This is a genomic window from Microbispora amethystogenes (genome assembly GCF_016863015.1).
Lineage (GTDB): Bacteria > Actinomycetota > Actinomycetes > Streptosporangiales > Streptosporangiaceae > Microbispora > Microbispora amethystogenes.
The window spans coordinates 1-57,671 of sequence record NZ_BOOB01000055.1 but is presented as its reverse complement, the minus strand read 5'-3'; the positions used below and the strand labels follow the sequence as shown (position 1 = coordinate 57,671).

Genomic DNA, 57,671 nt, shown 5'->3' with positions numbered 1-57,671 from the left:
CTCATGACCGACGAGGAACTCGGCGCGCTGGTCGTCCAGGTGGCTCTGATGAACGCCTTCAACCGGTTCGGCGTCCCGCTGCGGATGCCGGCGCGGCCCCGTGATTAGTACTGCCGCCGCGCTCGCCGGCGACAGCGGCCTGTGAGCGCCTCCTGTCAGCTTCGATGACGCGGCCGCCGCCACTTCGATATCCGTCCGGCTGGCAACGCCCAGGTTGAGGGCAGGGCGCACTGTCATCTTCGCCGCGTCCAGACGGGCCGACGCGGCCCGGGAGGGGTGACGGCAATCAGCAAACAGCGCAAACTAGCACTATGGGGAATAAAGCGGGCATTGTTCCAGCGCATCACGAACTGGTCGTCGACGCGTTGCTCGCCTGCGCCGTGCTGGCGTTCACCATCCCGACGTCGATGGTCGGCTACAGCTTCGCCGTGTGGGGCAGGGCGCCGTTCTGGATCGAGGTCCTGGTGGGGGCGGTGACGGCGGCGACGATGTTCACGCGGCGCCGCACGCCGTGGCCCGCCGTCGCCGCCTCCGCCGTCTGCGCCTGCGTCACCGGGCAGACCGTGCCGATGGTCCTCGCCGTCTTCTCGATGACGGCCGAGCACCGCCCGCGCCGATGGCAGTACGTCGCCCTGGCCCTCGTGGTGGTCTACGGCGCAGTCGACTACGAGAACCCCCACACCGACCGTTCCGTCTACCTCAACATCGTGCGCGCGCTGACCCTCATCTACCTGCCCGCCCTGGTCGGCACCTGGGTGCACGCCTACCGGCGGCTGATCCGGGACCTGCGGCACGGCGTGCGCGAGCGCGAGGAGATCGCCGCGGCCGAGGAGCGCCGGAAGATCGCCAGGGAGATGCACGACACCGTCACCCACGCGGTCACCGCGATGGTGCTCAACGCCGGGATGGCGCGCGACGCCACCGAGCCCGGAGAGGTGCGCGAGCTGACGGCCGTCATCGAGGACAAGGGGGTGCAGGCGCTCAGCGAGCTGCGCGAGCTGCTCACCGTGCTCCGCCACGAGGAGGGGGACCTCGCCGGGGGCGTCGACGCCATCGCGCGGCTGGTCGGCGAGGCGAAGGCGACCGGTCTCCACGTCGACCTCCGCCTCGACGTCCCCCCGGAAGGCCTGCCCCGGCAGGTCTCGCACGCGTGTTACCGCTTGGTGCAGGAGGGGCTCAGCAACATTCGCAAGCACGCTCCCGGCGCCCGCGTGCTGGTGACCTGCGAGACCGTCGGCGACCAGGTCGCCGTCTCCGTGACCGACACCCCTGACGAGGCGCGGCATGGACGAGCCGCCGGCCGGACCGACGTCCGCGCCGCACCCTCCCTCGGCGGCGGGTACGGGCTGGCCGGCATCCGGGAGCGCGTGCACCTCGCCCACGGCCGGTTCTCCGCCGGGCCGACCCCCGAAGGCGGCTTCACGATCGCCGCGCGGCTCCCCCTCAAGTGAGGCGACGGTCGGCGAGATCCGGGCGGGCCGCCGTTTTCGCACGTCCGGCGGGGGTACGCATTCCTTGCCGGCCCATCGCCGGCGCGCGGGCCGAAAGAGCCCGCCTGGCGTGCGGCGTATGGAGGCGGCGCACCGCCCGCACGCCGTCCGGCGCAACGATCGCTTTCGAGGCAGCCATGAAAGCCGTGGTCTACGAAGGTCCCCGCAAGGTCGGTGTCGTCACCGTGCCGGACGCCCGGCTGGAGCGGCACACCGACGTGCTCGTCCGCGTGACCGCGGCCAACATCTGCGGCTCCGACCTGCACATGTACGAGGGCCGCACCGACTTCGAGCCGGGCCGGATCCTCGGTCACGAGAACCTCGGCGAGGTGGTCGAGGTCGGCGCGGCCGTCGACCGCGTCAAGGTCGGCGACATGGTCTGCATGCCGTTCAACGTCTCGTGCGGCTTCTGCGCCAACTGCGAGAACGGCCTGACGGCCTTCTGCCTGACCACCAACCCCGAGCCGGGCCGGGCCGGCGCCGCGTACGGCTACGCCGGCATGGGCCCCTACCAGGGCGGCCAGGCCGAGCTGCTGCGCGTGCCGTACGGCGACTTCAACTGCCTCGTGCTGCCCGAGGACGCGCGGGAGCGGCAGAACGACTACGTCATGCTCGCCGACGTGTGGCCCACCGGCTGGCACGCGACCGAGCTCGCCAGAGTGCAGCCGGGCGACACCGTCGTGATCTACGGCGCGGGGCCGGTCGGCCTGATGGCCGCCTACTCCGCCCTCCTCAGGAACGCGAGCGGCGTGATGGTGATCGACCACCATCCGGACCGGCTGGCCAAGGCCGAGGAGATCGGCGCGATCGCGATCGACGACTCCGTGTCGTCCCCGGTGGAGCAGGTCCTGGAGCTCACCGAGGGATTGGGCGCCGACCGGGGCTGCGAGTGCGTGGGCTTCCAGGCCCACGACCCGGAGGGCTCCGAGCATCCCAGCATGACCCTGAACAACCTGGTCAAGTCGGTGAAGTTCACCGGCTGCATCGCCGTCGTGGGCCTGTTCGTCCCGAGCGATCCCATCGGCGGCGACGCCCTCTACCGGCGGGGAGCGGTGGCGATCGACTACGGCACCTTCTGGTCGAAGGGGCAGACGATGAGCACCGGCCAGTGCAACGTCAAGAACTACAACCGGCAGTTGTGCGCCCTCATCCACGAGGTCGGCGCCCGGCCGTCCTGGATCGTCTCGCACGACCTGGACCTCGACGACGCGCCCGAGGCGTACGCGCGCTTCGACGCGCGGGACCGGGGCTGGACCAAGGTCGTCCTGCACCCCGGCAAGCCCGGCTGACGCCTGTCCGTGCTCGCGGACCGGCGTTCGCGGGTCAGTGCGAGTCGCGGGGCACCGGGTGGCCGCTGGAGCCGGTGAGGAAGCCGAGGTCGGCCCCGGTGTTCGCCTGGCCGACCGTCTCGACGTACAGCCGCTCCCAGCCGCGGCTCGGGGCGGCGAAGGCCTTGGTCATGGCCGGGGACGGCTCGCGGGCGGCCCACTCCTCCGCCGGGACCTCGACGTCGAGCCTGCGGGCGTCGACGTCGAGGACGATCATGTCGCCGTCGCGGACGAGCCCGAGCGGGCCGCCCGCGGCCGCCTCGGGCGCGACGTGCAGCACGACCGTGCCGTAGGCGGTGCCGCTCATCCGCCCGTCGCAGACGCGGACCATGTCGCGTACGCCCTGGGCGAGCAGTTTGGCGGGCAGCGGCATGTTGGCGACCTCCGGCATGCCGGGGTAGCCCCGGGGGCCGCACCCGCGCAGGACGAGCACCGAGTCGGGCGTGACATCCAGATCGGGATCGTCGATCCGCGCGTGGAAGTCCTCCACGGAGTCGAACACCACGGCCGGCCCGCGATGCCGCAACAGGTGCGGCGAGGCCGCGGCCGGCTTGATCACCGCGCCGCCGGGGGCGAGGTCGCCGTACAGCACGGCGATCCCGGCGCTCTCCAGCAGGGGCGCCTCGCGGGGGCGGATGACCTCGGGGTCGTGGATGCGCGCGGCGCCGAGCCAGTCGACCAGCGGCCGGCCGGTGACGGTGATCGCCTCCGGGTCGAGCAGGTCGCGGACCTCGCGCAGGACGGCGTGCAGGCCCCCGGCGCGGTGCAGGTCGTCCATGAGGAACCGCCCGGCGGGCAGCAGGTCCACCAGCAGCGGCACCCCCGACCCCGTACGGTCGAAGTCGTCCTGGGTGAGCTCCACCCCGAGACGCCCGGCGATCGCGAGCAGGTGGACGACGGCGTTGGTGGACCCGCCGAGCGCGGCGAGCGCGACGACGGCGTTGAGGAAGGACCCGCGCGTCATCACCGCGCTGGGGCGGCGGTCCTCGGCGACCATCTCGACAGCGAGCGAGCCGCTGGCGTGGGCGGCCTCCAGCAGCCGGCTGTCGGCGGCCGGCGTGCCGGCGACGCCGGGCAGGGTCATGCCGAGCACCTCGGCGAGCAGCCCCATCGTGGAGGCCGTGCCCATCGTGTTGCAGTGGCCCCTGCTGCGGATCATCGACGACTCCGAGCGCATGAACTCGGCCTCGGTCAGGGTCCCCGCCCGGACCTCCTCGCTGAGCTTCCACACGTCCGTGCCGCAGCCGAGCGGGACGCCGCGGAAGTGACCGGTGAGCATCGGCCCGCCCGGCACGACGATCGCGGGCAGGTCCACCGACGCCGCGGCCATCAGCAGCGCGGGGATCGTCTTGTCGCACCCGCCGAGCAGCACGACCCCGTCGACCGGGTTGGCCCGCAGCAGCTCCTCCGCGGCCATCGCGGCCATGTTGCGCCACAGCATGGCCGTGGGGCGCACCTGCGTCTCCCCCAGCGACACCACCGGCAGGTTCAGCGGGACGCCGCCCGCCTCCCACACGCCGCGCTTGACGTGCTCGGCGACCTCGTCGAGGTGCGAGTTGCAGGGGGTGAGGTCGGACGCGGTGTTGGCGATCGCGATGTGCGGCCGCCCGTCGAAGGCGTGGGCCGGCAGCCCTCGCCGCATCCACGCGCGGTGGATGTAGGAGTTGCGGCCGGCTCCGCCGTACCACTCGGCGCTTCGCGTCCCCATGCGGCACCCAGGTTTCTCGGGAGGTCACGGACAGATGTCAGAGACAGGGGTCAGAGACTCTGCGAGGCTAACCCACGCCTCACTTGTCCCGAAAGATGGGGGTGATTCACTTCTCTCCCAGTCACAGTGCGACCTAATATCCGAAATATGACCATGCGGTGCACCGCGACCCAGGCCGGCCGGGACGTGTACGCCCTCGGCGAGGGTCCCGTGTGGGATCCCGCCCGGGAGCGCCTGCTGTGGGTGGACATCGGCGCGGGCGCCGTACACGAGGGGCGGCTCGACCCGGCGACCGGCATGATCGAGGCCGCCACGCTGCACACCTTCGAGGGCACCGTGGGCGCGGTCGCCGTCTCCGCCGAGGGCGACCTCCTCGTCGCCGAACAGGCGGTCCTCACCAGGGTCGGCGCCGCCGGAGACCGCACCGAACTCGCCCGGGTGCTGCCCCCGGGCGTACGGAGCAGGCTCAACGACGGCGCCGTCGACCCGGCCGGGCGCTTCCTGGTCGGCAGCATGGCCCTCGACGACCGGAAGGGCCGGGAGGTGCTGGCCCGGCTCGACGGCACGGCCCTGGTCCACCTCGACGAGGACCTGACCCTCTCGAACGGCCTCGCCTGGAGTCCCTCCGGCGACCGCCTCTACAGCGTCGACAGCGCGTCCCGGGTGGTGTGGGCGCGCGACTACGATCCGGCCACCGGCCGGACCGGGCCTCGGCGGGAGCTTTTCACCCTGGACGACGGGCCGCCCGGCACGCTGCCCGACGGGATGTGCGCCGACGCCGAGGGCAACCTGTGGATCGCCGTCTTCGGCGGCGGGCGGGTCGAGTGCCGCGACCCGGCGGGCCGCCTGCTCGCCGTGGTCGAGGTCGGCGCCCCGAAGCCCACCTGCCCGGCCTTCGCGGGGCCGGATCTCGATCTCCTGGTGATCACTACGGCCACCGAGAACATGTCTCCCCAGGAACTGGCCGAGCACCCCGGCTCGGGACACCTGTTCACCGCCAGGGTCGGTGTACGCGGCGTTCCGGCACCCTACTGGGCGCCGCCGATCACCCCTTCCGTATCGTGAGGCTCCGCCCGTGAACAGACCGTGAGCGGGCGCCGGTCACCGATCACGCGGCGCGGAGAACCACCGGCCCGGAGAGCCGCAGCACAGAGAACCACGGGCCCAGAGAATCACCAGCACAGAGATCCACCAGCACAGGGAACCACCAGCACGGAGAACCACTTGCACCACTCCGCCACCGGCGCCGCCGCACCCGTCGCCCCGCCCATCGCCCCGCCCGTCGTCCCGCACAGTCGCGCCGTCCGGCCGCACCGGTAAGGGGGCGGGGGCGTCATGCGGGCACTGGTCATCACGGGACCCGGCGCGGCCGAGGTCCTCGACGTCGAACCGCCGGTCGCCGCGCCCGGTCAGGTGGTCGTCGACGTCGAGCGGGCCGGCGTCTGCGGCACCGACCTGGAACTGTTCAGCGGCGCGATGAGCTATCTGCACTCCGGCCAGGCCTGGTATCCGCTGCGCCCGGGGCACGAGTGGTGCGGGGTCGTCACGGCGCTCGGGGACGGGGTCGACCCCGGCTGGCTCGGCCGCCGCGTCACCGGCGACACGATGCTCGGCTGCGGTCACTGCCGCTTCTGCCGCACAGGTGTGAGCCACGTCTGTCCCGACCGGGCCGAGATCGGGATCCGCATGGGCTTCCCCGGGGCGCTGGCCGAACGGCTCGCCGTACCGGCCTCGGCCCTGCACGCGCTGCCGGAGACGATCGACGCGACGCTCGGCGCGCTCGTCGAGCCCGGCGCCAACTCCCTGCGCGCCGTACGGGCGGCCGCCGCCGGGCCCGGCGACCGGCTGCTGGTGCTGGGCACCGGCACGATCGGGCTGCTCGTCGCGCTGCTCGCGCGGGCGCGGGGGTCCGAGGTGCACCTGCTGGGCCGCGACGAGCCCGCGCTGCGGCTCCCCCGCGACCTCGGCTTCGCGAACGTGTGGACCCGCCCGTCACTCCCGTCGCACCCGTGGGACGCCGTGGTCGACGCGTCCAACGCGGCGGATCTCCCGGCGCTCGCGCTCGACCTGGTCAGGCCCGCGGGCCGGGTAGTGTATATCGGAATCGCGGCCTCCCCCAGCCGCGCCGACACCCGCGACCTCGTGTTCAAGGACGTCACCGCCGTCGGCGTGCTCAGCGGCTCGGGCGGGCTGGCCGGAACGATCGAGGCGTACGCGGACGGATCGGTCGACGCCCATCCACTCGTGGCGGCCACCGTCGGGCTCGGCGACGCCGCCGAGGTGCTGGCGGGACGACGCCCGGCGAGCGCCGGGCCGGGCCCGAAGATCCACATCGATCCGCGGCGATAGCGGAGGCGCTCGCCCACCGACTCCGCTCCGCAGCGAGCACGATTCCCGCCCCGCCCGAAGGCGGGGGTGTCCACGGAGGATTCCGATGAGCCCTAGCGACGCCGGAGCGCGCCGGCTGACGCCGCCGGACCCCGCCGCCCTCGCGGCGGTGGAGGCCGCCGTCCCGGGGATCACCCGTGCGCGGGCGAGCGACCGGCTCGGCATGGCGCACGACGCCTCGCACTACCTGCTGACCCCGCAGGCGGTGCTGGTGCCCGAGAACGCCGATCAGGTCGCCGCGCTGCTGCGGACCGGGCTGCCGCTGACCTTCCGGTCCGGCGGCACCAGCCTGAGCGGGCAGGGCGTGAGCGAGCACCTGCTCGTCGACACCCGCAGGCACTTCCGGGACATCGAGGTGCTGGACGACGGCGCCCGCGTGCGGGTGCAGCCCGGCGCCGTGCTGCGGCAGGTCAACGCCAGGCTCGCGGCGTACGGCCGAAGGCTCGGGCCCGACCCGGCCAGCGAGGCGGCGTGCACGATCGGCGGGGTCGTCGCCAACAACTCCAGCGGGATGACCTGCGGCACCCACGCCAACACCTATCGGACGCTGGAGTCGATGGTCCTCGTGCTGGCGAGCGGCACCGTCCTCGACACCGGCGCGCCCGACGCCGACGCGCGGCTGCGCGCCCTGGAGCCCGCCCTCTCCGAGGGCCTGGAACGGCTGCGCGACCGCGTGCGCGGCAACCCCGAGTCGGTGCGGCGGCTCACGGCGCAGTTCGCGCTCAAGAACACCATGGGCTACGGCCTCAACAGCTTCCTCGACCACGACTCCCCCGCCCAGATCCTCGCCCGCCTCGTCGTGGGCAGCGAGGGCACGCTCGCGTTCGTCGCCCGGGCCGTCCTGCGTACGGTGCCGGCGCACCGGCTCGCCGCGACCGGCCTGGTCGTCTTCCCGACGCTGCGGGCGGCGATGGCGGCGGTGCCGGAGATCGTCGCGGCGGGTCCCGCCGCCGTCGAGCTGCTCGACGCCGAGTCGCTGCGGGTCGCGCGGACCGATCCGGGCGCCGACGGCGTCCTGCGCGCGCTGGAGGTGCGCGACCACGCGGCACTGCTGGTCGAGTGGCAGGAGTCCGCACCCGAGGTGCTCGCCGGCCGCGAGCGGGAGGCGGCGGAGGTCTTCGCCCGCCTGGACCTCGCCGCACCCGCCCGGCTCAGCGGGGACGCCGCCGGACGGGCGGCCCTGTGGCGCATCCGCAAGGGCCTCTACGCCGCGGTCGCCGGGGCCCGGCCCAGCGGCACGACGGCCCTGCTGGAGGACGTGGCCGTCCCGGTGCCCGTCCTCGCCGACCTCTGCGACGACCTCGCCGGGCTGTTCGCGCGGCACCGGTACGAGCGCAGCGTGATCTTCGGCCACGCCAAGGACGGCAACCTGCACTTCATGCTCAACGAGCGCTTCGGCGCCGACCCGGAGCGGTACGCCGAGTTCACCGAGGAGATGGTCGGCGCCGTGCTCGACCGCGGCGGCACGCTCAAGGCGGAGCACGGCACCGGCCGGGTCATGGCCCCCTTCGTCCGCCGCCAGTACGGCGATGAACTGTACGAGGTCATGCGGGAGGTCAAGCGGCTCTGCGATCCCGGCGGCACGCTCAACCCGGGCGTCGTGCTCACCGACGACCCGCGCGCGCACCTGCGCGACCTCAAGCCCGTCGTCGCCGTCGAGCCCGAGGTGGACCGCTGCGTGGAGTGCGGCTACTGCGAGCCGGTGTGCCCGAGCCGCGACCTCACCACGACCCCGCGCCAGCGGATCGTGCTGCGCCGCGAGATCGCCGCGGCCCGGGCGGCGGGCGACGAGGCGCTCGCGCTGCGACTGGAGCGGGAGTACGACTACGACGCCGTCGACACCTGCGCCGTGGACGGCATGTGCGCCACCGCCTGCCCCGTACTGATCAACACGGGTGACCTCACCAAGCGGCTGCGGGCCGAGCGCCACGGACGCGCGGCGCGGGCGGGCTGGACGTCCGCCGCCCGGCGCTGGGGAGCGGTGACCCGGGCCATGGACCTCGCCATGGACGCCGCCGCGGCGGCCCCGGCCGGGCTCGCCGAGCGGGCGAGCCGGGCGGCCCGCGCCGCCGGCGATCCCGACACGATCCCCCAGTGGACCCGCGACCTGCCGCGCGGCGGCGTCCCCCGGCGGGCCGCGCCTGCGGGGTGGGCCGACGCGGTGTTTGTGCCGTCGTGCCTGAACACGATGTTCGCTCCCGCCGACGGCGGCCCGGGAGTAATGGCGGCGGTGTCACGGCTCGCCGCCCGGGCCGGTCTGCGGCTGCGCGTGCCGGAGGGCGTCCAGAGCCTGTGCTGCGGCACGCCATGGTCGTCCAAGGGGTTCACGGAGGGCTACGAGGTGATGCGCGAGCGGGTGCGGAATGCCCTGCTGACCGCCACCGAGGGCGGCCGTCTCCCGGTGATCAGCGACGCCGCCTCCTGCACCGAGGGGTTCGAACGCCTGCTCGCCGCGGCGGGTGACGGGCATGCCGTGACCGGAGGCGACGGGCGGGCCGTCCTGAAGGACGGAGACAAGGCCGCGGGCGCCGGCGTGCAGGATGGAGTGCGGGGCAGCGAGCGGGCCGCCGCGGCGGCTCCCGTCGTCCGGGTGGTCGACGCCGTGACCTTCGTGGCCGAGCACGTCCTTCCCCGGCTGCCGGAGCCACAGGAGGGCCGGAAGCGGGCGTCGCTGGCCCTGCACCCGACCTGTTCCTCCACCCGCCTCGGCCTGGACGCCGCCGTCGCGAAGATCGCCGCGGCCGTCGCGGACGAGGTCGTCGTGCCCGAGGGATGGCAGTGCTGCGCCTTCGCCGGCGACCGCGGCCTGCTGCACCCGGAACTGACCGCCTCCGCCACCCGCGCCGAGGCTCGCTCGGTGGCCGAGGGCGGTTTCGACGCGCACGCGTCGGTCAACCGCACCTGCGAGATCGGCCTCTCCCGCGCCACCGGGAAGACCTATCACCACCTGCTCGAACTGCTCGACGAGGTCACCCGCTGACCCTCGCGAGCCCCGGATGGCCGGTGTCGCTCGACCACCGAACGGCCCGGCGCACCCGGCGGCTCTGGCAGAGCCCTGGGGCCTGAGGGTTCGCGGAGCCTTGGAATCTGGCGAGGCTGGGGCCTGTCAGGTGCGGGGCCCGGGGCCTGTCGGGGTCTGGCGGGGGCCTCAGTTCTCGGCGTCGCCGGGCCGCCGCCGGTCGAGCAGCCCAGACAATCGCTTCGGCGCGATCATCCGATAGCTGTCCTCGACGAGTTCGGCGATCTCCGCCCAGTCCTGCGCGGCGTCGAGGCGCGCGCCCACCCAGCCCTTCGGGCCGACGTACGGAGGGACGAAGAAGCGCTCCGGGTCAGAGGCCACGAGGGCCTGCTGCACCCCCGGGCCCGCCTTGAACGTGAGGGACCGCCCGTCCTCGCTGGTCATGGCGAAGAGCTTGTCGCCGATCCGGAACGACGGCGCGGTGTGGCCGCCGAACGGCTTCTCCACCGCCTCCGGCAGGGACAGGCAGATCTCCCGGACCCGCGCCACCGCGTTCTCGTCACCCACCGCGCCCGTCCCTCTCTCCTGCTCCTCGCCGGGCCGCCCCGGCAGGCGCCCGTACCGCCCCAGTATGGCCGCCCCAGTATGGCCGTGCCGGCCGTCACGCGCGTGCCGCGGTTCGGCGTACTGTCCGGTGGACGGACCACGCCCTGACCCGAGGACTCCGCATGCCGAAGCTCAACCGCCCCCCGCTGCCGGTCGTCGTCGAGCACGACAGCCCCATGCCGATGCGGGACGGCACCGTCCTGCGCGGCTCCGTCCACCGCCCGGCGGACGGCGGTCCGTTCCCGGCGCTGCTCGTGCGCACGCCGTACGGCGAGGACTCGTTCCGTACGGAGCCGGTGCTGCCGGCCCTGCGGGCCGGGTTCGCGGTCGTGCTGCAGCACTGCCGGGGGCGCGGCACCAGCGACGGCGAGTTCCGGCCGTGGCTGGACGAGGGCGCCGACGGCCACGACACGATCGCCTGGATCACCTCACAGCCCTGGTCGAACGGCGAGGTCGTGATGAGCGGCATGTCCTATCTCGCCGGGTGCGCGTTGCAGGCGGCGGCCACCCGTCCGCCCGGGCTGAAGGCGGTGGTCGCGGCGATGACGCCGCACGACTTCCACGACGGCCTGAAGTATCACGGCGGGGCCTTCGCGCTGGGGCCGGCCCTGAACTGGGGGGCGTTCCAGGCGATGCTCGGCCTGCTGCACGCGGCGGAGGCCGGAGAGGACGTCGGCGCGGACCTCGCCGAGGTGCTGCGGGTCCTGGCCGACCAGGAGACCGCCGTACACGCCCTGCCCGTCGGCGACGTCCCGGGCATTCCGTGGTGGCGCGACTGGACCTCGCACGTGACGCGCGACGCGTACTGGGAAGGCCCGGCCGAGACGCTGCGGCACGACCGTATCGAGGTGCCGGTGATGCACGTCGCGGGCTGGTTCGACCTGTTCCTCGCGGGGACGCTGGAGAACCACCGCCGCCTGGGCGGTCCGCTGGTCATCGGGCCGTGGTCCCATCTCGCGCCGGGCGCCACCGGCACCGGGCGGCTGTTCTTCGGCGCGGCCGCGTCGGCGCAGGCGATCGGCCTGGAGGAACGGCAGATGGCCTTCCTCGCGGGCAAGGACGACGGCCCCGCGGTGCGGATCTTCGTGATGGGCGACGACGTCTGGCGGGACGAGGAGGCCTGGCCGCTGGAGCGCGCCGTCGACACCCCCTACTACCTGCACGCGGACGGCCTGCTCTCCCCCGAGCCGCCCTCGGCGGCGGAGCCGGCCGTCTTCGTTTTCGACCCGCGCGACCCCGTCCCGACCGTCGGCGGCCCGACCCTGCTGGCCGATCCCACCAACGTCGGCCCCCAGGACCAGCGGGACGTGGAACGGCGGCCGGACGTGCTCTGCTGCTCGACGGAGGTGCTCGCCTCCGACGTCGAGGTGACCGGCCCGGTGTCAGTGACCCTGCACGCGGAGACCTCGGCCGCCTCCACCGACTGGACGGCCAAGCTCGTCGACGTCCACCCGGACGGCCGGGCGATGAGCGTGATCGACGGCATCGTCCGCGTTCTCGCGCGGTCCGGGACGTTCGTCATCGATCTGGTCGCCACCAGCCAGGTCTTCAAGGCGGGCCACCGCATCAGGGTGGAGATTTCCAGCTCCAACTTCCCCCGCTTCGACCGCAACCCCGGCACCGGCCGCCCCGGCAGCGGCGAGGCGGACCTGGTCGTCCAGCACCAGAAGGTCCACCCCGACTCGTACGTCACCCTCCCGATCGTCCCCCGCTGAGCGGCTCTGCGGGCCGGCCCTCTTCGAGGTGCGACGCCGCACACGAACGCCGAATCACCATCGCTGCCAGATAGGCGATTCGGCCTTCGGTGGACGGTCTGGGTCAGAGGTCGTTGTTCAGGAGTGCGTCGGCGGACTGGACTGTGGCGGCGGCGCGGATCCACGCGTCCAGCCGGTCGAGGTCGCGACACTTCCTGATCTTGTCGTTGAGCTCGTCGGGCACCTCGATGCCGCGGGCGGCCAGCACGGTCAGGATCGCGTCGGTCTTGCCCTCGGCGATGCCTTTGGCCTGGCCCTCGGCCAAGCCCTTTGCGATGTTCTCGCGGGCCCAGTCGCTGAGGTATTCGTAGCTCTCTGTCTTCATGTGCCTCTCCAAGTGATCCCAGATCTCTCGGGGGAGCGCCGCACGCACCATGTCAGCGTACATACCCCCCTGGTCACGGTCGAGATTGTGCAGCGCGGCGAACAGCGCGTTGAGGATATCGGGGCCCTGCGGTGTGGTGGCGTGGTGAATCACCGACAGCATCGCCAGCTCGATGTCGTCGGCCGCCTGGCCGGGGTCGGTGATGACGGGGACTTCGTCGGGTCCCGCGACCAGCGGCGTCAGCACCAGCCCGGGGTGGCCGAGGTCGATCGGCCGGGAGCACCACCGGGCGACGGCCGCCTCCGGGCAGATCACCAGGAGCATGACCGGGCATTCCAGGCGGGTGCGCAGGCTGACGAGGTACATCGGCCAGGACCAGAGCTTGCCGGGGTCGCGGCCTCGCTGCACCTCCACGATCACGGCGACGACCGGCTCGGGGTCGGCACCCGGACGCTTGCGCCGGAACACGATGACGGAGTCGGCCTGACGAGAGGCGGGCGTGACCTCGGTGAGGTCGGCCGACTCCACCGCCGCGTAGTCGAACTCCGGGAGCTGTACGTCAAGGGATCGGGCCAGAAGTCCGGCGGCCAGATCGGGCCGTTCCTGGAACAGCCGTATCACCGCTTCGTGTTCAATCGTAAGCATGGAGTGACAATAGGAGCGTGCCGAAGGCGGACATTGATCATTATTACTGATAGTTATCAAACAGTTACCATAGATGAATGCCGACCGCGCGGTCGCCTATCGGAGGTAGGCCGGGGGGACGTGGTCGACAAGCCAGACGCCGTTGGCGCTCAGCCGGAACTGATGCCCGGCCGCGTGCATCGCCGCCGCGTCCACGACGAGGACGACCGGCCTGCCCCTGCGCGCGCCGACGCGGGTGGCGGTCTCCCGGTCCGGCGACAGGTGGACGTGGTGACGATCCATCGGGCGCAGGCCCTCCTCGCGGATCGCCTCCACGTTCCGGGCGACCGTGCCGTGATAGAGGATCGAGGGCGGCTCGGCCACCGGGAGGTCGAGGTCGACGGCCACCGAGTGGCCCTGACTGGCGCGGATGCGCTCGCCGTCGATCACGTACCGCCGCTTGTCGTTGTCGGCGACCACCTGCTCCAGTTCGGCACGCGAGATCGGGAACCCGTGCGCGGCCGCCGCCGTCAGCAGCGTGTCGACGGCGACCCAGCCGTGCGCGTCCAGTTCGATGCCGATGCGCTCGGGTTCGTGGCGCAGATGCTTGGCCAGGTACTTCGAGACCCGCACCAGCCTGCGTTCGTCCATCAGCGTCTCCCGGTGTTCTCGATGAGCCCGCCGAACGCCGCGGGGACCGGCCGGACGGTCCGGTGAGGAGGGCTCGGAGGCTGGATGTGCCAGCAGGCCCTTAGGGGCCCACCTGGAATCGAACCAGGAGGAGAAGGAAGCCCCCGAATGGCCTCACCGGGCCGGAGCGCGAGGAAAGCGGGAGGACTAGACAGGCGCCCTTGCGGGCAAACCGGTTCCCAAAGAGGTAGAAGGAAGCCCTCCCATGGCCTCGCGATCTTCACGATATCAGGCGGGGATCAGTTCGTGCAGGGTCGCGGGCGTGTGGACGCGCGCCCCCTCCGGCAGGTCGGCGGGTGCATCGAGCCCGATGTACGTGACGTGCCCGCCCTCGGACGGCTTGGCCCGTAGCAAGCCGACCAGATAGCCGACCCGCAGGTAGTCCCGCTCCACGATCGAGCGTACGAGTCGCGACGTGGTGACCCGGTTGCCCTCCACCTGGTTGAACGCCGGATGGCCGGACAGGTGGAGATGCAGCCACTTCACCCGCCAGGCGCCGTCGTCCCCGCGCAGGAACACCAGTGGGAGCGCGACGCGGCCGGACCCGCGCAGGTCGGACTTCATCCGTACGGTGCGCGGCTCGAACGGCCTGCCCTCCTGCGCGGCGTCCCTGGTCATGAAGCCGAAGAACGCCTCGGCGGCCTCGTCGAACCGCTCCCCCGCGTAGATGTGAACCTGGGGGATGACGATCGGCTGGGTCGCGTGCGGAAGTCGTATGTCGATGAACTCCGACGCGCCCTCGGGGGCCTCGGTGAGGTCGCCCGAGTAGGTCGCGAAGTCGTTGCCGTAGGACGTCCACGAGATGTGCGTCGGGTTGTCATAGGTGGCGTCGAGCATGAGCGCGGACAGGTCGTAGTCGGTGCTCCGCCCCGCCTGGCGCCAGTACACGAAGAAGCGGAGCAGCTCACCGTCCACGAACGACAGCGAGCCGCGGGGCAGCACCCCGAGCCCGGGCGCGGCGCTCTTGCCCGACAGGGGCAGCGCCACGTCGAGCACGGCGGGATCGACGATCAGTTCGCCCGGGTCGGGGAGACGGCGAGTGATTTCCTCGTCGAGCAGAGCCAGGGTCCGGTGAAGCGCGTCCTCGTCGAGCGGTGAGCGGGTGTCGGCGGCCGCCCACGCTCTGCCGTGCCGGTTGGTGAAGATCCGGTCCACGGGGGCGAGCCGGTTCTGCAGGTGCTCGCGCAGGGAGAGCAGCACGCGGCCGGAGGCGTGCGCGGCGGCCCGCTCCGCCGCCTCCAGCACGGCCGGGCCGCCACCCGTACGCAGCAGGTGGTCGAGGCGGCGCAGCAACGCGCCCGGCGTGTGCTCCAGCAGGGCGACGGCGTCGCCGGTGCGGCCCTCGGCCAGCGCGGCCTCGACCCGGCCGCCGAAGCTCGCCGCCTTGCGCGCACCCCTGGCCACCTCGAAGACCTGGGCCGCGCTGGAGAACTGCGGGTACTCGTGGGGGTGCAGCCGCTCGCCGAGCCGCTTCCACTGCTCCCGGTGGCGGAGCACGTCGCCGTGCTTGGCGGCCGGGACGGCATCGAGGGCGGCCAGCAGGATCCGGCGTTCGGCGCGGCGGAAGGAGCGCAGGCGGGCAGGGGTGGACAGGGTGACGTCGCCGCCGGAGCAGAGCGCGGCCACCCTGAGCACGTCCGTCACGGTGTCGACGAGCAGCGGCTGCCCGGCGGCCAGCCGCACCTCGTTGAGGACGGCCCGGTTCTCGCGTACGGGTACGCGCTCGGGCCGGTCGCCGGCGCAGAAGGCGGCGAGCGCGCGCAGAGCCGTGAGGTCCTCGGCGGCGAGCGGGACCTCGGAGCCGGCGAGCGAGAAGTAAAGCTTACGCGCTTCGTCCCGGAGGCTCCCGCCCAGCTCCAGCACGGTCACCCGGTCCTTGGCCAGGGGGATCAGCTCGTCGTGCGCGGCCAGCAGGTCGGCGTAGGTGTGCTGGTAGCGGCCGTACCGCGGCAGATCGAGCAGGTTGAGGGTGCCCGGCTGGAGCCGGGCGGCGGCGACCGGGTCGAGCATGGCCTCGCGCAGCAGCCCCGCCCAGAAGTCCAGCGTGTCCGGGACGTTCCTCGGGAAGTCGACGAAGTAGGCGTTGTGCTCGACGTGGTCACCGACGAGACGGCGGACGGCGGCCAGGACCCGCAGCCCGAGGTCGATCACCTGTTCCCCGGGCAGCCGGGCCAGGCGGTCGAGCAGCGCCGCCGAGCACGTGAAACCGACGCTGAGCAGTGCCGCGTCGAGCTGCCGGGCGGCCACCTCACCCCAACCGGGCGTGCCGTCCCCCTCCACGTCGACGGGAACACGCAGGCGCCGGGTAATGACGAGATCTTCCACGCAGGCACGATATATGGCCACTACAGGCATATCGCCACTCGAATTCCACCTTGCGTCGACGGTGCCGGCCGTTTTCCGTCCGCCGGCGAGGAGGTCCGGCGCCCCCGCGAGACGGCCTGACGCGCGTCGATTCGATACGGTGCCGAGCGTGACCGCGTACCTGTTGATTCTCGGGGAGCGGGAGGCCGTCGCGTGGGTGCTGCGTGAGTCGCGGATGGCCTTCCCGCCGACCAGGCGCAGTGAGGTGAACCGCCTCACCGCAGGAGACGACCTCTTCGTCCTGACCACCCGTGGCTGCTGGCACAACCCGGCCCGCGACCGGACGAGGATCATCGACACGGCCAGGGTCACCTCCGAGGTGACCGCTTATGAGGAGCCGGTCACGATCGCGGGCCGGGAGTTCACCCGGGGGTGCGGGATCGCCCTCCGGTCGCTCGCGCCGTACCTCACGGGCGTGGAACTGGCGCCCCTCGTCCCGCGGCTGGAGGCCTTCCCCGACGCCAGGTCCTGGTCCATCCGCCTCCGCAGGCCCCTGCTTGAGCTCGGCGCGCCGGACGCCGCGCTGCTCGCACACGCGCTCGACGGCGTCACCCGCGAACCCGCCTCGGTCATCCCCGATTACCTCTCCTTGATCCGGCCCGTACGCCAGGCGCCCGTCCTCGACTGAGAGCACGCCCGCGCGCCCTGGCAGGATTGATCACGTACGTGCACAATGACCTTCGTGAAGGCGTACGTCGGGGTGACCGACGCGGGCTGGTACCGCTTCCTGGCCGGACGTCCGGACCTTGGTGAGGTCAACTTCTGGCGGCCTTCCGGCGGCCGGGAGTTCCGGGCGATCGACCATGGCGAACCGTTCTTCTTCAAGACCCATCACCCGCACAACCGTGTGGTCGGCGGCGGCTTCTTCAGCGGTTTCGCTCCTCTGCGCGTCTCAGAGGCATGGGAGTTCTTCGGCGAGGGCAACGGCGCGCCGAGCCTGACGGAACTACGCCGGCAGGTGGGCGGCTACCGCAGCCGGGGGATGGCACCCGGCGAGGACCCGGTCATCGGCTGCGTCATCATCCGCGACGTCTTCTTCTATCCCGATGAGCGTGTCGCAGGCCCGCCGCCGGACTTCGCATCCAACATCGTGCAGGGCAAGAGCTACGACCTCGCCACCCATCCGGCCGCCGGCTATTTCCACGACCTGCTGCACCGCGCCGGTATCCGCGGAGACGCGGACCTGTCCGAGCCGTGGCACCGTGACGGGCCCGTATTCGGCGACCCGCGGCTCGCTCCGCGCAGGCTCGGCCAGCGGGCGTTCCAAGCGGTGGTCCTGCACGCGTACGAACGACGCTGCGCGATCACCGGCGACCGGATCAGGCCGGTCCTGCAGGCGGCGCACATCCGTCCCGTCACCGTCGGCGGCGAGCATCGGCTGGACAACGGGCTCCTGCTCCGGTCGGACGTCCACACGTTGTTCGACCGCGGCTATCTGGCGGTCGATCCCAGGCACAGACTGCTGGTCAGCCCTCGGCTGCGCGAGGAGTTCGGCAACGGCGAGGAGTTCTACCGCCGGGCCGGACTGGAGATCAACGTCCCGGACCGGCCGCGGGACCGGCCGGATCGGGAGGCTTTGGAATGGCATCTCGACGAGGTCTTCCTCGGAGCATGAGGCACCTGCCGCCTGCCGCCGGGTCAGCGTGGCGTCCAGGTCGGCGCGGGCGCCGGGCGGAAGAGGAAAAGCTGGTCGTGCCGTCCCGTGCAGGCCTTCTGGGCGATCTCCGCCCCCGCCCGCATGTCGGGCTCGCCGTACAGCGCGCCGACGCACAGGCCGCTGTGCACGGGGTGGACGACGAATCCCGATCCGGCGGGCTTCAGCAGGAACTGCTGATGCGGCGCTCCCGTGCACTCCGCGGGCGCGATCAGCGCGCCGGGGGTCTTCAGCGCCTCGTCCACGGTCAGGCATCCGACGCCCTCCACGGGATGATGCCACTCGATCTGCCGTGCGCCGTCACCGACCGCATGCAGGTAGGTGTCCGGAACAAGGCCCGCGCAGGGACGCTGCACGGCCAGTGGGCGATCCGTCTTTCCGCTGCGCTCGCGTCCCTCCCCGATGCACAGGCCGCCCTCCGCGACGTGCGCGGGAACCATGTGATACCACCCGTCGGACGGCACGCGGTCGTTGAGGGAGGTCGCGGCGGCGCGGAACGGTGAGGGCCCCGGGGTCCCGCCACCGGGCTGGGGGCCGTAGAGCGACGGCAGGACCGAGACCACCGCGAAGAGCACCAGGAGGACGCCCGCTCCCACTCCCACCAGGGCCGGCCACTGCGGCCCTCGTCGCGCCGCGCGCAGGGGTGGGCTGTCCGGAGCGCTTTGGTCCGGTGCGCTTCGGGCCAGAGCGTCGCGGTCCGGTGTGTCTTGGTCCGGGCCGTCGCGGTCTGGCGCCTCCCGGTCCCCGGGTCCGGCCCGAGCGCGGGATTCCGGCCGTGCCGGGCCCTCTGGCGGACGAACCCGGTCGGCGGGGTCGCCGGGCGCGACGGACGGGAGCGGCGGCATCTCGGCGGCCAGGCGCTTCCTCGCCGCCACCCATCGAACCGACTCCGCCTCGCCGAGCCCGCACGCCCGTACGAACGCGGCCACGAACTCCTCTCGCGGGAGGGTCGCCCGCCCCAGGGCGCCGGCGATGGTGCTGGCGGGCAGCGCGTCGCCGTTCGCCTTCGCGGCGGCCGTGAGCTGCCGGAAGGTCCGGCCGGACCACTGGCGCAGACTGCCCAGGGCGGCGACGAACTCGGCGGTCGTGGTGAGCCCGTCGGGCTGCGGCGGCGCGTCGAACGGACCTGCCACGACGATTCCCCCAAGCCCCGGTCCAGCGTCGATCCGGGCGAAACACTAACAAAAATCAGTGGTTCGAGACGGCCTGTCGAGTCAACGGCCTCCGTGCGGCGAGCCCGCTCACGAGCGTCCGGAAGGGATCTTCGGATGGACGTCCAGCACGGCCCGGTCGGCGGCGGCCCGGCCGGAGATCCAGCCCTCGCGGTTGCTGACCGAGCCCGTCCTGACCATGCTGAGCCCGGGGAACATCTTCTCCATCGCCGCGTCGACCTCCTCATCCCTGGCCGCCAGCACCGGCAGCAGATCTCTGCCGGTCTCGGCCGTCGCCTGCCGGACCGCCTCCCCCGCCGCCTCGCGCAGCCGCTCCCCGATCCGGTAGGCGTAGGCGGCGAGGAACGACTGCCGGAACGACCGCGTGCGGGACCGGCCGGCGCCGTCCCGGCGTGCGCCGGCCTGCCGCATCGCGGAGGTGGCCTGCACCAGCAGGGAGGTGAACAGCACCTCCACCGCCGTCAGTTCGGCCGGGAACCCCAGCACGGTGGCGAACCCGAGGTGGCGGCTCCAGATCGACCGGCAGTGGTTGGCCGAGGCGATGACGTCCAGCAGCACCGCCTTGGGCCCCTCGTAGGGCGCGTCGATCCCCAGGCGCCGCCCCTGCGGTTCGTCGCCGGTACGGTTCGCCTCCCCGGCGGCCAGCAGCGCGGCGTCGATGCTGTAGCGGGCCATCAGCGACTGGGCGGCGGCGGTGAACGTCTCGGCCTCGGCCTCGAACTCCGTCGACTCGGCCTTGGCCAGCAGCGCCCGCACCCGCGTCAGCATCCGCTCGTCCACCCGCCCGGCCGCCCGGGCCGTACGGCGGGCCGAACCGGGCGGCGGGCACAGCCGTTCCAGCGGCTGCAGCCTCACGAGCAGGATGATCACTTCCAGCGCCCGGGCGACCATCGCGGCCCGGTCGCCGTCCTCGCGCAGGTACTCCTCGTCTCTCCCCCACCAGACGGTGGCGTCCAGGGCGGTCAGCTGGTCCTGCCAGCGCTCGTCCACGGTCGCCGGGGCGTAGGCCCGCATCTCGGCCGCGACGGCGTCGGTGACCAGGCACACGTGCCGCGCCCCGAACCGCCGCCCCACGAGCCGGACCACGTCGGCCGGCATCCACCCGTTCCGCCAGGCCCGTGCCAGGTGATCGCCGAGCATGCCCAGCAACGCGCGGTCGACGACGGGCCGCAGGCCGGGGTCGCCGGTCAGCGTCTCCACGAGTCGCGGAAACTGCGGCGCGTCCGCGTGCAGTCGCGCGTCCACCGCGGCCGACAGCAGCTCGGCCACCATCTCCTCCGGCGGCGGCTCCGCCCGCCCCCTTGGGAAGGCCCGCGCCCCGCCGGGCGGCCCCTGCCACCGGCTCCCGCGCTCGTTCTCCCCGGCCCCGCGCCGCTCCCGGTCCGCCCTGCCCATGTGTCCTCCTGCCTCGGCCTTCCCCCCGCCGGGGGCTCACGGAGTTCACGATTCTGACAGCCACCCGGCCGCTCCGAAGACGTTGTCCACAGGCGGGCCGCCGGTGGATCGCGCGGGCCGGCCAGGCCGCGCCTCCCGGCCGTCACCCAGCGGGCGAGCAGCGGCTAGCCCCACGTTTGTGGGGTTTCTCACCCCCTTCTCACCTGCGCATACTCGATTCACACCGCATTCCCCCGTCAGACAGAGAGGTGAAGGCATGGCCTTCGATCCGAGGGAAGCTCTGCGTGAAGCGGGCGTCCTCAACAGCCCCCTGGCAGCCGAAGTCGAGGCGGCGTTCGCCACCTTGACCAGGGAGGAAGTCGACCTGCTCATCTCGCTCAAGGACAAGCTCCCCAACTCGCTGCCCGGTGTGCTGGCGCACGCCGGCGCGGGTGGCGAGTGGTCCCGCCCCGAGGTGGAGGCCCACACCGTGCCGGTCGAGGCCAAGTGCCTGTGCGGAGCCTGGTCGGGCTCCGGATCCGGCGCGGCGGAGTAGTCCGGGCAGTTCGCGGGTGCGGCTCCGGCCGCGCGTCGCCCACAGACGTCTGGGGCCGCACCTGCGGCTGGGAGCGTAAGGGGAATGATGTCTGGGAAGCTCGCCCGGAACCGCTCGTTGATCGAAGTGCCGGCTGACCTGACCTACTTCGTGCACGACGATGAGTATCTGGTCGTCAACCCGCAGGTGGGTGGCCGGTGTGTCCTCGACGCGCGCGAGTTCGCCGTCCTGGAGGCCCTGGCCCGTCCCGGGGCGGGCGGGGAGCAGGCCCGCCTCGACGAGACGGCGACCGGCGAGTCCGACGAGACCGATCGGACGCTCGCCAAGCTCATCCTGAACTACATCGTCTACTACAACGGGAACCGCCCGGCGCTCTCCTTCAAGGAGCCGTCGCTCCGCCAGGTGTATTACGCGATCACCGACGGCTGCAACCTGCGCTGCCCGTACTGCTACGCCTCCTCGGAGAAGTGCCTCCCCGGTGAGCTCACCACCGCCGAGTCGCTCGACCTGGTCTCCCAGGTCGCCGCGTTCGGCGCGAGTACCATGATCTTCACCGGCGGCGAGCCGATGCTCCGCAAGGACCTGTTCCAGATCGTGGAACACGCCAACGAGAGCGGGCTGACGTCGAACATCATCACCAACGCCACGATGATCAGAAAGCCGGCGCAGGCCAAACGGTTCGCCGAGCTGTTCGGCATGGTCACGGTGAGCGTCGACGGCGGCACGGCCGAGACCCACGACCGCACCCGCGGCGCCGGCTCCTTCGCCCGGACCTACCGCGCCCTCCAGCTGCTCAACGAGGCCGGCGTGGTGCCCCGGATCAACCACATCGTCACCTCGGACAACGTCGACGAGCTGGAGGACTTCGCGAAGTTCGCCGACGGGATCGAGGTCCACAGCATCCGGTTGATGTACCACAACGACCTGGGCCGGGGCGAGAGCGACGAGTACGACTTCGGCTGGGACGACCACATGCGGATCCAGCGGCTCACCTGGACGTCTCCGGCCGCCGGCAAGCTGCTGCCGGACGGCCCGCGGCCGGTCACGCCGTGCTCGGTGAAGGCCAACTGCGGGATGGGCGGCAACGAGATCTACATCAACTCGCTGGGTGATGTGTACCCGTGCAAGCTGGTCACCGGGCGGGCGCACCACGCGGGCAACGTACGGCTGCAGTCGCTGGCGGAGATCTTCGGCGGGCCGCTCCTGCGCGGGATGCGCACCAGCACCGTGCTCGGCGGCGACTATCACGCCGACTGCGCCAAGTGCTACATCAAGGCGTCCTGCGGCGGCGGGTGCCGGGCCTCGCACATGTCCGAGTCCAAGGACCTGCGGCGCAACAGCCGCCACCAGTGCCGGATCCTGCGGCACGGCGTCGCCACGCAGCTGTGGCTCGAAGCCGGTGTCGACCGGTCGGAGCTCGCCACCAAGGACCGCGAGATGACGACGCCCCGCCTGGTCGTCAACGGCGACGTCCACCCCGTCTTCGACGACTGGAAGACCTATGTCCGCCCCTCGCCCTCCATCAAGGTCGGCGAGTTGCTTCCCATCACGCCGGTATAGAGGAGGTCAGTGTGTCGCTCCGGATCAGCGAAGCCGTGATCTGGCAGGAGACCGGGGAGGGCGTCTCGCTCTACCACACCGAGACGGGCGACTTCCACAGCCTGAACGACACGGGCTCGAGGATATGGAAGCTCGTGGCGAGCGACGGCGAACGTGAGCCGGTCATGTTCAAGCTGTCCCGCGAGTTCGCCGGCAGCAACTCCGCGATGAGCAAACAGATCGTGGCGGACGTACGCGACTTCATCGGCACGATGATCGAGCAGGGCCTGATCGAGGAGGTCCCGTCCGAGAAGGCCGAGAAGGCCCTCACGTGACCGCTCCGGACGCGACCGCTCCGAACGCGACCGCTCCGGACGCGACCGGCCCGAACGCGATCGCCCCGCTTGCGGCCGGCCCGAACGCGACCGTACGGGAGCCGGCCGGAGGAGCGCGCGTCCGAACCGGCGTCGTCGTGCCGCGTCCGCCGGCCTTCCGCCGATGAGCAGGGCGGTCGTCCTCGGTGGGGGCTTCGCGGGGGTGCTCGCCGCCGCCGTGCTCGCGCGCCACGCGGACGAGGTCGTGGTGGTGGAGGGCGATCACTACCCGTCCGGCCCCCGCCCGCGCCGGGGACTGCCCCAGGCGCACCACAGCCATGTGCTCGTGGCCGGCGGCGCGAGGGCGCTGGAGGCGCTGCTGCCCGGCACGGTCGGCGCCCTCCTCACCCAGGGCGCGCATCTGCGCGGCCTCCCCGGCGACGCCCTGATCCTCACCGCGGACGGCTGGTTCCGCCGGATGCGCACCGACGCCCACCTGATCTCCTGCACCCGCGGGCTGCTGGACGAGGTGGTGCGGCGCCGGGCACTCGGCGGCGGCACCGTCACGGTGTGGGAGGACACGCGGGCGCTCGGTCTCCTCGGGGACGCGGCCCGGGTCGGCGGGGTGTCGGTCAGCAGGCGGGGCGCCCCTCCCGAGGCCGTACGCGCGGACCTCGTCGTCGACGCCACGGGACGCAGATCGGCGTCACCGCGGTGGCTCGCCGAGATCGGCGCCGCGGACGTCGAGGAGTCGGCGGTCGCCACCGGCCTCGCCTACGCCACACGGCTCTACGAGGCGCCCGCCGACCTCGCCGAGGCGATCCCGGCGATCATGCTGCATCCCGGGCCCGACCCGGGACGGCCGGCCCGGGGAGCGACGTTGTTCCCCGTCGAGGACGGCCGGTGGGTGGTCACGCTGACCGGCACCCGGGGCGGTGAGCCGCCGACCGACGAGCAGGGCTTCGCAGCCTTCGCCCGCGCGCTGCGCGACCCCCTCGTGGCCGACCTCATGGCGGAGGCCACTCCCCTCGGCCTCATCCGGCCGTACCGGGACACCGTCAACCGGAGGCGGTTCTTCGAGCGCGCGCGGCTGCCCGCCGGCTTCGCCGTGATCGGCGACGCGGCCGTCGCGGTCAATCCGATCCATTCGCACGGCATGTCGGTCGCCGCGCGCTGCGCGCTCCGGCTCGACGAGGAGCTGACCCGGCACGGCGGGATCGGACCGGCGCTGTTCCCCGGGCTGCAGTCGGCGCTCGCGGCGGAGGCCGAGCAGTCCTGGCGCATGGCGGTCGAGGCGGACGGCGAACGGGCCGGCGCGGGCACAGGAGAGCGGGCTGAAGGTACCGGCGCCGGCGCAGATGCCAGGGCAGGCACCGTTGACACAGCCGTCGGCAGAGCCGGTGCAGGTGCCGCTGACAGGGCCGGTGCGAGTGCCGTTCACAGGGCCGGTGCAGGTGCCGTGGAAAGGGCTGACGCGGGGGCCGGACGCGACGGTGCGCCGCGACGCGAGCCGAACGCCTTCGAACGCGAGATCCGCACCCGCCTCGCGCAGGCGAAGCTGAGCAACCCGCGGATCGCCGCCGGGCTCTTCGCCGCCCAGACGTTGCTCTCCGACGACACCGCGACGGACAGGTCGGAGATCGCGCGGGTGCTGACCGGGCGGCCGGAGCCCCTCCTTACCAGTGAGGAGGCCATCGGGCAGTATCCCGGCCTGGCCGCGTGGCTGCGCTCGCGCCTCGCCACCGCCACCGCCACCGCCACCGCCACCGCCACCCGCTGAAAGCTCCGCCACCCGTCGGAAGCCCCGCCCCCGAACCCGCGCCGCCTCCAAACTCCGCGCCGCCCTTCGGAGTCACCCGGCCTCCGGAGACCGTCGAGCCCTGCCGGGGGTCACCGTGGCCCGCAGGGCCGCCGTGACGCGTCGCCGTGTCGCCGTGGCGTGTCGCGTTCCCGAGACCGCCTTGAGCGCTAACGGCGTCGGGATCCCCGGATGAACTGGTCGACGGCGGTCTCCACGATGCCGTCGAGCAGTTCCGGCGCCACCAGGCCGCCGTTGACCAGCGTGGCGATGCCCTGCAACGTCGCGAACAGCACGATCCCCGCGCGCTGCGGGTCGCCGGGCTCCAGCACGCCCTGTGCCTGCCCCTGCTCGATCAGGCCGTGCATCAGCCCGAACGGCTCGGCGGCGGCCGCGACGAGCCGGTCGGCGCCCTCGCGGTGCTTGCGGGTGAACATCAGCTCCAGCAGCGCGCTGTCCTCGGTCGCGAACCGCAGGTAGGCCACCGCCGTGGCGTGCAGGCGCGGCCCGAACTCCTCCCCCGCCTCGGCGAGCGCGGCGCGCAGCTCCTGGTCGAGCCGGGCGAACCCGGACTCGGCGAGCGCGTCCAGCAGCGCCTGACGGTCCGGAAAGTGCCGGCGGGGCGCGGCGTGGCTGACGCCCGCCTCACGGGCCAGATCACGCAGCGAGAGCCGCTCCGCTCCATCCCGGCGCAGGCTGCGCTCGGCGGCGGCGAGCAGCGTCGCGCGAAGGTTTCCATGGTGGTACGCGGGCACGGACGTCATCGTAGCTTGAGATGTTGTCGTTGACATCTTTGTTGCCACTGCCTACTTTGTTTTCCATGACAACATTCACCGCCGAGCGGATCCCCGCCATGACCGGTCGCACTGTCGTGGTCACCGGCGCGAACAGCGGCATCGGCAGGGCCGCCGCCCAGGCGCTCGCCGCCAGGGGCGCCCGCGTCGTGCTCGCCGTCCGCGACCCCGCCAAGGGCCACGCCGCCGCCGGGACCATGACCGGCGACGTCGCCGTACGGCGGCTCGACCTCGCCGACCTCGCCTCGGTCCGCGCGTTCGCCGACGGCTTCACCGAGCCGATCGACGTGCTGATCAACAACGCGGGCCTGATGATCCCGCCGCTCGGGCGCACCGCCGACGGTTTCGAGCTGCAGTTCGGCACCAACCACCTCGGGCACTTCGCGCTCACGAACCTGCTGCTGCCGCGCGTCCGGGGGCGGGTGGTCACCGTCTCCTCCGGCGCGCACCGGGCGGGCCGGATCGACTTCGACGACCTCAACTGGGAGCGCAGGCCCTACCGGGCGCTCCCCGCGTACGCGCAGTCGAAACTGGCGAACCTGCTGTTCACCGCGGAGCTGCACCGCCGCCTCACCGAGGCCGGATCGCCGGTGCTCGCGACTGCCGCGCACCCCGGCCTGGCGGCCACGAACCTCCTCGGGCACCTCGACGACGGGCGGTCCCCGCTGCGGCGGCTCCGTACGGCCGTCATCAACGGCCTGGCACAGAGCGTTGAGGACGGAGCGTTGCCCACGCTCTACGCGGCGGTGGCGGACGTTCCGGGCGGCGGCTACGCCGGACCGGGCGGCCTGCTGGGGCGCGGCGCGCCGAAGCTCGTCGGCCGGTCGAGGGCCGCCCGGGACGGCGCGCTCGCCCGCCGCCTGTGGACGGTCTCCGAGGAGCTGACCGGCGTCACGTTCCCGCTGCCCGCGACCGGGCCGGCAGCGCGGCCCTGAACCCGGAGGCTCGGCCTAGCTCGACCAGAAAATCGACCGGGGAGCTCAGGCGGGCCGCGCGACGAGGATCCGGATCTCCGAGCCGCCGAGCGGCGGCGTCACCTCGGTCAGGTCGAACCCGGCCGCGGCGAGCAGGTCCCCGAACTCGGCCCTGCCACGTTCCCTGCCGCCGGTGTAGACGAGCATCGCGATGTCGCTCATGACGGCCCCGGCCGCCTCCGGCGTGCCGAGGGCGGACGGCATCACCGGCTCAAGCACGAGCAGGCGCCCGTCCGCCGCGATCGACCGGCGGCAGCTCCGCAGCAGGGTGACGCAGCGCCGGTCGTCCCAGTCGTGCAGCACGCCCTTGACCAGCATGACGTCACCCCCGGGCACGGCCTCGAAGAAGTCGCCGGTCTCGATGACGCACCGGTCCGACAGGCCCGCCCGCCGGAACTCCACGTCGGCGCCCGCGACCCCCTCGGCGGTGTCGAACAGGATTCCCTTGACGCCCGGGGTGGCCGCGAGCACCGCCGCCAGCAGCGTGCCGTTGCCGCCGCCGACGTCGACCACGGTCTGCGCGCCGGTGAAGTCGTACGCCTTGGGGAGCGCGGGCGCGATCCGTTCGGTGCCCTCCCGCATCGCCCTGTTGAACACCGCCGACAGGTCCGGGTGGCGGGCGAGGTGGTCGAACAGCGGCTCGCCGTGCGCGTGGTCCCACGCCGTCTCACCGGTCCGCACGCTGTGGGTCAGCGCGCCCCACGCCTGCCATGTCGCCGGGTCGCCGAGCAGCAGCAGGCTGGAGCGCATCGACCACGGGTGGTCGGCGCGGAGCGGCCGTCCCTGCGGCGTGAGGGTGAAGCATCCCGGCTCCCCCTCTTCCGCCACGCCCAGCACCACCAGCGCGCGGAGCAGCCGGTGCAGCGCGCCGGGGTCCGACCCGGTGCGCTCCGCGAGCCGCGCGACCGGTACGGCCTCCTCCGCGAGCAGGTCCGGCACGCCGAGCCGAACGGCCGCATAGAGAATCTGGGAGGTGGCGTAGCCGAAGGCCATCCGGGACAGGTTCGCCTGCCCCGCGAGGCCTCGCGGTCGGTCACTCATGGGCCGGCTCCTTCCGAAGGCTCTGACAGACAAGGGACAGGCGTCACGCGACGCCCGCCTCCAGGCGCAGCCGCAGTGGCAGGCGGCGTACGCCGTGCAGGAACAGGTCGGGCGTCCACTCCAGGCCGGCGGGGTCGACCGCGAGGGCGATGTCGGGGAATCGGCGCACCAGCGCCCCGATGGCGGCCACGGCCTGCAGGCGCGCCAGCGCCGCGCCGAGGCAGAAGTGCGCGCCGTGGCCGAAGCCCAGATGCCGGTTGGGGCTGCGGGCGATGTCGAAGACATCCGGCCGGGGGAACACCGCCGGGTCGCGGTTGGCCGCCAGCAGCACCGGCACGACCACGTCCCCGCGGGGGATGACGGTCCCGCCGATCTCCACGTCGGCGAGGACGTACAGCGGGCGGGAGTGCCCGACCGGGCCGTTGAACCGCAGCGCCTCCTCGACCATGGAGCCGATCAGCTCCGGGCGCGCCCGCAGCCGGTCCAGCTGGCGGGGGTGCCGCAGCAGCTCCAGCACGCCGTTCCCGATCAGGTTGACGGTCGTCTCGTCCCCGGCGAGCAGCAGCTGGAACACGCTGGAGACCAGCTCCGCGCGGCTGATCCCGCCCGTCCGCTCGGCCTCGGCGAGCCGGCTCAGCAGGTCGTCCCCCGGGTGCGCCCGCCGCTCGTCGATCCTCTCGTTGGCGTACGCGGCGAACTCCAGGCCGGCCCGGCGGATCCGGCCCGCGTCCCCGCTGCCCACGATCTCGTCGCTCCACCCGCGCAGCCGGGCGCGGTCCTCGGGGGGCAGGCCGAGCAGGTCGGCGACGACCAGGACCGGCAGCGGCAGCGCGAGCTCCCGGATCAGGTCGGCCTCGCCGCCCGCCGCCATGCCGTCCAGGAGCTCGCCCGCGACCCGGTGGACGCGCCGCTCCAGCGCGGCCACCGTACGGGCGCCGAAGGCCGGTGCCATCAGCCTGCGGATGCGGGTGTGGTCGGGCGGATCGAGGTGGAAGACGTTGCGCCGCAGCATGGCCAGCGGGTCGCGCATCTCGGCCCTGCGGTGCGGCGCGGCGAGCTCGGGCGGCAGCCGGTCGAGCTGACGGCCGACGTCCGGGTCGAGCAGCGCGCGCTGCACGTCGGCGTACCGGGTCAGGTACCACAGCACCCGGCCGCTCCCGGGGTTCACGTACCGGTAGACCGGCGCCTGCTCGCGCATCCGGTGGAACAGCGGATGGGGGTCCGGCCGGTGCCGCGCCGCCGCCGGATCGAACGGCTGCGCGGCCGGGCCGGACGGCTGCCCGGGTTCGGTCACGGTCACGACCCTCTCCTCACGCGGACTCACCGGCGTTCCGGGACACGGGCTGCCCCCGGCCCCCGCACCGGCGTCAGCGGTTTCCGGAGGCACGCGCGTTCTGGACGTCGAGGGCGAAGAACCGTCTGACGGCGTGTCCCAGCTCCTGCGGGCCGGTGAAGCCGCGCCGGGCCATCTCCACCTCGGCCGACGTCCCCTTCCCGTGCCAGTGGCGCAGGAAGAGCTTCGCGCAGATCTCCGGCGGCGGGACGGCGAGCCGGCCACGGGTCCGCTCCGCCACCTCGTCGGCGCGGGCGACGATCTCCGACCACTCCTGCCAGTGGCCCGACCGCCGGACCCGTTCCAGCACGACCGGCCGCCAGTCCTCCGACTGCCAGACCGGCCAGACCCGCACCATGACCAGCCGCAGCTGTTCTCCGACGGGGAGGGCGGCGCGCTCGGTCTCGGTGAGCCACGGCGCGAGCACGGGCGGCAGGGGCTCGGCCTCGGCGACCCCGAGCCGGGCGCGCACGTACGCCTCCAGGTCGAGGCCCCGGCCGGCGGCGAAGCCGGTCAGCAGGCCCGTCAGCGTCTCCTCGTGCAGGCGGGGATAGTCGTCGCCGAACAGCCGCCCCGCGGTCACGACGTCGAGGTCGGTCATCCACCGGCCCGGCGCGTACTCGCGCCTCGACCGCCACTTCAGCGCCTCGTAGTGGGTGATCCCGGTCAGCGCCGTGTCGGCCGCCCAGTCCTCGGCTTCCCCATCGGGTCTCTCGCCAGGCCCTCCGGCGCGGCGCTCGTCGGCCGCCCGCAGCGCGGCCAGCGCGTCCAGCCGTTTGACGTCCCACTCCCCCGTGCCGATCAGCTGCCGCAGCGTCTCCAGGCAGGCGCGGTCGTCGCCGTCCACCGCCGCGCCGAGTTCCTGCCAGGTGCGGTGCGCGAACGGCATCGCCTTGGCCGCGCGGACGATGCGCTCCCCGGCCTCCGCCGGGATCCGGCCCGTCCTCGCCCCCTCCCGGCAGCCGTACCGGAGGTTGACCAGCGCGACCGTCCCGGCCGGGTAGCCGAGGTCGGCGGGGCCGTGCAGCACCGCGACCTCGTCGTCGCCGTCGACCTCGCCCGTCGTGTACATGTCGAACACGGTCCCGGCGCCGGTCATGCCGTACGGGCTCAGCTCGGCCGCGCGCAGGGCGCCCATGCTGGCCGCGCCGACGACGTTCACGCCCTCGGCGATCAGCCAGAGGATCTCCTTGTGGCCCACCGCCAGCTTCTCGCGGTAGTAGCCGTCGATGATGACGGCGGTGTCGTCCGGGCTCCAGGTCTCGCTGAGCAGGTCGCCCCGGGCGACGGGCGGCCGCACCCGCGCGTGCGGCACGACGCCGCGGACCTCGTCGGGGGAGATCGTCGGACCCGCGTAGACGACCACGTTCGGCGAGCTCATCGACGACCCCCGCTCATCGGAACACCCTCGCTCATCAGAAGACCTCCGGGCACACGCGGCTCCCCGGCGCCAGCACCCTGACGACCGGCACGCCGAGGTCCTCCCGCGTCAGGTCGACGACGAGAGGCGCGTGGGAGAAGGCGACCGTGGCGCGCTTCACCACGTCGTCCAGGTCGTCGACCAGGCTCTCGTGCGCGTGCAGCGGCGTGATCGGCGCGCCGGGCTCCTGCGGCGGCTCCGGTCGTCGCGGCGCGCCCTGGCCGTCGTGGACGTTCGCGTGCAGGTCGTCGCGCGATCCCGCGATGTAGCCCAGCCTCGCCTGCGCGGCCTCGGTGACGGCGCGGCTGAGCGCGATCTCCGAGCTGAGGTGGCAGCCGAAGCCGAGGAACGGCGGCGGATAGTCGTCGCAGGTGATCCGGGCGAGGAAGCACGGCAGCCCGGTCGGCGAGGCCAGCGACCTGACCTCCATGCGGACGCGGGCCCGTTCCATCGTCACGCACAGGTCGTCGACGACCGGCGAGCCGAGCGAGCGCGGGTCGACCCGGGTTCCCGGGTCGCCGCCGGTCATGAAGGCGGTGACGGCGTCCCGCTCGATCACCTCGTACAACGCGTGCAGCACGCCCTCCGTCAGCGTGTTCCCGCTGGCCAGGCCGTTGGTCGAGGAGAAGAACACCGGCGGGTGCCAGCCGGTCCTGCGGACGAGGGTGAACTGCGCCAGTTCCATGGGGACGAGCGTCGGCGAGCCGTCCGCGAGCGATCTGGCGGCCACCCAGTCCACCGGCAGGCCGTCGTGCAGCAGGCTCGGCGCGCAGCGCGGAAGGGCGCCCACGTCGTAGCCCAGTTCCCCGGCCAGCTCACGGGCGGACGCGGTCGTGACCGGCCGCATGGGCTGCTCGGCGTGCCAGAGCTCGACGGACTCCATCATCGCGGACAGCTTCGCCAGGTCCGCCGTGACGCCCTTGCCCTGGGAGACGGCGAGGGTCCGCGCAGCAGGCCTGATCGCCTGGTACGTCGGGATGCCGAGGGTGTCGAGCCGGGTGATGTCCGCGACCCGGGTGACCCCGGCCCGGCGCGCGGCGCGGCCGGCCATCCCCAGGGTGGCGGCGGGGTCCCGGGCCCGGTCCGTCCCCGGCAGCCGGACCTTCGTCTCGTCGGAGAGGGAGAGGAGCCAAGAGTGGGAGGAGGTTTCTGTCCGCATCGTCCCCTTGCCCGGGTCGAGGTGAGGCGCCCTGTCAGGCCGGCCGTGTCAGGTGTCGGGTCGTCAGATGTTGCGTGCGCGGTTGATCAGGGCGCGGCCGCCCACGGTGTAGCCGACGACCGCCATGACCGCCAGCACGAGCAGGTCCACCCAGGCCTCGCCGACCCCGAAGACCGCGGCGTCCCGCATGCCGTTGATCGCGTACGTCAGCGGGTTGACCACGGAGATCCACTGCAGCACCGTCGGCATGCTCTCGGTGGTGTACATCGACGGGGCGCTGAAGACGAGGACGGGCATCGACACGTTCGACAGCACCATGAAGGCCTGGTAGTCCGTGATCGTGATCGCCGCCGCCAGGTAGAGCCCGTTGAGCGCCAGGGCCGACAGCGCGAGCGCCGACAGCAGCCCCACCCAGTTCTCCGGGCCGAACGGCAGGTCGAAGATGAGCGCCGCCACGCCGAGGCCCAGCAGGGTCTGTCCCAGCACCAGCGAGACGCCGGCGATCATCTTGCCGAGCAGGAAGCGCGACCTGCGCATGGGGTACGACCACAGCTGGGTCGCCACCCCGCTCATCTCCTCCTGGAACACGGCCATGGCGGACGTCGCCGCCGCGCTCACGACCGACATCGCGAGCGTCATGGGGAGCAGGAAGACCGCGAACCCGACGCTGACGCCCTTGTAGTCGACGACCCTGACGAGGTTGCTCAGCGAGGTGTTCACCAGCAGGAGGTAGACCAGCATCGGCGTCAGGCCGAGGATCAGGTAGACCCGGTTGCGGGCGAGCAGCGCGTACTCCCGGTAGAGCACCGCGAGCAGGTCCGTCGCCCTCTCCGTGGGGGCGGGGGGCGCGGCGTGGAAGTGCAGCCCGGCGGCCATCGTCAGCCCTCGTTCCCGGTCATCCGGAGGAAGACCTCCTCAAGCGAGTCCACGGCGGTCGACACCCCGGTGATCGCGACGGCGTGGTCCTGGCAGTAGCGGGACAGCTCCGGCAGCAGGTCGCGTGCCTTCGCGTCGTCGATGCGCACCTCGTTGTCCTCGGCCTTGGCCCTGAGCCCGGCCGACTCCGCCCAGGCGGCCACCAGGCCGCCCGACGCCGGGTCCTCGACGGTTACCAGCAGATGGGTGCTGCCGAACTCCTCCACGAGTTCGCGCGGCTTGGCGAAGCGCACCACCCGCCCGCGGTCGACGACCAGCACGCGCTGGCTATTGCGCTCCAGCTCGTCGATGTGGTGGCTGGTCCACAGCACCGTCACGCCGTGCTCCTCGCGCAGCCACGTCACGAACCGCTCGACCTGGCGCCGCCCCGCGACGTCCAGGCCCGCGGAGGGCTCGTCGAGGATGAGCAGCCGCGGGATGGTGAGCAGCGCCCGCACCAGTTGGAGCCGCTGCCGCTGACCACCCGACATCTGGAACACCAGGCGCTGCATCGAGCCGGTGACGCCGAGGAAGTCCGCCACCTCGAACGCCCACGGCCGTACGTCGCGCCACCGCAGCCCGCGGAACCGGGCGGCGATCCGCAGGTTGTCCAGCGCCGGCAGCATCATGTCGAACGGACCGCTCTGGTGCATCGCGCCGATGCCGCTCTTGGCGAGGACGGGCTGACGCACCGGATCGGCGTCGAAGACCCGGATCTCACCGGAGGTTGGAGTGGTGACGCCGCAGATCATCTTGATCAGGGTGGTCTTGCCGGCGCCGTTGGGGCCCAGGAGCCCGATGGTCTCCCCCTGGGCGATCTCGAAGGAGACGTCGTCCACGGCCGGTCTCTCGCTGCCCCGATATTGTTTGGTCAGCCCCACGGCCGTCACGACGTCTCTCAACACAGCCTGCCCTTCACTTCGCCCTCCCGCTGCCCAGCGATGTGAGTCGCCCTCCGATCGTCCCCCGGCCTGCTCGGAACGCGTCGCTGGTCGAGTATGAGCCGGGGACGAGCAGGTGACACAACCCCACAAACGTGGGCTACCGGCGTCGCCCGGAGGGCCATAACCACGGCCATGGCCCGGCCATACCGATCGTTAAGCGCGCCTTTCTAGGGTCGCCGCAGAGGGGGGCCTCACCAGGTCACACAATCGAGCGATCCGAACCGGGACTGCACATGGACCTTGTTTCCGACGGCCTGATCAATGATCGCGACCGATGGCTGATCGTCATGCTGGCCAGGGGCTACACGACGACGAAGATCGCCCACGAGATGCACCTCAGCCGGTACACCGTGGCGGAGCGGATCAGCAAGCTGCTCCTCCAGTTCGCCTGCAGCAACCGCAGCCAGCTCGTGGCCTACTTCTACGCGCACCGGCTCCTGCACGTCGGCATCTGGCCGCCCAGCGTCTCCGACGTCCTCGGGTAAGCCGGCCCTGTAGTTTCACGCGGGATCCACGCGGGGTCCACGCGCGGGCGGGAGCGGGCGGCCCGGCGTGGTCCCGGCCGCCTCTGAAACTTTCGCCCCGCGCGGCGGGCCGTGCCAGCTCACCGCCCGTTTCCACTGCCCCGGCGGCCTTCCGCCTTGTCTCCCGCCCGGGCCTTTGGCCAGCGTGAGGCCCTGGCCGCGACGGCGACTCCCGGTAATCCCCCGCCGTCAGGCCGCCAGGATCCCAGGGATTCGGAAGGAAACCCGTGCTCAGAAAAACGCTTCCCGCCACCCTCACGGTGGCGATGGCCCTGGCCGCCGGCGCGGCCGGGGCGGCTCCCGCCGCCCTCGCCGCCGCGACCGGCCCGGCGGTCACCGTGGACGTGACCGCCGGACGGCACGCCATCAGCCCGTACGTCTACGGCATGAACTTCGCCGACGAGACGCTGGCCAAGGAACTGCGCCTGCCCGTACGGCGCTGGGGCGGCAACGCGACCACGCGCTACAACTACCTGTACGACACCAGCAACCGGGCCTCCGACTGGTTCTTCGAGAACATCGCGGAGGACAACACCAACCCGTCCGCGCTCCCCGACGGCTCCAGCGTCGACACGTTCGTGGAGCAGGACCGGCGCACCGGCACCGACACGATCCTCACCATGCCGCTCATCGGCTGGGTGCCGAAGGGCCGCGACGCCTCCTGCGGCTTCTCCGTCGCCAAGTACGGCCCGCAGCAGCAGACCGACCAGTGGCGGCCCGACTGCGGCAACGGCGTGAAGCCGGACGGCACGAAGATCACCGGCAACGACCCCCACGACACGAGCGTGGAGGCCGGGGCGTCGTACGTGAAGGACTGGATCGCCCACCTCACCGGCAAGTACGGCACGGCGGCGAGCGGCGGGGTGAAGTTCTACAACCTCGACAACGAGCCCGACATCTGGCACGGCACGCACCGCGACGTCCACCCCGAGGGCGCGAGCTCGGTCGAGCTGCGTGACAAGGGGTACCTCATCGGCGCCGCGATCAAGGCCGCCGACCCCGGTGCCAAGACGCTCGGGCCGGTCGGCTGGGGCTGGTCCTCGTGGGACTACTCGGGCCTCGACCAGGAGATCTGCGGCCGGACCAACTGCTGGTCGAACCCGCCCGACAAGGCGGCCCGCGACGGCCTGCCCTTCACGACCTGGTATCTGCGGCAGATGAAGAAGTACGAGGACACGAACCACCTGCGCGTCCTCGACTACTTCGACGAGCACTTCTATCCCCAGGCCTCGGGTGTCGCGTTCGGGAGCGGCGGCGACCCTGCGACCGACGCGCTGCGGCTGCGCTCCACCCGGGCCCTGTGGGACCCGTCGTACACCGACGAGAGCTGGATCAACACCCAGGTCCGCCTGATCCCCCGGATGAAGGAGCTGGTCGCCGCGGAGTATCCGGGCACCAAGACCGCGATCACCGAGTACAACTGGGGCGCCCTCGACCACATCAACGGCGCGCTGGCGCAGGCCGACGTGCTCGGCATCTTCGGCCGCGAGGGCGTCGACCTGGCCAGCCTGTGGGGCCCGCCGACCGCCTCCCAGCCCGGCGCGTACGCCTTCCGGATGTACCTCAACTACGACGGCAAGGGCGGCCGCTTCGGCGAGACCGCCGTCAGCTCCGTCAGCGCCGACCAGGGCAAGCTCGCGGTGTACGCCGCCGAGCGCGCCTCCGACAAGGCCCTCACCCTCGTCGTGGTCAACAAGACCGGCGACGCCCTGACCAGCGACATCGCGCTCAAGGGCCGCACCGGCGCCGCGACCGCGCAGGTCTACCGGTACGGCGCGGCCGACACCTCGGCCATCAGGAGGGACGCCGACGTCCAGGTGGGCGCGAGCGGCTTCACCGGCACGTTCCCGGCGAACTCGATCAGCACGATCGTCGTCCCGGCGGGGACCGTGACGTCCCCCAGCCCGTCGCCGAGCGTCTCTCCGTCGCCCAGCGCGTCGCCCTCGCCGAGCGTCTCCCCGTCGCCCAGCGTGTCGCCCTCGCGCAGCCCCAGCCCCTCCCCCAGCCCCTCCCCCAGCGCCTCCCCGACGCGGTCGCCGTCGCCGTCGCCCAGCGGGACTCCGACGCCGCCCGGCTCCTGCTCGGTGACGTACACCATCACGAACCAGTGGCCCGGCGGGTTCCAGGCCGATGTCCGGATCGTCAACCGCGGCGCCTCCGCCGTGAAGGGCTGGCAGCTCGGCTGGACGTTCGGCAACGGGCAGACCGTCAACCAGCTGTGGGACGGCTCGTACACCCAGAGCGGCTCGAAGGTGACGGTGACCAACGCGAGCTACAACGCCTCGATCGCGGCGGGCGGTGGCAGCGTGAGCTTCGGCTTCATCGGCGGCTGGAACGGCTCCAACATCGCACCCAAGCAGTTCACCCTGAACGGCGCCTCCTGCGGCGCCTGACGTGAGACGCGGAGGGCGGCGCGGTCCCGCACCGCCCTCCCTCCGGCCCGTCCGGCCCGATTCCGTCCCGGGATACTCCGTCCGGGCGAGCTCGCCACGCGGCGTGAGCAGCCGTGGCAAGATCGCCACTATGGACGATGAGATCGGCTTCCTGGAGGGTCCGTTCGACAGCGACGAGGCCGCCGACGGGGTGGCGGTGATCGAGGAGAGCGACGACGTCGCGGCCGCGATGACCGGCCTGCTCGGCGAGTTCCTGCGGTTCGAGGAAGAGGATCTCGCCGACGCCGTCGACGCCGCCCTGGCGGTCGCCTGCCTGGTCGCCGCCCGGATGTCGGGGATCGCCCCCGACGAGCGGGCCCACCACTGGCTGGACCGCAACCCCTTCGATGTCACCGAGGACCTGCGCCGTCTGGCCGCCGCCGCCTTCGCCATCGCGACCCGCCCGGACGGGCCACTCGCTCACATGCACCCGGACTGGCAGGGCTACCTGGACCACGTCGAGCCGTACCGGAAGGCGCTGGCCGGGGAACCGCAGGAGATGCCCGCCCCGCCGGTTCCGGACCTCTCCAAGGGCTGGTTGTGGGCCACCTGGAGTCATCGGACCGGGAGTCTTCCGGCCCGCTCGCCGTACGCCGTGGCGGCCGGTCGGCTCGTCTCCGCGCTCAACGAGACGCCGGTCTGGACCGAGTGGTGGCGTCCGTCCGGCCTGCAGGAGTTGCTCGTCTTCGGCACGCTCGCGACGGGCCCGTACGCGGCACAGGTCTCCCGAGGCCGCCTCACCGCGGAGGCGTGGATCGACTTCGGGCACCCGCACCTGCTCCCCGACGAGGACGTCGAGCGGGAGGTCGCCGCCGATCTGCACCGTGCCCTGTCGGCCGCGGGCCGCTACCTCGGCCTCGCCTCCCTCCCGCCACTGCCCGCCTGACCTGGCCCCTTCCTTCCCGGCATGGGACGGTGGCGCGGAGGGACACGGCCCGGCGGTCAGCGGTAGGCGTAGCAGTAGTTCGACTTGCCCTTGAACCGGTGGAAGGCCTTCGGGTCGTGGAAGCGCCATCGGCAGCCCGCGTCGCGCTGGCTCTGGGAGAGGTACATGGTGTCGCCCTTCCGCTTGACGCAGTACGCACCGGGCGTGGGCGACTCCCGGTACTCGACCCACTCCCAGCCGAGGCTCACGCAGTACTCGGTGAAGTGTCCGCCGCCCAGCTCCACGAGCCGCAGGGCCGGCGCGGGCGACGGCTTCGGCGACCTCGATGCCGGAGGATCCGCGGGGACCGGTGTGGCCGTCTTCGAGCGGCGGACGGTCGGCCGTGCGGTGATCGTCCTTGTCGGGCCCGGCCGGGTGACGACCGGCCCGGCCGTGGGCCGGCTCACCCGCGGCCGGGGTGAAGAGGCCGGTGAGGAGGCGGGCGAGGCGGACCGCGAGGCGGTGGTGCGCGACGGAGCCCCGGACGGAGACGCGCCTCCGCCGGTCCCGGCTGAGGCGGCGGCCGGGGCCGTGCCGGCCGCCGCCGCCCGCTCCGTCAGGGAGGGCCCGCTTCCCGCGGACGGCCGGCGCAGCGACGGCAGCAGCGCGACGGCGGCGACCAGCGCGGCCACCACGACCACGGCGGCGACGGCGGTCCCCACGACGCGCCCGCGCCGACTGCGGCCCGCCGCCACGACCGGCCCGGACGCTGAGGGCACGGGGGGCAGAGTAGCCGGAGTGGGCGCGGCCGGGGTGGGCACGGACGGGGTGGGCGCGGCCGGGGTGGGCACGGACGGGGCGTCGTGGCGGGGGCGCACGAGGCGGTCGAGGATCTCCCGTGCGGCCGGGCGCCGGTCGGGGTTCTTGGCGAGACAGGCCGTGAGCAGGTCGCGCAGCGGCGCCTCGACGCCGTCCAGGTCGGGTTCCTGGTTGAGGATCCGGTTGATGATGGCGGGGATCGCGTCGGCGCCGAACGGCGCGCGGCCGGTGGCGGCGAACACCATGGTGGACGCCCAGGCGAACACGTCCAGGGCGAAACCGAGCTCGCCCGCCGTGAACTGCTCGGGCGCCATGTAGGCGGGAGTGCCGACGACTTGGCTGGTCACGGTACTCGTGCCGACGAGAGCGCGGGCGATCCCGAAGTCGATGACCCGCGGCCCGTCCGGTCCGATCAGCACGTTGTGCGGCTTGAAGTCCCGATGGACCACCCCGGCGTCGTGCAGGGCGACCAGCGCCGTGGCCGTGGCGATGGCGAGCCGTTCGAGCGCGCCGCCCGACATCGGCCCGTGCGCGGCCACCACCTGGCTCAGCGCGTGCCCCTGGACGTACTCGCTCACGATGTAGGGCCGGCCGCCGTCCACGCCGGACTCCAGCACCTGGGCCGTGCAGAACCGGGCGACCCTGCGGGCGAGCTCCGTCTCGCGTACGAAGGCGTCGTGGGCCGCGGCGTCTCCCCCGAGTCGCGCGTGGAAGAGCTTGACCGCGACCAGGCCGCCGGACTCGCCCTCGCCGAGGTAGACGACGCCCTGCCCTCCCTCGCCGATCCTGCCGGTGATGCGGTAGGAGCCCAGGCGACCGGGGTCGCCGGGCTCCAGCGGCTGCGGCATGACTCTCCGGTGGGTCGGGGGCACGTACGGCGCTCCCATTATCCCGCCGAAGATCGGCGGCAGGGCCGGGTTCGCCGGACCGATGCCCTGAGGGCCGCCGAAGGCGTGCGCCGGGCACCCCCGCGAGCGGCGGGGATGCCCGGCGTGCTCCTCCTGGTCAGGAGAGCGTCATCGGATTTCGCCGGTCAGGACGCGCCGCAGGTCAGGCTGGGCGTCTCGGCGCTGCCGCTGCCGGTGAAACCGAAAGTGGTGGTGCCGCCCGCGGCGACCGTGCCGTTGTAGGACTCGTTGCGGACGGTGACGGCCGAGCCGGAGCCGGACCGGACGCCGTTCCACAGCTGGGTGATGGACGCGGAGCCGGACCAGTTCCAGCTCACCGTCCAGCCCCTGATCGCCGAGCCGCCGGCGCTCACCGTGACCTCCGACTGGAATCCGCCGGGCCAGGAGTTCACCGTCCGCATCGTCGCGCTGCATCCGCCCGGCTCCACCGTGGGCGACTCCGACGGGCTGGGCGAGGGGCTGTCGGAGGGAGTCGGGCTGGGGCTGTCCGACGGGGTCGCGCTCGGGCTGTCGGACGGCGTCGCGCTGGGGCTCACCGGCGGCGTGGGGCTGGGCGAGGTGCTGGGGACGGCGGCGTTGAGGGCGTCGAGGACCGAGGTGTAGGCGGCCTTCTTGTTGCCGTTGCCGTCGAACAGCAGCGGGGTGTCACCCGACCGCCACGAGTCGCTGTCACGCACGCCCCACACGGTGATGCCGTTGCACCGCGGCACCGCGAGGCAGTCGTTGACCACGTTGGCGTAGGTCTGCGCTGATGCGCCCTGGATGTCCAGCTCGGTGATCTGCACGTCCACCCCGAGCGCGGCGAAGCTGGACAGCGTGGTGCGGTAGTTGCTGTTGTACGGGCTGCCGCTGTTGAAGTGCGACTGGAAGCCGACGCAGTCGATCGGCACGCCGCGCTGCTTGAAGTCCTTGACCATGTTGTAGACGCCCTGCGTCTTGGCCCAGGTCCAGTTGTCGGTGTTGTAGTCGTTGTAGCAGAGCTTGGCGTCGGGGTCGGCGGCCCGCGCGGTGCGGAAGGCCACCTCGATCCAGTCGTTGCCGGTGCGCTGGAGGTTGGAGTCGCGCCGGCCGCCGTTGCTGTCGTCGAACGCCTCGTTGACGACGTCCCAGGCGTAGATCTTGCCCTTGTAGTGGGACATGACGCCGTTGATGTGGTCGATCATCGCCTGGCGCAGGCTGCTGCCCGACAGCGACTGCATCCAGCCCGGCTGCTGCTGGTGCCAGGCCAGCGTGTGGCCACGAACCCGCTTGCCGTTCTGCACGGCCCAGTTGTAGATCCGGTCGGCGTTGGTGAAGGTGAACTGACCGCGGTTGGGCTCGGTCGCGTCGATCTTCATCTCGTTCTCGGCCGTCACCATGTTGAACTCACGGTTCGCGATGGTCGTGTACTGCGAGTCGCCGAGCTTGCTCGCGCTGATCGCGGTGCCGAAGTAGCGGCCGCTGCGGGCCGCCGCCGCGCCCAGTGTCGAGGCGGGCGGACCGGCCGACGGACTGACCGACGGGCTGGGCGAAGGGCTGTTCGGCGGCGTGGGCGACGGGGAGGGTGACGGCGAGCTGGGCGTCGTGCTGTTGAGGCCGAGGAAGTTGATGGCGTAGGCGATCTGGCCGTTGAGGGGCAGCGAGTGGCCCTGGCCGGAGACGCTGACGCCCTCGACGGGCGGCTGGGTGCCGTTACCGCCGTACCGGGTGCGGGTCCAGCCCGACGACGGGGTGTCGGTGGCGGCCGGCGTCTGGCTCACGCCGTTGAGGTTGGTCCACTGCTTGATCTCTTCCCCGAAGTTGTTGTAGTGCAGCGTGCTGTCGGTGGTGCCGTGCCACAGCTGCATGCGGGGGTAGGAGCCGGTGTATCCGGAGTACATCGAGCGGGCCAGGTCTCCCCACTGCTGGGCGGTCTTGCTGACCTGCCCGTTGGCGCACTGACTGTTCCAGGTGGAGCCGTCGGTCGTCGCGAAGCAGCCCGCAGGGACGCCCATGAACGCCGAGCCCGCCTTGAACACGTCCGGATACTCGGCGGCGAGCACGTTCGTCATCATCGCGCCGGAGGAGACGCCGCTGACGTAGATCCGGCCGGGGTCCACGTTGTAGCGCGACCTGGCGTAGTCGACCATCGACATGATGCCCACGGGGTCGCTGCCGCCGCCCCGCCTGAGCGCCTGGGGCGAGTACACGTCGAAGCACTGCCCGCTGCGGGTGGCCTCGGGGAACACGATGATGTATCCGTACTGGTCGGCCGCGGTGACGTAGTCCCGGAAATACCCGCTGTACAGCGCGGACGCGGTTCCCGTGCAGTAGTGGACGGCGACCAGCAGCGCCGGCCGGGAGGCCACCCGGTCCGGCACATAGATGTACATGTTGAGGTTGCTCGGGTTGTTCCCGAAGCTCGTCACCCGGGTCAGCGAGGCCGCGGCGGCCGGCTGGGCGACCAGTAACGCGGCCAGCGCGACCACGGGCATCAGCATGGCCGCCAGCACGGCCACGATGCGTCGTCTCACGTGAGAGTTCCTTCCTCCGGTCGCACCGGCCCGGTGTCGCGCCGGCGACACCCGGGATCGGGCTCCCCGCACTGCTCCGAGATCGCGGGACATCGGGCCACGCCTCCACCGGATCCTGCGCCATTTAATGTTTCAGAAGACTGCCTAAAACTTTCCGACGTCACAACCGACGGCTGGTTCATGTGGAAGCCAACCGAAAGAGCCAAAGCTCACGAGACGACCATGCCTTCCAGGAGGATGCGGATCTCGGAAACTTTCAGGCAAGCGTCGAAAGATTCCGAGCGCGTTCGGCTTTTCGACACCACCTGCGGGAGGAGCGCCCGGACCAGGTTGTTGACCACGCTGTCGCGGGCCCGTGACAATGTGTGCGTCCCGGGCCCGCTGGGTGCTGGCACGCCGACAGGGCCGGGACGGTGTTCGGCCATGACGCGATCGGCGCCGCGTCCTTGGGAAAGGGACCACGCGCGTGCGGCTGCCCCGGCGCACCCTGCCCGCCTCATCGAGGGCCGCGAGGAGAAGGCGGGCACTCGCGGGAGCCCTGCTCGCCGTCGCGGCCGTCGCGTGCGGTGGGAGCGCGCCCCCGTCGCGCGGGAGCGCGTCTCCGGCGACCGCCGCCGGGGCGGTGTCGTGCGCCGTGCCCGACACCCGGCCCACGGTCAGGTTCCTGGACGCCGACACCGGCGTGGCGAACCGGGCCGCCGGGGGTGGCTGCACCGTCAACGACCTCGTCGACGACGAGCGCGCGTGGCCGGACCACGGCGCGTTCACCGCGCATGTGGACGAGGTCGCCCGGCGGCTCAGCCGCTCGGGGGTGATCAGCGAACCGGAGCGCGCGGCGCTCACACGCACCGCGGACCGGTCCGGCATCGGGCGGCCGGACGGACCCAAACCGTACCGGTGGATCTTCGACGGCACGCGGGCGTCGTTCGGCGACTGGGGTTACGTCGGCGACCGGGGCTTCGCGCTGCGCGACGACGGGACCGTGGTGACCCTGGCCACGCCCGCGGGCGGCGGGCTCGGCCTGCTCTGGTACCGGCCGGAGCGGTTCGGCGACTTCTCGCTGCGCCTCCGGTTCCGGGACGAGCGGGCCGGGGGCGCCGACGCGCGGTCGAACGGCGGTGTGTTCGTACGGTTCCCCGGGGTGGACCCCGCCGCCCACCCGGAGTGCGGCACCGGCGACCCCGCCTGGGTCGCGGTCAACTGCGGCCACGAGATCCAGATCAACGACACCCCCGAGGGCGGCGCCGGCGACCCCAGCAAGACCGGGTCCGTCTACGGGTTCGCCGACCTCGGCCTCGCCCGGGCCCGGCCGACCGCCAAGGGTGTCTGGAACGACCTGGAGATCCGCGTGGTCCGGCAGCACTACACGGTGATCCGCGACGGCGAGGTCGTCAACGAGTTCGACAACGTCCCCGGCCTCCCGTTCCCCGGGCGCCCGGCGGACCCCGGGACGAGCGGCCGCCAGTTCGCGCGGGGCCACATCGGGCTGCAGAACCACGACGGCGGGTCGGTCATCGCGTTCCGCGACATCCGCGTACGCGACCTGGGCCGGTAGGCGGAGCAGGGCGGCGGGCCAGGGTCAGCTCTTCGGCTTCGCGCAGGTGTATCCGGACGGGCGGTCCGGCTCCAGGGTCACCTGCCGCAGCACGGTCGAGTCGATGGAGATCCGGAAGGTCTCCTGGCTTGCGCAGTCGTACAACGCGTAGGCGCCCTCGCGCTCGCCGAGCAGCAGCAGTTCCGCGCCGCCGCGCAGCGCCTTGCCGCTGTCGCGGTCGGTGAGGACCACCCACTGGTCCTGGAAGCCGGCCATGGCGAGGAGCACGCTGGCGGGACGTCCCTTCTCCGCCACTTCGTGTGCGTCGCCCTCCATCCGGCCCATGAGCGCGAAGCCCAGCCCGATGCCGGTGAAGGCGGCGACCACGATCTTCATGCCCGCCCGGCCCGCCGGGCGCGGCCTGAGCAACCGGAACGGCACGAGGAAGGCCAGCACGCCGATGACCACCGCCGTGATCACGACGGCCACGAGGGACGCGCCGTCGCCGAGGCCCAGGTAACCGAGGAAACCCCAGTAACTCGCCCCGCACCACAGCGCCCCCGCGCTCGCGGCGGCCCAGGGGCGCTCCCGTACGGCCCGGGCCAGGCGGAGGAGGCTGCCGCGGGTCGCCTTGTCGAGCAGCCAGAGGACCGCCACGGCGATGCCGGCGAGCAGCGCGCCCACGATGATCAGCAGGACCAGCGTTCCCACCAGGCGGCCGAACATGGTCGCCTGGTCGATGCCCGCCTGCTCCGGGTTGATGTTGAAGACGCCGTACACCTGCTGGATGCCGAGGTACAGCAGCGCGTAAAGGGCGATGGCGACGGGAACCACGACGGAGCCGCTGCGCTCCAGGAGGTCGACGACGCCGGCCTTCTCCTCCGGCTGGGGGATGGTCATATCTGTTTCGTTCCGCTAGTGATCGTTGTGCCGGAACATGATGACAGCCAGGAAGAACGATCAGTGCACGGGGCCGCCCCGGGAGATGACGCCCGTCAGGCCAGGAGGGCGCGCCAGCGGTCGGCCGACTCCATCATGTCCAGGCTGACCCGCTCCAGGAACGCCCCTCCCCTGGCCAGCCGCTGTCCCACGGGACCGTCGAGCCCGACCGTCTCCGCCGCCGCCATCGAGACCCGGGCCGCCTCCAGCGTCTGCCGCGTGCTGGTCACGATCGAGTGGTACCACGCCTCGTTGTCGACCACGTAGACGTCGCGACGCCGCCGCGGATCGCGCTCACGCCGGACGAACCCGTGCTGGACCAGGTAGTTCACGGACATGGAGACGGAGGCCGGGCTGACCTTCAGCCTGCGGGTCAGCTCGGCCGCGGTGCGCCTGCCGTCCTCGGACAGCAGCAGGTCGAGGTGCACGCGCGCGATCATCCTCGGGAGGCCCGTCCTGACCGCCATCTCGATGATCTCCTCTTCCATCGAACCAGGCGGCGGCCCGGCCACGGCAGAGGGAGCCGGCGCGTCACGCCGTGCCCGCCGGACCGTCGCCTGGTGCGCCTGCTGGGGCCGGTAGCCGCCGGGTCCGCCGTTGCGCCCGATCTCCCGGCTGATCGTCGAGGTCGGCCGGCCGAGCCGCCGGGCGATCTCGGCGTAGGAGAGCCCGTCGGCGAGCCCGGTCGCGATGCGCTGGCGGTCCTGCTGGGTCAGTCGTCCTCCTGGCATGCCGCCAGTATTGCCTTCGCCTTCATTCATTGCAACGCCTCATTGCGTTCGCGGTCAGCGCCATTGCATCAAATTAGGGCTATTCAGCTGGGCAAATACACTTTCGCCCATTGACGTTTTGCATGAACGCAACGTAGCTTTCGACATACACCGAAACACGTACTATCGCGAAATGAGGAACGGCGATGGGTGACTCCCTCCACACCGTCACGACGCTGCCGACGGCCCGTCGGTCCGGCTGCCCCTTCGACCCGCCCGAGGAGCTGATCCAGGCCCGCGAGCACGGCCCGATCAGCCGGTTCCCCTTCCCCGACGGGCACCAGGGCTGGCTGGTCACCGGATACGACCTGGTCCGATCGGTCCTGGCCGACTCGCGGTTCAGCTCGCGCAGGGAGCTCATGCGCCACCACCCGCTGGTCGACTACGGGGACGTCGAGGTGCCGCCGGCGCCGCCCGGCGAGTTCCTCCTCATGGACGATCCGCGGCACGGCCGCTACCGCAAGCCGCTGGTGGGCAAGTTCACCGTACGGCGGATGCGGCAGCTCACCGAGCGCGTCGAGCGGATCACCGCCGACCACCTGGACGCCATGGAGAAGGCCGGGCCGCCGGCCGACCTGGTGACCGCGTTCGCCAGGCCCATCCCCTCCGTCGTCATCTGTGAACTGCTGGGGGTGCCGTACGAGGACCGGGGCTCCTTCCAGGAGCACATCGACAAGTTCCTCGGCGGAGAGGCCGGCGACGAGGAAGTGCTGACGGCCTACACCGCGACCCAGGGGTATCTCGCGGAACTGGTGACGGCCAAGCGCGCGAACCCCACCGACGACGTGCTCAGCGACCTCACCGACAGCGACCTGACCGACGAGGAGCTGCGGGGGATGGCCCTGATCCTGCTGGCGGCGGGATTCGACACCACCGCGAACATGCTGGCGCTGGGCACCTTCGCACTGCTGAGCCACCCGGCGCAGCTGGCCGCGTGGCGGGCCGATCCCGCGCTCACCGACCGGGCCGTGGAGGAGCTGCTGCGGTATCTCACCGTCGCCAAGACGTTCATGCGCACGGCGCTGGAGGATGTGGAGCTGGGCGGCCAGACCGTCGAGGCCGGTACGACCGTCATCCTGTCGTACCACACCGCCAACCGCGACCCCGAGCGCTTCGCCGACCCCCACGTGCTCGACCTCGGCCGGGAGAACGGAGGGCACCTGGCCTTCGGCCACGGCATCCACCAGTGCCTGGGGCAGCAGCTCGCCCGCGTCGAGATGCGGGTCGCGCTGCCCGCGCTGATCGATCGATTCCCCACGCTGCGCCTCGCCGTACCGGCCGGGGAGGTCGGCCTGCGCCCCGAGACCGCCGACATCTTCGGGGCCAAGAACCTGCCCGTCACCTGGGACGCGTGATCCGGGCGAGTCCTTCGCCGCCGCGCCGTCCGCCGCTCAGCCGGAATATTCCGTCACACCCTACTGATTGACTGGGGTGAACCCTTCGCACCGGAGGAGCGCCAGGTGAGCAGCATCATCCTTCCCGAGGACCCGTTCCACCGCAGGCTGCATCACGTGGCGCCGGCCGGTCTCACGACCGAGACCGCACAGACGGGCGGCATGACCCGGCGCGCCGCCGTCAGCGGCGCCACCGTCGGTTCGAGCCGCCTGTGGATGGGCCAGACGCACGTAGCCCCGGGAACCGTCTCGGCGAACCACCACCACGGCGACTCCGAGACCGCCATCTACGTGGTCAGCGGCACCCCGTCGTTCGTGTTCCTCGACGTCGACGCCGAGGAGCCGCGGGAGGTGCGGATCGACACGAAGCCGGGAGACTACATCTTCGTGCCTCCGTTCGTGCCCCACCGGGAGGAGAACCCGGACCCCGGCCTGGAGGCCGTCGTCGTCATCGCCCGGAGCACCCAGGAGGCCATCGTGGTCAACCTGCCCGAGCTGAAATGGACCGGCCCGGTCCGGACGACGGCCTGACCGGCGCCGCCGGCGCACCGCAGGCCGCGTCAGGTCGCTCCGCTCGCCGCTCCGAAGACCTCCGGGGCGGCGGCGAGCGCGCGAGCGACTTCGATCACGGTCTCACGGCGCCGGGCGAGGGCGGCCTGGTCGGTCTCCTCGTCCAGGACGAGGCGGCACATCCGGGGCACCGCGAAGTTCCACGCGATCAGCCCCATGAGGGTGAACAGCAGGTCCTGGGCGGCGCGGACCCGCGCACGCTCGGGAAGGTGGGGGGCGACGCCCTCGCCCGTGAGATGGCGCACCTTCTCTCGGAAGCCGTCACGGCGTTCCCGCTCGCTCTCGGCGGGTCCGTCGCACATCTCCAGCGCCTCCCAGAGCAGCAGCCTGATCAGCTCCGGGTGCTCGCGGTACCAGTCGAAGATCTGCCCCACCGACTCGGCCACCGCGTCGGGATCTATGGAGACGGAGACGCGGACCTCCTCCAGCTTCGCCCGCAGGACGGCCGCGAACAGCTTCTCCTTGCCGCCGTAGTACAGGTAGATGGCCTGCTTGTTGGCCTTGGCGGCCGTCGCGATCCGGTCGACCCTGGCCCCCGCCAGACCGTGCTCGGCGAACTCGGCGGCGGCGGCGTCGAAGATCCGTCGTCTGGTGTGCTCCGCGTCGTAGGCCATGGACGGATTAAACCATCCGGTTGACTCCTCTCCCCACAGACGGCAGGATCGAGCCCGGAAGTAAAACAACCAGATGGTTTATTTCATCGGAGGCTCCCCGTGACCACCGCGACTCCCATCCCCGTTCGCCCGCCGTTGCCGAGCGCCCTTTCCGGCAAGACCGCCGTCCTCATCGGCGGCAGCTCGGGCATCGGACTGGCGGCGGGCGTCCTGCTGCGTTCGGTCGGCGCCCGCGTCGTGCTGGTCGGCCGCGACCCCGACCGGCTGAAGGCCGCCGTCGCCCGGGTGCGGAGCGCGGGCCCGGCCGAGGATCCCGGCGACGCCGTACTGGCCGTCGCGGGCGACGCGGGAGACGAGCGGACCCTCGCCGAGGCCTTCGACAGGGCGGGCCACGCCGACCACGCGCTCGTCACCGCGGGTGGTCTCAGCGGCGCCGGCCCCCTGACCGGCCTGTCGGCCGACGACATCCGTACGACCCTCGGCGCCCGCCTCTGGCCGGCCTTCGCCGTCGCCCGTGCGGCGGCGGAGCGGCTTCCGGCGGGCGGCTCGCTCACGTTCAGCTCCGGGATCCTCGTGCTCCGCCCCGCCCCCGGGCTGAGCGCCCCGCTGTCGGTCGCCGGCGCCGTGGAGACCCTCACCAAGGCCCTCGCCGTGGAGCTCGCCCCCGCACGGCTGCGCGTGAACACCGTCCGCTTCGGCCGGATCGACACTCCGCTCATCCGCTCGCTGCCCGGACTGGACTCCGATGCCGCCGTCGCCGCCGCGGGGTCCACCGCTCCCCTGGGCCGCATCGGCACGGCCGAGGAGGCCGCCGCCGCGGCCCTCTTCCTCATGGCCAACAACTACGTCACCGGCCAGGTCCTCACCGTCGACGGCGGCGAGTCCCTCACCTGACCGGCACCACGCCGGGACCGGCCCGCGCGTACGACCGCGTCCTCGCGCACGACGGCCTCCTCGCGGACCCCGTCGGACGTGGAAGACCCCCGGCCGGAAGGCGTCCGGCCGGGGGTCTCTCCTCAGCGAGGCGTCAGAAGGTGGGGTAGATGTCGTAGGTCCCGCCGCCGACGCCGTAGTAGTTGGAGCCGGTGGCCCAAATGGTGTCGTTGATCAGCGGCTTGTACAGGAACGCCTGTCCGGTGGAGAGGTTGAACCCGCACTCCCACAGCCCGGCCGCGGTGTTGACGCAGTTCTGCCCGCTGGTCCAGCTCAGCGGCGAGTCGCCGCGGAGGGTGATGGTGTTGCCCGCGCCGGGGTTGTAGTGGACGCGGATCGTGGTGTTGTAGGTGGAGGTCGCCTGGATCCGGCCGCCGAGCGAGGTGCGCACCGACGCTCCGCCGGAGGACGTGGCGGTCAGGACGCCCCCGAAGAGGCTGATCGCCGAGCTCACCTGGTGCAGGGTGACGGTGACCTGCGCGGTGCCGTTCGCGGGCACCGTCACGGTGCTCGCGCTCAGGGTGAACAGGCCCGCCGGGGCGGCCGTCGTCCCGGCCGCGTCGGTCGCGGACACGGCCAGGTTCAGCGACACCGCGGAGGCCGTGTCGTTGGCGTAGGTCACGGTCTGCGTGGCGGTGGGCTGGGCGGAGGTGACCGACAGCGCGGCGCTCGGCGGGTTGGCGGTGAGCGACTGGCTGACCGCCCGGGCCGCGTCGACCCGGCCGGTGCCGTACGTGTAGGGGGTGGAGCCCGCGGCCGCCGCGGCGGTGCCCATCAGGGCGTCCTTCAGCCGCTGCGCGCCCCAGGCGGGGTGACGCTGCTTCACGAGCGCGGCCGTCCCGGCGACGTGCGGCGTCGCCATCGAGCACCCGCTCATCGTGCCGTAGCCGCCGCCGGGCACGGCCGCGGTGATGTCCACGCCGGGGCCGGTCATGTCGGGCTTCAGGCCCTGGTCGCCCACCGGACCGCGGCTGGAGAAGCTCGCCACGGTGTCGGTCAGGTCGACCGCCCCCACGGTCAGCGCCTTGTCGGCGACGCCGATGGAGCTGATGGTGGACGTGCCGGGGCCGTAGTTGCCCGAGCAGACGACGAACAGCGCGTTGTACTCCGAGGTCAGGCTGTTGATCGCCGTCGCGATCGGGTGGTCGGCGTAGCCCGGGCCGCTCTGGATGCTCATGCTGACGATCTTGGCGCCCTGCTGGCCGACCGCCCAGTTCATCCCGTCGATGATCCAGGAGTCGTAGCCCCAGTTCTCGTCGCTGAGAACCTTGCCGACGACCAGGCTCGCACCGGGGGCGACCCCCTTGTACTGGCCCCCGGAGGCGGCGCCGGTCCCGGCGACGGTCGAGGCGGTGTGCGTGCCGTGCGAGTTGCCGTCCTCGACGCCGTTGGCGTTGCCGGTGAAGTCCGCGGAGGCGACGACCTTGCTGACGAGGTCGGGGTGGTCGGTGTCGTAGCCGCTGTCCAGCACCGCGACCTTGACGCCGGTGCCGTCGTACCCGCTCGCCCACGCGGTCGGCGCGCCGATGTGCGGGACGCTCTGGTCGAGCCCGGCCGTCACCCTGCCGTCCAGCCACAGCTTGGTGACGCCGCCCTGCAGGCCGGTGGGCTTGGCGGAGCCGCCGGTGAGGCCGCGCCAGGCGCCGGGCGCGTCCTTCTTCCCGATGGCGAGCGCGCTGATGCCCAGCCGGGGGAAGGCGCGCCGGCTCTTGGCCGCCCCGCCGAACGCGGCACGGGCCCGGTCGGCGTTCTCGGTGGTCGTGCTCTTGCCGTAGGTGGTCATGACCGGGATGGACGGGCTGCGCTCGTCGTCGTAGCCGTCCGCGATCAGGGTGCCGACCTCGAAGAGTTCGGGGTCGAGGCGGCCGGCCTTGATGAGGGCGGCCGCGTCCGACGGGACCACCGACACCTGGTCGCCGTGGTCGGTGACGTCGAAGGTGATGCCGGTACGCCCGTCTCCCGGCTCGGCCGACAGGACGCGCAGGTCGTGGCCTTCCACTCGCGCCCGCACGACGTCGCCGGTGACGAGGGTGACGGTGTGGTCGCCTGCCTCGGGTGCCGCGGCGGCTCCCGTCGCCGCGGAGGAGCCGGTGGGGACCGCACTGGAGAGGGCCGGAGGGAGGGCTGCCTGTGCCGCGGTGGACACGGCGGGCAGGCCGAGGAGGGCGGCCGTCGTGAGGGCGACGGCCACGGATGAACTTCGCAAGGGTTGTCTCCCGGTTGCTGCGAGTTGATCAATGCGGCATCAGGCTAGGCTCCCCCGGGCTTATTGGGAATTGTGCGGAATTCGTGTATTTGAGCCGATCCCATGATCAGAAAATCGGCGTGTCGCATGTCGATGAAAGCGGTTCCAGTGGCAGTGGACCCGGCCGCGCGACGAGATCGGCAGCGGGCCACTCGCCTGTGGCTTCGATCACGCCCGCCGACATTGTTTTCCCTGTCGCCCCTGGTGTAGGGGCCGCCGCCTCGCCGGGCCCCTTATCCGACGGCGCGCCGCATTCAGATTTCGACCGCCCGAACTTCACGTGAAAGCGGCGTAACAGAGTTTTCGTTCGTTGAATTTTTGCCCACTTCGCGGCCGGGTCGCGGACATGGTATGGAGCCGCGGGCGCGCCGGAGGTTTCCCCGCATGACATCCGGGAGAACGCACGGTTTCGCACAGGCGGAAAGGGTGGCCGTAAACGAGTTCCGGGCGCCGCGCATCGGCTGGTCGTCTCGGAGGTCCATTGACCGGTTGTTGACAAAAAGTTAGATTACGTCGGCAGATTCGGGGGGCCGGGTACCTGAAGGGAGACCGTCCTCATGCTGCGACGAGTCCTGATCTCCGCCGCGGCCGCGGTGTCGCTCCTCGTCCTGGGTGTCCCGCCGGCGGCCCACGCCGCGGACGGCATCCGGACTCCGTCGAAACCCTCCTACACCGTCACCCTGAGCAGCAACGCCTCGGGCACCACCTGGACGGGCCACGAGAGCGTCACCTTCACCAATGCGTCCGCCGACCCCCTGACGGAGGTCTACCTCCGGTTGTGGGACAACGCCCACGGCGCGTGCCCGTCCACTCCGATCACGGTGACCAACGTGACCGGGGGCACGGCGTCCGCCCTCTCCGTCGGCTGCACCGCGATGAAGATCGCGCTCCCCGCCGCGCTCGCCCAGAACCAGAGCGCCTCGGTCGGCTTCGACCTGAGCATCGTGGTGCCCAGCGGCGCCGACCGGTTCGGCCGCGACGGGTCGTACAACTTCGTCGGGAACGCGCTGCCGGTCCTGGCGGTGCGCGACGCGAGCGGATGGCACCTCGACCCCTACACGAACAACGGGGAGTCCTTCTACGCGCTCATCGGCGACTTCGACGTCACGCTCGACCATCCGACGTCGCTGCTCGTGCCCGCCACCGGCACGTCCGTCGACACGCCGGGCGCCTCCGGCCGTACGGTCACCAGGGCCACCGCGAAGAACGTCCGCGAGTTCGCGTGGGGGGCCGGGCCGTTCACGAAGACCACGGGCACCACGACCACCGGCGTCACGGTGAACGTCTACCGGGTGAGCTCGATCAGTTCGAGCAGCGCGAGCTCGATGATGACCACCGCCAAGAACGCCCTGGTCGCCCATGCCGGGCGGTTCGGCGCCTTCCCGTACGCCGAGGTGGACGTGGTGCTGGACAACAACTTCTGGTTCGGCGGCATGGAGTATCCCGGTTTCGTGCTCGACGTGATCAGCTCCACGGCGCTCGCCCACGAACTGGCCCACCAGTGGTGGTACGGCATCGTCGGCGACGACGAGTACACCAGCCCGTGGCTGGACGAGTCGTTCGCCGACTACGCCACCGACCTCTACAACGGCCTCTCCGGCACCAACTGCTGGAACAGCGTCTCCTGGCAGTCGTCCGCCGAGAAGATCACCAACTCGATGGCCTACTGGGACGCCCACCCGAGCCGCTATTCGACGGTCGTCTACGGCTACGGCAAGTGCGCGCTGCACGACCTGCGGCGCACGATCGGCACGACGGCCATGGAAAACCTCCTGAGGAACTACGCCGCCGCCCACTGGTACGGGATCTCGACGACCGCGGACTTCAAGGCCGCGGCCCAGGCCGCGACCTCGGTCAGCCTGTCGTCGTTCTGGACCACGCACCGCATCGACGGCTGACGGCCGAGACGGATCGCGACCGCCCGGGCCGCCCGGCCGGTCGCGCCCGGTCGGCGCCGTCCCTGTCCCCCGGGCCGCCGGGACGGGGCGCCGCGAGCTGCCGGACCCGTTCGGCCGCCTCGACGGCCCGGCCGCCGGCCTGCCGGCCGCGCTCGTGCGCGAGCGGCATCCGCCGCCGCATCACTCCGCCGTGCTCGTCCCGCCCCTCCATGTCCGTACCTCCGTCATGCCCGCCTTCTTCCCTGCGGCACGGCCCCGACTCACGGGCGGCGTACTCGTCGCCCGGCGAGGCGAACGGCGGTCTTCGCCGCTCGCGCGACAGGGCCGCGGCGACGGCCCTCGTCCGGTCCACGGCGTATTCTCGTGCGCCGTTTTCCCCGTGCGCCTTTTTCCCGTACGGACGGCCCGGATCGTCGTTGAGGGCTCCCCTCATCCCCGCTTTCGGCTCACCAATTCTTCTCCCCCAAGCGCATTCCGATACGGCGATATTCGGATCGAGCGGAAGTCCTCGCAGGCAGAGCCATCGCCGCAGCCCAGAGCGCAGGCAGGCCTCGCATAGTTCTCAACCGCAATCCCCCTATACGGCTGTCTGACTTCGGGCAATACCGCCGGTTCTCCCATTAGTCAATCCATTGATCGAGCCTGGAAATCGTGAAATACCGGATTCGCCCCGATAGATACCCGGCAAGGAGGAAATCCTTCGTGAACCTCTCCCCCACCACCAGGACCACGGGACGCTTCGCCCGCCTCGCGACGGCGCTCGGCGCCGGCCTCGTCCTCGTGGCCGTCGCCGGCGCCCATCCGGCCGCCGCCCAGGACCCGGGCAAGGACACCACGACCCAGGCCATCGAGCCCGCCGGGGCGGTGCCCGGCGGCTTCGCCTCCTGGAAGGACCTCCTCGCGACCCAGGAGCGGCTCGTCCGAGCCGCCGACCGCATCACCGCCGCCGTCGCGCAGGAGCGGAACGGCGGCGGCTACGCCGGCATCGTGGTCGCCCCCGAGAACCACGAGCTGCGCCTGTACTGGAAGGGCCGCACCTCCCAGGCGATCGACGGGCTCGTCGGCCAGCTGCGCGGTGACGTCTCGGTGAGCGTGCTGCCCGCCCGGCACTCGGCGGCGGAGCTCACCGCCGCGATGGCCCGGATCGCCAAGAGGGCCGGCAGCGCGATCACGTCCATCGCGCCCCGCGTGGACGGCTCGGGCCTTGACGTCACCGGCCTCGACGCCTCCAGGGCCCGCTCGGCGGCGTCGGGCGAGACCGTGCCGATCAGCGTGGAGACGGGCGTCCGCCCGCAGCTGGCCACCCGCTGGAACGACTCCCCGCCCTGGTACGGCGGCGGCGCGTGGCAGTCCCCCGGCGGAGGCTGCAGCACCGGCTTCGCGGTGACCTACGGCGGGTCGAGCAAGATCCTGTCGGCGGGTCACTGCGCCGCGCTGGGCAACACGGCCACCGACCCCACCGGTGAGGTGATCGGCAGCGTCACCCAGGACAACAACGGCCTGGACGTCCTGCTGATCAACACCAGTGCCGCGGGCCGCGTCTTCAACAACCCCGTCGGCAACGTGTCCACCGAGTTCACCAACCAGGTCATCGGCACCACCAGCAGCTACGTCGGCATGTGGCTGTGCACCTCGGGCGCCTACTCCGGCACCAACTGCACGATCCAGGTCCAGCAGACCGGCGTGACCATCAACGTCGGCTACCTGATCACGGGCACCGTCCGCGCCGAGCAGACGGCCCACCTCAACGCCGTCGGGCAGGGCGACAGCGGCGGCTCGGTGGAGGTCGTCAACTCCGCCAACACCAACCAGGTGTACGCGGCGGGCGTCAACACCGCCATCGACACCAGCACCGCCGTCACCTGCACCGGCTACGTGACCAGCGGCCGGACCTGCGCCTGGCGGATGTACTACTCGCCGTGGAGCAACGCGACCTCCGCGTACCCCGGCATCGCGATCACGCTCGGCTGAGCCGGCCACCGGCCCGGCTTTAGGCGGGCGGGGCGGGACCCGGCGCGCACGACGGGTCCCGCCCCGTCACGATCATCACCATCGCCACCGCCCGTACCCTCACCGACGAGGGTGCGGGCCGTGGTGGTTCCCACCGACAGGAAGGGCCGCCGATGAACCGGCACGAGCAGGACGATCCGGCTGCCGGAGCGGCCGTGGCGGGCCGGGGCGGGCCTCCGCCCCCGCGACGCCGGGCGACGACCGCCGGCCGGATCGGAGCGGCGCTGCTCGGGGCGCTGACCGCGGGATGTCTGCTCACCACGGCGGCCTGCGCCTCGCCGGCCTCCGGCGAGGGCGGCGGCCCCACGGCCCCGGGCGGGACGAGCGGCGCCTCGGACGCGACACCGCGCAGCGCACCCGCCAACTCGCCGGGCGGCGCACCCGCCGACTCGCTGTCCGGCGCACCGGCCAACGCACCGGCCGACGCACCGGCCGACTCACTGGGCAACGCATGGAGCGGCGCACCGGGCGATCAGGTGAAGCTCGCCCGGACGGCGGACCGGATCGACGCGGCCCTGCGTCGCGACTTCCCCCGTCACTACGCGGGCATCGTGCTGGCCCCCTCGGGGCGCCGTCTGATCGTCTACCGGCGCCCGTCGGCCCGTCTGGACGCCGCGCTGCGCAGGCGGTTCCCGGGGGCGCCGGTCCAGATCCGCGACGCCCCGCACGCGGCCCGCGAACTGGAGGCGCTGGCCGCCCGGGTGCGCCGCGACATCGGCTATTGGCGCCGGCGTGGCGTGACCGTCACCTCCGTGGCCGTCCGTCCCGACGGCACCGCGGTGGAGGTGGGCGTCACCGGCGTGGCCCGGGCCTCCGCCGCGCTGCGGCGGCGGTACGGCTCCGCGCCGCTCACGGTCGTGGAGGCCGGGCCCACGCTCGTCCCGGCGCGCTGAGGCCCGTGCGGTCCCGCCTCACGGCACCGCACGGGCCGGCCGGCCGCACCGGTGCGGGGACACCCGCCGGGTACGGCGGCGTCAGGGCTTGATCGCGACGCCGCCGTAGGCCCAGGCGTGCCCGCCCGGGATGTACTCGAAGCCGTCGTCCGGCCGCCACCGCACCACTTCGACCAGGCCCGGGTCGATCACCCGCCAGCCGTCGAAGAACGGCAGCACCTCGGCGAGCGTACGGGGCACCATGGGGGCGGTGCTGTTGTCGTACGGCTTGGTGAACTCCTCCCGGTTCACCTTGGGGGCGAAGTCGAGCGTGATGTGGGACAGCAGCAGGTGGCTGCCCGAGGGGACCGCCTCCTTGAACCGCTCGACCAGCGCGTGCGGCTCCTCGTCGTCGGGGAGGAAGTGCAGGACCCCGGCCAGGATGACGCCCACCGGGCGGGTGAAGTCGATCACTTCCCGGACCTCCGGGTGGGACAGGATCGTCTCCGGCTCACGCAGGTCGGCCTCGATCACCGTCGTCGCCCCGGCCACGCTGCCCCGCAGCAACGCGCGGCCGTGGACCAGGACGATCGGATCGTTGTCGACGTACGCCACCCTGGCCCGCGGGTTGGCCTCCTGCGCGACCTCGTGGGTGTTGCCCTGGGTCGGGATGCCGGTGCCGATGTCGAGGAACTGCGTGATCCCCGCCTCCGCCGCGAGGTAGCCGACCGCCCGGCGCAGGAAGGCGCGATGGGCCTGGACGCCCTCCCGCGTGCCCGGGGACGCCTTCAGGAGCTGCTCGGCGGCCTCACGGTCGGCCGCGAAGTTGTCCTTGCCGCCCAGCAGATAGTCGTACACCCGCGCCGGATGGGGGATGCTCGTGTTTATCCGCGAGGCAGCGGACTCGTGGGCCGTCGAGTGGGACATGCGTGCTCCTTGCCGTCCCTCGCCGGGGGCTGGTCCCCCGGCGAGAAAGGTCACCGTGTAGGAATCAGGCGCGGGTCCATCGCTGGTTCGCGCCGCCGTTGCAGGACCAGATTGTCAGCTTGGTGCCGTTCGCGGTGGCGTTGTTGGGCACGTCCAGGCACTTGTTCGCGCCGACGGCGGTGATGGTGCCGTCAGCGTTGAAGCGCCACTGCTGATTGTTCTGGCCGTTGCAATCCCAGATGATCACATTAGTGCCATCCGCCGTGCCCCGGTTGTTCACGTCCAGGCACTTGTTGCCGTACACGCGCAGTTCGCCGGAGCTGGTCGAGGTCCACTGCTGGTTCGTCTGACCGTTGCAGTCCCAGATCTGCGCCTGCGTGCCGTTGGTCTGGGAGGCGACGTCCAGGCACCTGCCGGACCCCACCCCCTTGATCGCGCCGGCCGAGCCCGGAGGAGGTGTCGGCGTGGCCGAGGGGGTGACGAGGCCCCCACCGGTCACGACGTACATGGCCGACCCGTGCGCGGGCACGGACGCGCTGATCGTGCCCGTCGAGGAGCCGGTGCTGTGCGCCCACAGGTCACGGACCGAGTAGGAGGACGCGGCGCCGAGACCCAGGGCGGAGGTGGTGGTGGACACCGTCGCCGTCGAGGTGCCCCGGTTGAGCAGCACGACCGCGACGGATCCGTTCGACATCGGCTTGCGCCAGACCTCGAGGTTGCCGTTGTCGCTGATCTTGCTGCCCTGCCGGCCGCCCCAGTCCTGGTTCACGGCGATGACCTCGGTGTTGGTGAGGATCGTCCGGGTGTCGGCGCTCATCGTGCGGAGGTCGTTGCCCGCGATGAGCGGCGCGTTCAGCAGCGCCCACAGGCTGAAGTGCGCCCGGCCCTCGGTGCCGGTGATCGAGCCGTTGCCGACCTCCAGCATGTCGGGGTCGTTCCAGCCGCCCGGCCCCGCGTAGCCCTCGAGCCCGACCTGCTGGTCCAGGATGCCCATGACCGAGTTCCAGTTCGCCTGGATGTCGCCGGTGTTGCGCCAGGAGTTGCCGGTCTGCATGCCCCAGGTCCAGACGCTCTCCTGGCCCCAGTTGCACAGGCTGAAGAGGATCGGGCGCCCGGTCGCGGCGAGCGCGTCGCGCATCGCCTGGTACCGCTGCTGCCCGTTCTTGCCCTGGTGGTCGCCGCAGTTGTCGTACTTGAGGTAGTCGACGCCCCAGGACGCCCACAGGGCCGCGTCACGCCGCTCGTTGCCGAGGCTCGCCGGGTAGCCCGCACAGGTCGTGAGACCCGCCGACGAGTAGATGCCGAGCTTCAGGCCCTTGGAGTGGACGTAGTCGGCCACCGCCTTGATGCCGTTGGGGAACTTCTGCGGGTCCGGCACCAGGTCGCCGCTGGAGTTGCGGCTCTTGGTGGACCAGCAGTCGTCGATGTTCACGTACTGGTAGCCGGCCGCCGCCATGCCGCTCGACACCATGATGTCCGCGGTCTGCCGGATCAGGCTGTCGCTGACGTTGCAGCCGAAGCTGTTCCAGTCGTTCCAGCCCATCTGGGGCGTACGGGCGAGCCCGTTGTCCAGGGCCGCTGCCGGGGTCGTCGCACTGCCGATCGCGACCAGGGACCCGGCGGCGAGCGCCGCCGCCGTCGCCCAGCGGAGAATCCTGCCCATCTGACTGCTCCTCGACATCGTGTTCGTCAGGGGGTGGTG

The 57,671-nt window shown here is 72.2% G+C and carries 48 protein-coding genes (1 of these 48 running past the window's edge); 25 read left to right on the top strand and 23 right to left on the bottom strand.

The features are described from left to right. From Mam01_RS31545 to Mam01_RS31535, 3 genes are all read left to right on the top strand, one after another. Positions 1-108, top strand: partial view of a carboxymuconolactone decarboxylase family protein gene (locus Mam01_RS31545; protein WP_204288836.1) — the 3' end only. 360 nt of this gene lie to the left of the window's left edge; only the last 108 of its 468 coding nucleotides appear in the window; its start codon lies beyond the left edge, outside the window; it ends in the stop codon at positions 106-108. 203 nt (positions 109-311) lie between these two features. After that, entirely contained in the window at positions 312-1,451 is a 1,140-nt protein-coding gene (locus tag Mam01_RS31540) for a sensor histidine kinase (RefSeq protein ID WP_204288835.1), read from the top strand. Between the two features lie 176 nt (positions 1,452-1,627). Beyond that, the gene (locus Mam01_RS31535) at positions 1,628-2,779 is read left to right on the top strand and encodes a glutathione-independent formaldehyde dehydrogenase (protein WP_204288834.1); all 1,152 of its coding nucleotides are present in this window, start codon (positions 1,628-1,630) and stop codon (positions 2,777-2,779) included. Between the two features lie 34 nt (positions 2,780-2,813). On the opposite strand, the gene Mam01_RS31530 is transcribed toward Mam01_RS31535, so the two are convergent. Beyond that, positions 2,814-4,526: an IlvD/Edd family dehydratase gene (locus tag Mam01_RS31530; RefSeq protein WP_204288833.1), complete on the bottom strand. Its 1,713-nt coding sequence runs from the start codon at positions 4,524-4,526 to the stop codon at positions 2,814-2,816. 147 nt (positions 4,527-4,673) lie between these two features. On the opposite strand from Mam01_RS31530, the gene Mam01_RS31525 reads away from it, so the two are divergent. The 3 genes from Mam01_RS31525 (at position 4,674) to Mam01_RS31515 (ending at position 9,894) form a co-directional block, all read left to right on the top strand. After that, positions 4,674-5,591, top strand: coding sequence for an SMP-30/gluconolactonase/LRE family protein (locus Mam01_RS31525; protein WP_204288832.1), 918 nt, complete (start codon positions 4,674-4,676; stop codon positions 5,589-5,591). Positions 5,592-5,861: 270 nt separating this feature from the next. Next, on the top strand, positions 5,862-6,875 hold the full coding sequence (locus Mam01_RS31520; RefSeq protein WP_204288831.1) for a zinc-dependent alcohol dehydrogenase: 1,014 nt from the start codon (positions 5,862-5,864) through the stop codon (positions 6,873-6,875). An 85-nt stretch (positions 6,876-6,960) separates the two neighbouring features. Next, positions 6,961-9,894 (top strand): FAD-binding and (Fe-S)-binding domain-containing protein, encoded by a 2,934-nt coding sequence (locus Mam01_RS31515; RefSeq protein ID WP_239101762.1) that lies wholly within the window; start codon positions 6,961-6,963, stop codon positions 9,892-9,894. A gap of 168 nt (positions 9,895-10,062) precedes the next feature. On the opposite strand, the gene Mam01_RS31510 is transcribed toward Mam01_RS31515, so the two are convergent. Further along, positions 10,063-10,440 carry an MmcQ/YjbR family DNA-binding protein gene (locus tag Mam01_RS31510; protein ID WP_204288830.1) on the bottom strand — a complete coding sequence of 126 codons (378 nt, stop codon included), beginning with the start codon at positions 10,438-10,440 and terminating at the stop codon, positions 10,063-10,065. Positions 10,441-10,601: 161 nt separating this feature from the next. Between Mam01_RS31510 and Mam01_RS31505 the strand changes: the two genes are divergently transcribed. Then, positions 10,602-12,194: a CocE/NonD family hydrolase gene (locus Mam01_RS31505; RefSeq protein WP_204288829.1), complete on the top strand. Its 1,593-nt coding sequence runs from the start codon at positions 10,602-10,604 to the stop codon at positions 12,192-12,194. Positions 12,195-12,297: 103 nt separating this feature from the next. Here the strand turns inward: Mam01_RS31505 and Mam01_RS31500 are convergent, their stop codons facing one another. From Mam01_RS31500 to Mam01_RS31490, 3 genes are all read right to left on the bottom strand, one after another. Then, positions 12,298-13,203 (bottom strand): hypothetical protein, encoded by a 906-nt coding sequence (locus Mam01_RS31500; protein ID WP_204288828.1) that lies wholly within the window; start codon positions 13,201-13,203, stop codon positions 12,298-12,300. A gap of 96 nt (positions 13,204-13,299) precedes the next feature. After that, positions 13,300-13,833: an RNA 2'-phosphotransferase gene (locus Mam01_RS31495; protein WP_204288827.1), complete on the bottom strand. Its 534-nt coding sequence runs from the start codon at positions 13,831-13,833 to the stop codon at positions 13,300-13,302. A gap of 267 nt (positions 13,834-14,100) precedes the next feature. Next, a complete protein-coding gene (locus Mam01_RS31490; protein WP_239101761.1) occupies positions 14,101-16,197 on the bottom strand; it encodes a TerD family protein in 2,097 nt (698 codons plus the stop codon). Positions 16,198-16,345: 148 nt separating this feature from the next. On the opposite strand from Mam01_RS31490, the gene Mam01_RS31485 reads away from it, so the two are divergent. Both Mam01_RS31485 and Mam01_RS31480 read left to right on the top strand, forming a co-directional pair. Further along, complete coding sequence (locus Mam01_RS31485; RefSeq protein WP_239101760.1) at positions 16,346-16,864, top strand: hypothetical protein; 519 nt, start codon at positions 16,346-16,348, stop codon at positions 16,862-16,864. 45 nt (positions 16,865-16,909) lie between these two features. Further along, a complete protein-coding gene (locus tag Mam01_RS31480) occupies positions 16,910-17,851 on the top strand; it encodes an HNH endonuclease (RefSeq protein ID WP_204288824.1) in 942 nt (313 codons plus the stop codon). A 23-nt stretch (positions 17,852-17,874) separates the two neighbouring features. Here Mam01_RS31480 and Mam01_RS31475 read toward each other — a convergent pair whose 3' ends face one another. Further along, positions 17,875-19,023 carry an XRE family transcriptional regulator gene (locus Mam01_RS31475; protein WP_204288823.1) on the bottom strand — a complete coding sequence of 383 codons (1,149 nt, stop codon included), beginning with the start codon at positions 19,021-19,023 and terminating at the stop codon, positions 17,875-17,877. Positions 19,024-19,131: 108 nt separating this feature from the next. After that, on the bottom strand, positions 19,132-20,457 hold the full coding sequence (locus tag Mam01_RS31470; RefSeq protein WP_204288822.1) for a DUF2786 domain-containing protein: 1,326 nt from the start codon (positions 20,455-20,457) through the stop codon (positions 19,132-19,134). Positions 20,458-20,713: 256 nt separating this feature from the next. On the opposite strand from Mam01_RS31470, the gene Mam01_RS31465 reads away from it, so the two are divergent. From Mam01_RS31465 to Mam01_RS37465, 5 genes are all read left to right on the top strand, one after another. Further along, complete coding sequence (locus Mam01_RS31465; RefSeq protein ID WP_204288821.1) at positions 20,714-20,992, top strand: StsA-related sactipeptide RiPP; 279 nt, start codon at positions 20,714-20,716, stop codon at positions 20,990-20,992. An 84-nt stretch (positions 20,993-21,076) separates the two neighbouring features. Further along, positions 21,077-22,552: a StsB family radical SAM/SPASM domain sactipeptide maturase gene (stsB, locus tag Mam01_RS31460; RefSeq protein ID WP_204288820.1), complete on the top strand. Its 1,476-nt coding sequence runs from the start codon at positions 21,077-21,079 to the stop codon at positions 22,550-22,552. Positions 22,553-22,563: 11 nt separating this feature from the next. Further along, positions 22,564-22,866, top strand: coding sequence for a PqqD family protein (locus Mam01_RS31455; RefSeq protein WP_191910163.1), 303 nt, complete (start codon positions 22,564-22,566; stop codon positions 22,864-22,866). Continuing rightward, positions 22,863-23,033, top strand: a complete 171-nt coding sequence (locus tag Mam01_RS31450) for a hypothetical protein (protein ID WP_204288819.1) — start codon at positions 22,863-22,865, stop codon at positions 23,031-23,033. The genes Mam01_RS31455 and Mam01_RS31450 overlap by 4 nt, the downstream gene beginning before the upstream one ends. Further along, positions 23,030-24,625, top strand: a complete 1,596-nt coding sequence (locus Mam01_RS37465) for an NAD(P)/FAD-dependent oxidoreductase (RefSeq protein WP_275409116.1) — start codon at positions 23,030-23,032, stop codon at positions 24,623-24,625. The genes Mam01_RS31450 and Mam01_RS37465 overlap by 4 nt, the downstream gene beginning before the upstream one ends. Positions 24,626-24,813: 188 nt before the next feature. On the opposite strand, the gene Mam01_RS31440 is transcribed toward Mam01_RS37465, so the two are convergent. Continuing rightward, complete coding sequence (locus Mam01_RS31440; protein WP_373868735.1) at positions 24,814-25,398, bottom strand: TetR/AcrR family transcriptional regulator; 585 nt, start codon at positions 25,396-25,398, stop codon at positions 24,814-24,816. A gap of 65 nt (positions 25,399-25,463) precedes the next feature. Here Mam01_RS31440 and Mam01_RS31435 point away from each other — a divergent pair, with 65 nt between their 5' ends. After that, the gene (locus tag Mam01_RS31435) at positions 25,464-26,372 is read left to right on the top strand and encodes an oxidoreductase (RefSeq protein ID WP_204288817.1); all 909 of its coding nucleotides are present in this window, start codon (positions 25,464-25,466) and stop codon (positions 26,370-26,372) included. A 45-nt stretch (positions 26,373-26,417) separates the two neighbouring features. Here the strand turns inward: Mam01_RS31435 and Mam01_RS31430 are convergent, their stop codons facing one another. The 6 genes from Mam01_RS31430 to Mam01_RS31405 form a co-directional block, all read right to left on the bottom strand. After that, entirely contained in the window at positions 26,418-27,452 is a 1,035-nt protein-coding gene (locus Mam01_RS31430; RefSeq protein WP_204288816.1) for a methyltransferase, read from the bottom strand. A 43-nt stretch (positions 27,453-27,495) separates the two neighbouring features. Continuing rightward, positions 27,496-28,752 (bottom strand): cytochrome P450 family protein, encoded by a 1,257-nt coding sequence (locus Mam01_RS31425; protein WP_204288815.1) that lies wholly within the window; start codon positions 28,750-28,752, stop codon positions 27,496-27,498. Positions 28,753-28,819: 67 nt separating this feature from the next. Continuing rightward, positions 28,820-30,166 (bottom strand): TfuA-like protein, encoded by a 1,347-nt coding sequence (locus tag Mam01_RS31420; protein WP_204288814.1) that lies wholly within the window; start codon positions 30,164-30,166, stop codon positions 28,820-28,822. Between the two features lie 34 nt (positions 30,167-30,200). Beyond that, complete coding sequence (locus Mam01_RS31415) at positions 30,201-31,364, bottom strand: YcaO-like family protein (protein WP_204288813.1); 1,164 nt, start codon at positions 31,362-31,364, stop codon at positions 30,201-30,203. A gap of 63 nt (positions 31,365-31,427) precedes the next feature. Further along, positions 31,428-32,240 (bottom strand): ABC transporter permease, encoded by an 813-nt coding sequence (locus Mam01_RS31410; RefSeq protein WP_204288812.1) that lies wholly within the window; start codon positions 32,238-32,240, stop codon positions 31,428-31,430. Positions 32,241-32,242: 2 nt separating this feature from the next. Then, positions 32,243-33,184, bottom strand: a complete 942-nt coding sequence (locus Mam01_RS31405; protein WP_204288811.1) for an ABC transporter ATP-binding protein — start codon at positions 33,182-33,184, stop codon at positions 32,243-32,245. A 272-nt stretch (positions 33,185-33,456) separates the two neighbouring features. Between Mam01_RS31405 and Mam01_RS31400 the strand changes: the two genes are divergently transcribed. The 3 genes from Mam01_RS31400 (at position 33,457) to Mam01_RS31390 (ending at position 37,065) form a co-directional block, all read left to right on the top strand. Further along, a complete protein-coding gene (locus tag Mam01_RS31400; protein WP_204288810.1) occupies positions 33,457-33,708 on the top strand; it encodes a LuxR C-terminal-related transcriptional regulator in 252 nt (83 codons plus the stop codon). 266 nt (positions 33,709-33,974) lie between these two features. Continuing rightward, positions 33,975-36,140: a glycoside hydrolase family 44 protein gene (locus tag Mam01_RS31395; protein WP_204288809.1), complete on the top strand. Its 2,166-nt coding sequence runs from the start codon at positions 33,975-33,977 to the stop codon at positions 36,138-36,140. A 130-nt stretch (positions 36,141-36,270) separates the two neighbouring features. After that, positions 36,271-37,065 (top strand): DUF4259 domain-containing protein, encoded by a 795-nt coding sequence (locus Mam01_RS31390; protein ID WP_204288808.1) that lies wholly within the window; start codon positions 36,271-36,273, stop codon positions 37,063-37,065. A 56-nt stretch (positions 37,066-37,121) separates the two neighbouring features. Here the strand turns inward: Mam01_RS31390 and Mam01_RS31385 are convergent, their stop codons facing one another. Both Mam01_RS31385 and Mam01_RS31380 read right to left on the bottom strand, forming a co-directional pair. Next, on the bottom strand, positions 37,122-38,711 hold the full coding sequence (locus Mam01_RS31385) for a serine/threonine protein kinase (RefSeq protein ID WP_204288807.1): 1,590 nt from the start codon (positions 38,709-38,711) through the stop codon (positions 37,122-37,124). 185 nt (positions 38,712-38,896) lie between these two features. Then, on the bottom strand, positions 38,897-41,263 hold the full coding sequence (locus Mam01_RS31380) for an extracellular catalytic domain type 1 short-chain-length polyhydroxyalkanoate depolymerase (protein ID WP_204288806.1): 2,367 nt from the start codon (positions 41,261-41,263) through the stop codon (positions 38,897-38,899). A gap of 466 nt (positions 41,264-41,729) precedes the next feature. Here Mam01_RS31380 and Mam01_RS31375 point away from each other — a divergent pair, with 466 nt between their 5' ends. Further along, entirely contained in the window at positions 41,730-42,818 is a 1,089-nt protein-coding gene (locus tag Mam01_RS31375; protein WP_204288805.1) for a 3-keto-disaccharide hydrolase, read from the top strand. A 24-nt stretch (positions 42,819-42,842) separates the two neighbouring features. On the opposite strand, the gene Mam01_RS31370 is transcribed toward Mam01_RS31375, so the two are convergent. Beyond that, positions 42,843-43,697: a hypothetical protein gene (locus Mam01_RS31370; protein WP_204288804.1), complete on the bottom strand. Its 855-nt coding sequence runs from the start codon at positions 43,695-43,697 to the stop codon at positions 42,843-42,845. Positions 43,698-43,792: 95 nt separating this feature from the next. Beyond that, positions 43,793-44,467 carry a helix-turn-helix domain-containing protein gene (locus Mam01_RS37785; RefSeq protein WP_373868734.1) on the bottom strand — a complete coding sequence of 225 codons (675 nt, stop codon included), beginning with the start codon at positions 44,465-44,467 and terminating at the stop codon, positions 43,793-43,795. Positions 44,468-44,652: 185 nt separating this feature from the next. Between Mam01_RS37785 and Mam01_RS31360 the strand changes: the two genes are divergently transcribed. Both Mam01_RS31360 and Mam01_RS31355 read left to right on the top strand, forming a co-directional pair. After that, the gene (locus Mam01_RS31360; RefSeq protein WP_204288803.1) at positions 44,653-45,861 is read left to right on the top strand and encodes a cytochrome P450; all 1,209 of its coding nucleotides are present in this window, start codon (positions 44,653-44,655) and stop codon (positions 45,859-45,861) included. A 105-nt stretch (positions 45,862-45,966) separates the two neighbouring features. After that, on the top strand, positions 45,967-46,431 hold the full coding sequence (locus Mam01_RS31355) for a cupin domain-containing protein (RefSeq protein WP_204288802.1): 465 nt from the start codon (positions 45,967-45,969) through the stop codon (positions 46,429-46,431). A 29-nt stretch (positions 46,432-46,460) separates the two neighbouring features. Here the strand turns inward: Mam01_RS31355 and Mam01_RS31350 are convergent, their stop codons facing one another. Continuing rightward, positions 46,461-47,084, bottom strand: a complete 624-nt coding sequence (locus Mam01_RS31350; RefSeq protein ID WP_204288801.1) for a TetR/AcrR family transcriptional regulator — start codon at positions 47,082-47,084, stop codon at positions 46,461-46,463. A gap of 99 nt (positions 47,085-47,183) precedes the next feature. Here Mam01_RS31350 and Mam01_RS31345 point away from each other — a divergent pair, with 99 nt between their 5' ends. Next, positions 47,184-47,978 (top strand): SDR family oxidoreductase, encoded by a 795-nt coding sequence (locus tag Mam01_RS31345; RefSeq protein ID WP_239101759.1) that lies wholly within the window; start codon positions 47,184-47,186, stop codon positions 47,976-47,978. A 133-nt stretch (positions 47,979-48,111) separates the two neighbouring features. On the opposite strand, the gene Mam01_RS31340 is transcribed toward Mam01_RS31345, so the two are convergent. Beyond that, positions 48,112-50,223, bottom strand: coding sequence for a S8 family peptidase (locus Mam01_RS31340; RefSeq protein ID WP_204288800.1), 2,112 nt, complete (start codon positions 50,221-50,223; stop codon positions 48,112-48,114). 596 nt (positions 50,224-50,819) lie between these two features. Between Mam01_RS31340 and Mam01_RS31335 the strand changes: the two genes are divergently transcribed. Then, positions 50,820-52,160 carry a M1 family metallopeptidase gene (locus Mam01_RS31335; RefSeq protein ID WP_204288799.1) on the top strand — a complete coding sequence of 447 codons (1,341 nt, stop codon included), beginning with the start codon at positions 50,820-50,822 and terminating at the stop codon, positions 52,158-52,160. On the opposite strand, the gene Mam01_RS31330 is transcribed toward Mam01_RS31335, so the two are convergent. Further along, complete coding sequence (locus Mam01_RS31330; protein WP_204288798.1) at positions 52,117-52,512, bottom strand: hypothetical protein; 396 nt, start codon at positions 52,510-52,512, stop codon at positions 52,117-52,119. The two genes, Mam01_RS31335 and Mam01_RS31330, sit on opposite strands and share 44 nt — an antisense overlap. Before the next feature lie 350 nt (positions 52,513-52,862). On the opposite strand from Mam01_RS31330, the gene Mam01_RS31325 reads away from it, so the two are divergent. Then, positions 52,863-54,131 (top strand): chymotrypsin family serine protease, encoded by a 1,269-nt coding sequence (locus Mam01_RS31325; protein ID WP_204288797.1) that lies wholly within the window; start codon positions 52,863-52,865, stop codon positions 54,129-54,131. Between the two features lie 152 nt (positions 54,132-54,283). Further along, a complete protein-coding gene (locus Mam01_RS31320) occupies positions 54,284-55,063 on the top strand; it encodes a hypothetical protein (RefSeq protein ID WP_204288796.1) in 780 nt (259 codons plus the stop codon). A gap of 81 nt (positions 55,064-55,144) precedes the next feature. Here Mam01_RS31320 and Mam01_RS31315 read toward each other — a convergent pair whose 3' ends face one another. Continuing rightward, the gene (locus tag Mam01_RS31315; protein WP_204288795.1) at positions 55,145-55,969 is read right to left on the bottom strand and encodes an SAM-dependent methyltransferase; all 825 of its coding nucleotides are present in this window, start codon (positions 55,967-55,969) and stop codon (positions 55,145-55,147) included. Positions 55,970-56,033: 64 nt separating this feature from the next. Further along, on the bottom strand, positions 56,034-57,632 hold the full coding sequence (locus tag Mam01_RS31310) for a lectin (RefSeq protein ID WP_204288794.1): 1,599 nt from the start codon (positions 57,630-57,632) through the stop codon (positions 56,034-56,036). Between the last annotated feature and the right edge of the window lie 39 nt (positions 57,633-57,671).

What these genes read in the sequence shown, in the direction of transcription:
- stsB (WP_204288820.1), top strand. Translation starts at nt 21,077, where the DNA reads ATGATGTCTGGGAAGCTCGCCCGGAACCGCTCGTTGATCGAAGTGCCG.
- Mam01_RS31515 (WP_239101762.1), top strand. Translation starts at nt 6,961, where the DNA reads ATGAGCCCTAGCGACGCCGGAGCGCGCCGGCTGACGCCGCCGGACCCC.
- Mam01_RS31385 (WP_204288807.1), bottom strand. Translation starts at nt 38,711, where the DNA reads ATGCCGCAGCCGCTGGAGCCCGGCGACCCCGGTCGCCTGGGCTCCTAC.
- Mam01_RS31430 (WP_204288816.1), bottom strand. Translation starts at nt 27,452, where the DNA reads ATGAGTGACCGACCGCGAGGCCTCGCGGGGCAGGCGAACCTGTCCCGG.
- Mam01_RS31535 (WP_204288834.1), top strand. Translation starts at nt 1,628, where the DNA reads ATGAAAGCCGTGGTCTACGAAGGTCCCCGCAAGGTCGGTGTCGTCACC.
- Mam01_RS31370 (WP_204288804.1), bottom strand. Translation starts at nt 43,697, where the DNA reads ATGACCATCCCCCAGCCGGAGGAGAAGGCCGGCGTCGTCGACCTCCTG.
- Mam01_RS31315 (WP_204288795.1), bottom strand. Translation starts at nt 55,969, where the DNA reads ATGTCCCACTCGACGGCCCACGAGTCCGCTGCCTCGCGGATAAACACG.
- Mam01_RS31335 (WP_204288799.1), top strand. Translation starts at nt 50,820, where the DNA reads ATGCTGCGACGAGTCCTGATCTCCGCCGCGGCCGCGGTGTCGCTCCTC.
- Mam01_RS31500 (WP_204288828.1), bottom strand. Translation starts at nt 13,203, where the DNA reads ATGCTTACGATTGAACACGAAGCGGTGATACGGCTGTTCCAGGAACGG.
- Mam01_RS31415 (WP_204288813.1), bottom strand. Translation starts at nt 31,364, where the DNA reads ATGCGGACAGAAACCTCCTCCCACTCTTGGCTCCTCTCCCTCTCCGAC.
- Mam01_RS31540 (WP_204288835.1), top strand. Translation starts at nt 312, where the DNA reads ATGGGGAATAAAGCGGGCATTGTTCCAGCGCATCACGAACTGGTCGTC.
- Mam01_RS31390 (WP_204288808.1), top strand. Translation starts at nt 36,271, where the DNA reads ATGGACGATGAGATCGGCTTCCTGGAGGGTCCGTTCGACAGCGACGAG.
- Mam01_RS31465 (WP_204288821.1), top strand. Translation starts at nt 20,714, where the DNA reads ATGGCCTTCGATCCGAGGGAAGCTCTGCGTGAAGCGGGCGTCCTCAAC.
- Mam01_RS31420 (WP_204288814.1), bottom strand. Translation starts at nt 30,166, where the DNA reads ATGAGCTCGCCGAACGTGGTCGTCTACGCGGGTCCGACGATCTCCCCC.
- Mam01_RS31360 (WP_204288803.1), top strand. Translation starts at nt 44,653, where the DNA reads ATGGGTGACTCCCTCCACACCGTCACGACGCTGCCGACGGCCCGTCGG.
- Mam01_RS31350 (WP_204288801.1), bottom strand. Translation starts at nt 47,084, where the DNA reads ATGGCCTACGACGCGGAGCACACCAGACGACGGATCTTCGACGCCGCC.
- Mam01_RS31435 (WP_204288817.1), top strand. Translation starts at nt 25,464, where the DNA reads ATGACAACATTCACCGCCGAGCGGATCCCCGCCATGACCGGTCGCACT.
- Mam01_RS31505 (WP_204288829.1), top strand. Translation starts at nt 10,602, where the DNA reads ATGCCGAAGCTCAACCGCCCCCCGCTGCCGGTCGTCGTCGAGCACGAC.
- Mam01_RS31530 (WP_204288833.1), bottom strand. Translation starts at nt 4,526, where the DNA reads ATGGGGACGCGAAGCGCCGAGTGGTACGGCGGAGCCGGCCGCAACTCC.
- Mam01_RS31495 (WP_204288827.1), bottom strand. Translation starts at nt 13,833, where the DNA reads ATGGACGAACGCAGGCTGGTGCGGGTCTCGAAGTACCTGGCCAAGCAT.
- Mam01_RS31520 (WP_204288831.1), top strand. Translation starts at nt 5,862, where the DNA reads ATGCGGGCACTGGTCATCACGGGACCCGGCGCGGCCGAGGTCCTCGAC.
- Mam01_RS37465 (WP_275409116.1), top strand. Translation starts at nt 23,030, where the DNA reads ATGAGCAGGGCGGTCGTCCTCGGTGGGGGCTTCGCGGGGGTGCTCGCC.
- Mam01_RS31480 (WP_204288824.1), top strand. Translation starts at nt 16,910, where the DNA reads ATGACCTTCGTGAAGGCGTACGTCGGGGTGACCGACGCGGGCTGGTAC.
- Mam01_RS31410 (WP_204288812.1), bottom strand. Translation starts at nt 32,240, where the DNA reads ATGGCCGCCGGGCTGCACTTCCACGCCGCGCCCCCCGCCCCCACGGAG.
- Mam01_RS31400 (WP_204288810.1), top strand. Translation starts at nt 33,457, where the DNA reads ATGGACCTTGTTTCCGACGGCCTGATCAATGATCGCGACCGATGGCTG.
- Mam01_RS31470 (WP_204288822.1), bottom strand. Translation starts at nt 20,457, where the DNA reads ATGGGCAGGGCGGACCGGGAGCGGCGCGGGGCCGGGGAGAACGAGCGC.
- Mam01_RS31525 (WP_204288832.1), top strand. Translation starts at nt 4,674, where the DNA reads ATGACCATGCGGTGCACCGCGACCCAGGCCGGCCGGGACGTGTACGCC.
- Mam01_RS31320 (WP_204288796.1), top strand. Translation starts at nt 54,284, where the DNA reads ATGAACCGGCACGAGCAGGACGATCCGGCTGCCGGAGCGGCCGTGGCG.
- Mam01_RS31310 (WP_204288794.1), bottom strand. Translation starts at nt 57,632, where the DNA reads ATGGGCAGGATTCTCCGCTGGGCGACGGCGGCGGCGCTCGCCGCCGGG.
- Mam01_RS37785 (WP_373868734.1), bottom strand. Translation starts at nt 44,467, where the DNA reads ATGCCAGGAGGACGACTGACCCAGCAGGACCGCCAGCGCATCGCGACC.